Genomic DNA, 57,671 nt, shown 5'->3' with positions numbered 1-57,671 from the left:
GCGGTGGATGCTCCGGGCGCCGTCGATGGTGGCCATCTCCAGAAGGCGCATGGCGGGGAGGACCGTGGGGTCCCGGTAGAAGGCCTTCTGCCACAGGGCGGAGATCTTCAGCACCTCAAACATGTTCTGACTGTCGTTGGAGGCCGCTCCGTCCGTGGCCAGGCCCACGGGGATGCCGTGCTCCAGCAGCTGGCACACCGGCGGGGTCTGGTACCCCATGAGCATGTTGGAGATGGCATTATAGGAGACGCTCACCCCGTGCCGGGCCAGGGTCTCCACCTCGTGGGGCTGGATCAGGGCGCAGTGGACGGCCAGGAGCTTGGTGTCCAGAACGCCGGTCTTTTCGTAAAATTCAATGGTGGATACCCCGTGGCGCTCCAGACAGAAGGCGTTGTCCTCCTCGGTCTCCAGCGTGTGGATGGTCAGGAGGGTGTCCAGCTCCCGGGCCAGATCGGCGCAGCGGCGGAAGCCGTCCTCGGACAGGCTCCAGACAATGCCGGGGGCGATGGCGACATCGATGCGGGGGTCGGAGCGGTACTGGCTGTGGAGACGGCGCACGTCGTCAAAGAAGTCCTCCATGGTCTCCACATGGGGCGGCTTGCAGGGGGCGGGGTAGTCCTCCGTGTTGGCATGTCCCCGGGCCAGCACGCCCCGGATGCCGATGTCTTGAAAGGCCTTGATGACCGCATCGCTCAGGCCGGGCCGTCCGTGGGCATACTGGTAGTCCACACAGGTGGTCACACCGCTGTGGAGCTGCTCCGCACAGCCCACCAGAGCGGCCCAGTAGATGTTTTCCGGGGTAATGTTGCGGTAATGGGCGATAATGCACTCATCCAGCCAGCGGATGAGCCCCAGATCCTTGCCGAGATTTTTCAGCAGCATCTGGAAGAGGTGGTTGTGGGTGTTGATAAAGCCGGGGTATGCAATGGTGCCGGAGGCGTCCAGAACGTGGGGGGCGCTGTACTGCTCCAGCAGCGCTTGGGTGGGAAGGATGGCGGCGATCCGGCCATCCCGGATGGCGATGCCGTGGTCGGAAAGAATGCGGCGCTGGGGATCCATGGTGACCAGGGTTGCGTGAACGATCAGACGGTCTGCCTGCATAAGTATCCCTCCTGAACCAGATGTGGATGGTTCTATTATGCTCCGATTTTTATAAATATCAACAAAATTTTATAATTATAAAAAAGCTTTGACGGGCGAGGGATACGACTGCTATAATAGACAAAAACGGCGGACAGGAGGAACGGGAATGGAAGTGGGAGAAAAGCTCAAGCGCCTGCGGAAAGAGCGGGGGCTCACGCTTCAGGCACTGGCCGACAAAAGCGGGCTCTCGGTGAGCTACCTGAGCAATGTGGAGCGGGAGGCCACCAGTCCCACGCTCCAGCATCTGGGACAGATCTGCCAGGCGCTGGACATCCTGATCGCGGATTTTTTGACAGAACCCGTCCAGGAGCACCGCCCCTATGCCCGGCGGGAGGAGTTTGAGCCGGTGTTCCGCCTCCACTCCAGGGTGCAGTATGAACTGGCCCTGTGCGGCAATCCTCCCTACAAATGCGTCTGCATCACCATGCAGGGGGGCGGGGAGGAAAAGGAGTACAGTATGGGCCTGCCGGAGGGGAATTTCCTCCTGGTCACCCAGGGGAGCATGCGTCTGGAGATGGAGGGCATGTCCTGTACTCTGCACCCCATGGACGTGGCGCTGGTACCCGCCCACACCCCCCATACCTACGCCAATGCCGGGGAGGAGCCCTGCATTTCCTACTGGTTTTCCCTGGCACCGGCAGAGCCATCCCGATTTTAAGCAAACAGAGCGGCCCCGGTACCTCTCCTGCGGGAGATGGTACCGGGGCCAGTGTATTTTTGAATGAGAATTAAGCCGCCCGGCCCAGAGTGGCGCTTTGGGCGGGGGAGAGCAGGGTGACGGGGGCCTCTTCCACGACCGGGGGCGTCAGACGGAGGAGCTCTGCCACGGCACAGAGCTTGTCCATGGCGCCCACCACCACGGATTCCAGGCAGTGATGGGGGCGGGTGATGGCGAGAGGGAACATATGGGTGGCGATGATGTCGGCCTCTGTGGGGTTGAGCGGAAAGCGCGCCTGGGCATTCTCCAGCGCCACCAGCGGGTGGTCAAAGGCGTGGTTCACATGGGGATGGGTGGACTTGTCCTGCCAGTTGTAGAGGTAGAGGTCGTGGAGCAGTCCGCCCCGGGCGGCCGAGCGCATATCCAGTCCCAGGGCGCGGCAGAGGCGGAAGCTGAGATAGGATACCAGCAGGCTGTGGTGAAAACAGCTGAATCCCTTGGCATGCTGGGGAAGCTGGCGCATGGCGCACACATCCGGATGGGCCAGAAGATCCTCCACAAAGGGAAGATATTCGTCTCTGTATTTGAAATTCCACATAGGGCGGACTCCTTTCTCTGGTTGTAGCTCTAGGATACCAGAGGAAGGTAAAGAACATGAGACGAACTCTTTAAGATTTTCAAAAGAGCGGGTAAAACTTTTGGAAAGAGGGAAAGAAACGGCGCCTGCGCACGATAAAAAAGACGCCCGCAGACATGCGGGCGTCTTTGGTGACGCAATAAAGGGGAGCGTGGAGCGGAAATCAACCCTCCACCAGAGAGTAGATCAGATCGGTGCAGCGATCCACACCCAGCACACTGCTGTCCAGGCAGAGGTGGTAGTTGGCGGCCTGCCCCCAGTTGCGGTCGGTATAGTACTTATAGTAGGCGATGCGGCGCTTATCCTTGTCCAGGATGCGCTTTTCCGGCGTGTCCGCCTTTTCGCCGTAGAGCCGGACGATGCGGTCCTTTTTAAACTCCATATTGGCGTGGATAAAGACGTTGAGACAGTCGGTGCGCTCCTTGAGGAAATAGTCGGCGCAGCGGCCCACGATGACGCAGGGACCCTGCTCGGCCAGATCCTGAATGATCTTGCGCTGGGTGATATAGATCTGATCGGAGAGGGCGTTGTTGGCCCAGTTGTTCAGGGTAAACAGGAAGCTGCTGGTGGCGCTGGCCTCCTCGCTGAAGCTTTGGATAAAGCTCTGGGACATACCGCTCTCCTTGGCGATCTGGGTGACCAGCTCCTCATCGTAGCAGGTCACGCCCATGCGCTGGGCCACCTGCTTGCCGATGGTGCGTCCTCCGCTGCCAAATTCCCGGTTGATGGTGACGATACGAAAGCCCATTACACTCCGTTCCTCCCTAGGATGGTTTCACAGCCCGGAAGAACGGGCCATGGTAAAGGTCTGTGCCCGGTTCCGCCAAGGCGGGGCGGAATGGGCTTACTTCCCTATTTTACCATGTGCCGTCAAGGGGCGCAAGACCCGCCCTCAGTCCCGGAGGAAGGCGTCGGCGGCCTGGATGGCCTGGGAGAGGGGGTCTCCCTCCGTGTCCAGCCAGAGGACGTCCCGGTCCTTTTTGAACCACACCATCTGCCGCTTGGCAAAGCGCTTGATGGCCCGTCCCAGCTCGTCAAAGAGCTCGTCCTGGGAGGAGAGCTTGCCGGTGAGATACCAGAGGATGTAGCGGTATTCCAGCCCCAACCCCTCCAAGAAGGCGTCGGTGGCCCCCTCCGCCCGCAGGCGTGCCACCTCCTCGATCATGCCGTCGTCCAGCCGCTTCTGGAGCCGCTCGTCGATGCGCCGGCAGAGGACATCCCGGGGATAGGTCATGCCCAGCTGGAGGACCTCATACCGGGGTGCGCGGGGGGATTCGGTGAGGGAATCTCCCGAGAGAAGTTTTTCCATGGTGCGCACCAGGCGGTGACGGTTCTTCTCCTCGCCGCCTGAGAGGGTGCGCCCGGTCTGGGCGCGGAACATGGCGTAGAGCTCCTCGGTGCTCTTGCGCTCCAGCTGCGCCCGGAGGACGGGGTCGGGCTGGCTCTCCTGAAAGGTGTACCCCTCGGCCACCGCCCGGACATAGAGCCCGGTGCCCCCCACCAGGAGAGGGACCTTCCCCCGGGTTAGGATGTCGTCGATGGCGGCGTAGGCGTCCCGCTGGAACTCGGCCACCGAATAGCTCTGGTTGGGGGAGACCACGTCCAGCAGGTGGTGGGGTACCCCGTTCATCTCCTCCTCTGTGACCTTACCGGTGCCCAGGTCCAGGCCCCGGTAGACCTGCCGGGAGTCGGCGGAGACGATCTCGCCTCCCACATGCTTGGCCAGCTCCACACCCAGGCCGCTTTTGCCGCAGGCGGTGGTGCCCAGTATCACGATCAGTTTTGGCAGCGCCATGTTCGCACATCCTTCTGTCAGCCCGCGCTCGGCCGGGCGTGGTGTTTCGGCTATTCTACCACAAAAGCAGGACAGGGGCAACTTGAGGACGGCTACGCCACCGGCAGCACGCAGTCCCCGATGGCAATGGAGGCAATCTCGCCGGGGTCCCAGAAGGTAAAGGCGGGATCCGAGCAAAGGGGTCTGGAGAGGGAGAGGACACAGCAGCGCTCTCCGGCAAATTCACTCACATAGCCGCCGGTACACTCCAGGGAAAGAACGGTGCCGTCTGTTTTGGTGAGAGAGCAGGGGATCTGCGTGTCCTGATAGAGGCATTCATAGGGGGTGAGATCATTCCCCGCACCGATCAGGGAGATCCCCAGGGGGGTGACCTGTAAGGTGTGGATGGGCAAGGTTTGGCCGGCCAGCTCCAGTCCGTCCAGCAGAACGGAGATGCTTGTGACGGTATCTACCTGGAAGGGGATGGAGAAGGAGGAGTCAGGCACCAGCGGAGTACAGGCATAGACGACCTCCAGCTCCAGCCAGGGGAGATCCTCCGGGGTAAGGAGGCAGTCCTGGAAGCTGTACACATAGGAGCCTTCCCCGTTTTCCAGCTCATAGCAGCGCATGGAGCCGTGATAGTACCGCGCACCGGTGCGGGTATCGACGATGGCGTTGGGGTAGACCTTATCACAGAGGATGTCGTTCTGTACGCCCATGTCCGGAGCGCTGATCCCGATGGAAAGGCCCTTCTCCTCCAGCATGACCGCACCATGAAGAACAGCGCCGGAGAAACCATCGACAGCCGGGACCGGGAGAGCCGCATTCTGGCGGGAGAGCGCGGCGGAGATCCCGGAAAAATCAGAGGGGGAATAGGTGTCCCAGTGCTCCGCGGAGAGCTCCGCCAGAGACAAAACCGCTGTTTTGTTGTATGGGGTCTTTCCCAGGGCAAAGAGGTCCAGGGTCAGGGCTTCGCCTGCCAGGGAGGCGGCCCGGTCGTCGGTGGAGGCCTGAAGGACATAGTAGAGGGCCTTTTGGTCTGTGCTCTGCTGCGGGGCAGAAACCGCGTGCAGGGACAGGGATGTGCCGTCGGACAGAGAGAGGGACGGGGCGCGGCGCAGGGAGGAGAGGTTGAGGCCCACCGCCGGGTCGATCACCCCGCCATCCGCCCGGGTGAGGGAGAGAAGGAGCAGGACGCCGGTATCCTCGGCCACCGCGTCCTCCAGCGTGAGGGTGTATTCCCCTTTGGTCTGGGAGAGCCCCAGCTCGGTCACCGCGCTGGAAGGAATGGGCGAGGAGAAGAAATACCGCCAGGCGTCCGTGAGACCGACGGCCGCCGCGGCAGCGCCCAAAACGGCCAGCAGACAGGCACAGACCAGGGCCATGCGGACATAAGGGCGCCGGGGCGTTCTGCGCGCGGCGAGGCGGGCATGGATGCCCGCTTCCAGCGGGGCGGGGGGCGTTTGGATGGAGGAGAGGGCCTGGAAGATCCGCTCTTCTTCCGGTGTGCGTTTCATAGAGATTCCTCCTGTTCGGTCAGAGCCCGGGCCAGTTTATGCCGGGCGCGCTCATAGCGTTTCCGCAGGGTGGCCGCGCTGTGCCCTAACATTTGGGAGAGCTCCTCATAGCTGCGCTCCTCCATGACGCGGCCAAAGACCAGCGCCCGCTCCTGCGGGGAGAGGGTCAGGAGCGCCGCGCGGAGCTGGGGACCGATGTAGTCCGGATCAGACACAGGGGCGGCCGGGGGAGAAAAGAGCTGCCGCTTCCGGCGGCGCAGGAGATCTATGCAGGTGGTATAGGCCAGCCGGTAGAGCCAGGCGGAGAGGTTGGAGCCGCGCCGGAACCGGGCGCGGCGGGTATAAGCTTTACAAAATGTAATCTGGACTGCGTCCTGCGCCTCATGGTAATCACACAGAATGTGGTGACAGTAGCGCAGCAGAGGAGGGCCATACCGAGAAACGGCCTCTGAGAGGATCTCGTCATCTGCCTCGGGGAAGCGCTCCTCCAGTGCCTGTGTGTCCATCCTACCACTTCCTTTCTGCTGGATCGGAAAACCGGTTTTCACCCATATAACGCACGGCAAAGCGGTTTTGTGACAGGCGTACAGCTGAGCGGCGGCGCCCTTTTTGAGGGCGCCGCCGCTCAGCCGTACGATTCGGATTCTGCCTGTGCAAAAACGCTGGTGAGGAGGGTGTCTTTCTGCTCCACCCGTGTGCAGCATTTGACGCCGTCGGAACCGGTGGTCTCCTCATAGGTGACAAGGGGGATGTTCAGGGCGTTATAGACCATCTGGGCGGCCATATCCCGAGTCAGGGGCGTGGAGCTGTCAAAGGAGCCCATGTCCGCATAGAGCCCGGCCTGATCGGCCAGAATATCTACCGTGATGCGCCATGTGGCACCGCTGATCCCCTCGTAGTCTGCCCGATAGCCCAGGGCGGAGAGGAGCATCCGAGCCCCCTCCGCAATGGTGACCGGGTCGTCGGGGGCAAAGACCGTCTCGCTCCGGCCGGAGATAATCCCAAGGGAGGCACAGTAGGTAATACAGTCCTGGGCCCAGTGGCCGTCGGTGTCCGGGAAGGACGCCGCGGTATTCTCCAGGGTGGGGATCTTTCCGCCGTTGAGCATGAGGGTGACCAGCCGGGCGAAGGAGGCCCGGTCGATGTTCTGCGCGGGGGCAAAGGAGCCATCCGGCAGACCGGCAAAGAGCCCCAGGTCGGCCACGGCGGTGACGGCATCCGGATGGACGATCTGGTCCTGGTCGGAGAAGGCCGCCGCGGCGGCCCCGGGGCAGAGCAGGCCCAGGGTCAGGGCCGACGCAAGGCCCAGAGAGAGGAGCGGGTGCAGACGTTTCATGTGAGATTCCTCCTTTTTCCGCTGTTTGTGTAGAGTCGAGAACGGCGGCCTCCCGTTAGAAGCGCCTGTTCGGCGGGGGCGGAAAGCCGGGGTTCTTTTTCTATAACGTACGGAAGGCCCATTTTGAGACAGAAAAAGTAAAAAAACGGGCGCGCAGCCGCGCGCCCGTTTTTGACTGATTGGGGAAAGCTTACTTGGTGGTGACCGTCAGCACGCCGTCGGCCTCAACCGCAGAGACGCCCAGAAGAGCGTTCAGTCCATCCGCGGAGACATAGTAGTTGCCGCCGATGAGCAGAGTGGAGGTCTCCACATCGACGCCGTCCACCTGAATGGTGATGTTGGCGTAATCAATGGCGGAGCCTTCCGGACGGGGGGCGAGAGACGCAGCGGTGTACTCGCTGCCCTTGGTGATGGCCACCTGGCCATTCCACTCTACATTGAACATGGCGGGCGTGCCGTTGAAGGCGACTGCCAGATCACGCAGACGGTAGAAGACCGTATCACCCAGACCACTGCTGACTGCGCTGTCGACCTGGAAAGCGTTGCCGTCCACAATGACATTGCGGGACTGAGCCTCCGCAATCAGGGCGTCATAGTCGGCCAGATTGTAGCTCTTATTGTAGGGAGTGTCCAGCTTGCCCACGTTGATGAGGTTGATGATCTCCTGGCGGCGAGGATCGTCCTTGCTCAGATCCACACCGGTGATCTTCCAGTTGTTGTCCACGGTGGGCTGGAGAGGATCATGCTCGGCCAGATAGGCCACCAGCATGTCGCGCACGGAGTTGGGGGACTCCCACTCCTTCTCGCCGGAGATGATGCCCTCATTCTTGAGGCCGGTATAGCGGTAGTCGTTGACGCAGAGGGTGAGCACCTGGTCGTCGGCCAGAGGCTTGCCCTGGAAGGTCACATTCTCGATGCGCTCTCCAGCGGGCTTGGAGAGGTTCACCTCATAGTTCAGGCCGATGAAGTGGTCGTGGAGGTAGCCGGGTTTGTCGGGATTGAAGGAGATGTTGATGTCGCCCTCCTGCCACTGGTTCCAGCACGCGGCCGCCCACTCCATGTAGGCCTTCATCTCGGCGCCGGTGACCTTGACGGTGTAGAGCACGTTGGGGAACTTGTAGATGTCGAACATGTTGCCGTAGTTGAGATCGCCCTTCTTCAGATCGCTGGTGTCCTTGAAGAGGGCCACGGCGGTCACATCGGCGCCGGAGTTCTCCAGCTGCACGGTGCCGATGAGGTCGATGACGGCGGTGTCCTGGAGACGGCCCTCGGGCAGGCCCTTGATCTCGTTGGCGGGCTGGAAGTCCGCGGCGGCATGGCCCAGAACGTTATCCTGGATAAAGGAGACGGTCTTCTCCTGGGCAGCCTTGATGGCGGGCACATCCCGCAGACCTTGGTCGGGCTCCACGCCTTCCATGGAGACGGTCTCCACGGTAGCGGTGGTGATCTCCTTGTCGGCGTTCAGGGTCAGGTCATAGCGGACCACCTCGCCGGCGTTGCTCTTGACCTCGCCCACGGGGATCTTCTCATTGTTGATATAGGTGGTGTGGGTGTGGCCCAGCTGGAGCACGTCCACCTCGGGGCACTTGTCCAGGATGGTCTGAGCGGCGTCGGAGCCGTCGGTGGAGTACTCGGCCTCCAGACCGGCGTGAGTGGAGACCATGATGACGTCGGCCTTGTCGCCGATCTCCTGGATGCACTCGGCCACCGCGTCGGCCATGGGCTCAAAGGTCAGGTCGGACACGCCCTGCTTGGTGCCGTCCCAGCGGGGAATGTTGGGGGTAGTGACGCCGATGATGGCCACCTTCACACCGCCCCGCTCCACAATGGTGTAGCCGGCGCCGGTGAGATAGCTGCCGTCCGCGTTCTTGATGTTGGCCGAGAGCACGGGAACATCGGTCTGCTCCAGGATGGACTTGAGCTTGTCCACACCGAAGTTGAACTCGTGGTTGCCCAGGGTCCAGGCGTCATACTTCATGTAGTTGAGAGCCGCGGGCACGGGATGGCCGGCAGTGTCCTTGGAGTAGAGGTCGTCGGTCATGATGGTGCCCTGGATGGTGTCACCGGCGTCCACCAGGATGGTGTTGGGATTCTCGGCACGCACCTGATTGACATAGGTGGAGACACGGGCCAGGCCGTCCTTGGAGCTCTCCTTCATGTCCTCATAGGAATAGCCCCAGATGTTGCCATGGGTGTCGGATGTACCGATGATGGTGAGGTGAGTCTCCCCCTCCGCGGCCAGAGCGGCCGGGACGAGACCGGCCAGCATGGCCACAGCCATGGCAGAGGCCAGAGCCCTGCGCAGATACTGTTTCTTCATACAAGATCCTCCTTTTTACAAGTTGTCCAAAAGGAATGAGACGCCCGCTCCAGCCTCCGGGCCCGACCGGAGACAGCGGACAGGGCGCCGCCTGCCCATAGGGTACCACAAAATATACGGGAAGTCGAGGCAAACTAGAAGGTGATTCGGTCAAAATGACGGGCCCAAAGGACGGAAGAGGGAAGAAAAGGAGGGCAGAAAGGGCGTTTGTTCATAATTTCCCCTTTTTTATTACAGGGGGATGTGCTATACTCTAACATGACGTTTTACAGGCATTGGTTTTCCCGCACCATGCAAGAAAGGTGAATGACCTAACATGAATTTCTTAAAAAAGCTGTTTGGCAGCAGCTCCGCCAAAGAGCTGAAAGCCATCTATCCCATTGTGGACAAGATCGAAGCGCTGGACGCGGAGTACAGCAAGCTCACCGATGAGCAGCTGAAAGCCAAGACCCCCGAATTCAAAGAGCGCCTGCGCAACGGTGAGACGCTGGACGATATCCTGCCCGAGGCCTTTGCCACCTGCCGTGAGGCCGCGTGGCGTGTGCTGGGCATGAAGCCCTACCGGGTGCAGCTGGTGGGCGGCATCATCCTCCACCAGGGCCGCATCGCTGAGATGCGCACCGGTGAAGGTAAGACCCTGGTGGCTACCCTGCCCGCCTATCTGAACGCCCTGACCGGCGAGGGTGTGCACGTGATCACCGTCAATGACTACCTGGCCAAGCGCGACAGCGAGTGGATGGGCAAGGTCTACCGCTTCCTGGGCCTGACCGTGGGCCTGGTGATCCACGACATCCTGCCCCAGATGCGCAAGCTCTCCTATCAGGCCGACATCACCTACGGCACCAACAACGAGTTCGGCTTTGACTATCTGCGTGACAACATGGCCATCTACGCCGCCGAGATGGTGCAGCGCGGCCATGCCTTTGCCATCGTGGACGAGGTGGACTCCATCCTCATCGACGAGGCCCGTACCCCCCTCATCATTTCCGGTCAGGGGGATCAGTCCACCCAGCTCTACACCATTGTGGACAACTTTGTGGCCAAGCTGAAGGGCAAGCGCGTGGCCAAGGTGGATACCAAGGAAGAGGAAGATCCCGACGAGGACGCCGACTACATCGTGGATGAGAAGGCGCGCACCGTCACCCTCACCGCCCGCGGCATCAAGAAGGCGGAGGAGGCCTTCAATCTGGAGAACCTGGCCGACGTGGAGAACACCACCCTCTCCCACCACATCAACCAGGCCATCCGCGCCCGGGGCCTCATGCAGCGGGATATCGACTACGTGGTCAAGGACGGCGAGGTCATCATCGTGGACGAGTTCACCGGCCGTCTGATGTACGGCCGCCGCTACTCCGAGGGTCTGCACCAGGCCATCGAGGCCAAGGAGAAGGTGGAGGTCGCCCGGGAGTCCAAGACTCTGGCCACCATCACCTTCCAGAACTACTTCCGCCTCTACAACAAGCTCTCCGGCATGACGGGTACCGCCATGACCGAAGAGGAGGAGTTTGGCACCATCTACTCCCTGGATATCGTGGAGATCCCCACCAACAAGCCTGTGCAGCGTGTGGATCACCCCGACGTGGTCTATAAGAACGAGGCGGGCAAGTTCCGCGCCATCGTCCAGCAGATCGAGGAGTGCCACAAGAAGGGCCAGCCCGTGCTGGTGGGCACCATCTCCATCGAGAAGTCGGAGGAGCTCTCCGGCATGCTCAAGCGCAAGGGGATTCCCCACAAGGTCCTGAACGCCAAGTTCCATGAGAAGGAAGCCGAGATCGTGGCCCAGGCCGGTAAGCTGGGCGCCGTCACCGTTGCCACCAATATGGCCGGCCGCGGTACCGACATCATGCTGGGCGGTAACGCCGAGTATCTGGCCATGGCCGACCTGCGTAAGGCCGGACTGAGCGATGAGCTGATGGCCGAGGCCACCGGCTACGCCGAGACCGACAATGAGGAAATCCTCAATGCCCGCAAGATGTTTGCGGACGCCGAGGCCAAGTATAAGGAGACCATCAAAGTCGAGGCCGAGAAGGTCCGTGCGGTGGGCGGCCTGTTCATTCTGGGCACCGAGCGGCACGAATCCCGCCGTATCGACAACCAGCTGCGGGGCCGTGCCGGCCGTCAGGGCGACCCCGGTGAGACCCGGTTCTACCTCTCCCTGGAGGACGACATCATGCGCCTGTTCGGCTCCGAGCGGGTCATGGGCATGATGGAGCGCCTGGGCGTGGACGAGGACACGCCCATCGACGCCAAGATGCTCTCCGGCGCCATTGAGAACGCCCAGAAGCAGGTGGAATCCCGCAACTTCCAGACCCGTAAGACGGTGCTGGAGTACGACGACGTGATGAACACCCAGCGTAAGGTCATCTATGAGGAGCGCCGCAAGGTCCTGGACGGCGAGAACCTGAAGGACGCCATCCAGAAGATGCTCTCCACGGTGATCAACCGGGCGGTCATGGGCCAGATGGGCGAGCAGAAGCACCTGGACGCCGAGACCTGGCGCGAGGTGTGCGCTCCCTTCCGCGGCCTGTTCCTGCGGCCCGATGAGCTCAAGTACACCGACGGCGAGCTGCAGCAGTACAGCGGCGAGCAGCTGGTGGAGCAGCTCATGGAGCGGGCCACCGAGATCTATACCCGCAAGGAGCAGGAGCTGGGTGAGCCCCTCATGCGTGAGCTGGAGCGGGTAATGATGCTGCGCGTGGTGGACGAGTACTGGATGGACAACATCGACGCCATGCAGGAGCTGCGCCAGGGCATCGGCCTGCGGGCTTACGGTCAGAACGACCCGGTGGTGGAGTACAAGCGGGAAGGCTACGAGATGTTCGAGAACATGATCGCCGCCATCCAGGAGGAGACCATCCGCCGGATCTACCTGGCCCGGGTGCAGGTGGGCGGTGCCGTCAAGCGCGAGCGGGTGGCCCGTGTCACCGGCGAGTCGGGCGGCAGCGACGAGACCGTGAAGAAGCAGCCCGTCAAGAAGGGCGTTCAGATCGGCCGCAACGATCCCTGCCCCTGCGGCAGCGGCAAGAAGTGGAAGAAGTGCGACTGCGCGGAGTACCACGGCCCTGAATATCAGTAAGACGGCCTCCGGCCCTTTGAGGGGCCGCGCCCTGTGAAAACCGAAAACCGATGGGAAAAGCAGAATGAGACAGCCTCTGAGGGACCATTCTGCTTTTCTCTGTTTCACTGAGGATTTTGACTATGAGCATTGTGACTTGCGTCAACAAAAATGTCCCCTTCCTGGCCAGCGAGGGCTTTTTACAGGCGGGGGGTGTGGCCCACGGCTTTTCCACCCGGGAGGGGGGCGTGAGCGAGGGAACCTATGCCACCCTCAATCTGGGATTCTGCCGGGGGGATGACCGGGAAAAAGTACTGGAGAATTACCGCCGCTTCACCGCCGCCATCGGTGCGGACTATGAGGGACTGGTCCTGTCCAACCAGGTCCACGGGGACACGGTGCGCACCGTGACCGCCGCCGACAAGGGGAAGGGCATCCACAGCAAGGGCGATTATGAGGCGGACGGACTCATCACTGACATTCCGGGCCTGTGCCTCACGGTCTTTGGGGCGGACTGTCTGCCTATTCTGTTCTATGACCCGGTGCGCCGGGTCATCGCGGCCGTCCATGCGGGCTGGCGGGGCACCGCCAACGGGATCGCGGGCCGTGCCGTAGAAAAGATGGTGGAGGTATACGGCTCCAAGCCCGGGGACATCCTGGCCGCCATTGGCCCGGGGATCTCCAAGTGCTGCTTTGAGACCGATGAGGATGTGCCCAACGCTCTCACCGGCGCGCTGGGTGCCTCCGCGCTGAAGTGCATCGAGCTGCAGGAGAGCGGGAAGTTCCATGTGGACCTCAAGGGGCTCAATGTCCTGCGCCTGGAAAAGATGGGTCTGGAACGGGACCATATCGCGGTCTCCGAGGCCTGCACCATGTGTGAGCACGAGCGCTTCTGGTCCCACCGCTACACCCAGGGCGTGCGGGGAAGCCAGGCCGCTATGGTCCAGCTGCTGGGATAAGGAAAGCCATGAAAAAGCGGAAGAAAAACCTGCGGCTCCTGGCCGCCGTCCTGCTATTGAGCACCGTTCTGAGCGCCTGTGGGGAGGAAGAGCCCGATCCCACGCCCACGCAGACCCCTGTGCCCACCGCTACGGCCACGGCACAGCCCAAGGAATTTGCGCTGCCCTGCTATCCGGAGGCCGGTTTTCACCCCATCCAGGGGACCAACCGGACCAATCTGGCCCTGGGAGGGCTGCTCTATGACGGCCTCTATGAGCTGGATCAGACCTTTACGCCCCAGCCTGCCCTGGCGACAGGGTATACCGTCTCAGAGGACGGTCTCACCTGGACCTTTACCTTGCGCGGCGGCGTCACCTTCTCTGACGACACTCCCATGACGGCGGCCGATGTGGCCGCTTCCCTGACCCAAGCCAAGACCAGCGCCCTGTACGGCAACCGTCTGGCGGGGATTGCCTCGGTCCAGGCTGGAGAGGGCGCTGTGACCGTGCGCCTGACCAGTCCCAATGGAAACCTGCCGGCCCTGCTGGATATCCCGGTCATCCGGGAGACTGGAGGCGTGCCTCTGGGGACCGGCTCCTATGTGCTCCAGCAGAGCGGGGAGAGCTATATCCTCCAGCGGCGGAATGACAGCTGGCGTACCCCCGCGCCCGCGCTGGAGACCATTCCTCTGCGGACGGTGGAGGAGGCCAACGACCTGCTCTATGCCTTTGACACCCAGGAGATCTCCCTGGTGGGGACCGACTCCACCGGTGTGGGCGCCCTGGGGTTCTCGGGCAGCTTTGAGACCATGGACTATCCCACGACAAATATGCTCTATATCGGGTTTAATACGGCCCAGGGCCCCTGCCGGGACGCGACGGTCCGCCAGGCGCTGGGGCGGGGGATGGACCGGGACAGCATCTGCTCGGCCCTGCTCTCCCGGCACGCGGTGGCCGCTACGCTGCCCGCCCACCCGGTGAGCAGTATCTATGACGCCGAGACGGCGGGCACCCTCAACTACTCCATCCAGGAGATGGATTCCATTCTCACGCAGGCCGGGTGGAGCCGGAGTGACGGCGTCTATCAGAAGGGGAGAGAGAAGCTGGAGCTGACCCTGCTGGTCAACCAGGACAACTCCTATAAGACGGGAGTGGCCGACGCCATTGGGCGGGATCTGACGGCAGCGGGCGTATCGGTGACGGTGAAAAAGCTCTCCTGGGAGGATTTTACCGCCGCCCTGAGCGCGGGGGAGTTTGATCTCTACCTGGGTGAGGTCAAGCTGAGTGCCGACTTTGATCCCTCTCCGCTGCTGAGCGGCGGGGCCCTCAATTACGGTAAGTACAACGACCCCACGGCGACGGGGCTGCTCTCTGCCTTCCGGGCGGCCCAGGGGGAGGAGCGGACCACGGCGGCCAAGGAGCTCTATGAGCGGCTGGGGGAACAGGCGCCCTTTGCGGTGCTCTGCTTCAAAAACTGGTCCATGCTGAGCCAGTGGGGGCAGGTGTCCAATGCCACGCCCACCCAACAAAATCTGTTCTATGGATTTGGAAATTGGAGTTTCGCCAATTGAGTTCCTGCGTTTTTTCGGGTATGATGTAAGAGGAACCGACAGGCGCGGAGGGATGCGCCCCTCCGCGCCTGTTTTTTATTCAACTATATATGAGAATAAGGGGTTATGGTAATGGGTAACGTATTTCGCTGCTATGCCGAAAAGAAGCCCGGCTTCGACGTGGAGGCCCGGCGCCTGCTGGGTGAGCTGAGAAGCGAGCTGGGACTTCAGGGCCTGACGGGCGTCCGCATCCTCCACCGCTACGACGTGGAGGGGATCGACGGGGACACCTATCAGGCTGTGCGCACCACCGTGCTCAGTGAGCCGCAGGTGGACGCCGTCTATGACGAGACTTTCCCCGATGCCCCCGCGCCCTGCCGGGTCTTCGCGGTGGAGGCCCTGCCGGGGCAGTATGACCAGCGGGCCGACTCCTGCGCCCAGTGCATCCAGCTCCTCACGGGCGGAGAGCGGCCTCTGGCCGCCGCCGCCACCGTCTACATCCTCCAGGGCGAGGTGAGCGACGGAGAGCTGGAGCGGGTCAAGAGCTACCTCATCAACCCGGTGGAGAGCCGGGAGGCCGGACTGGACCGGGTGGAGACCCTGGAGCGCACCTATGCCGTGCCCGCCGACGTGGCGGTGCTGGAGGGCTTCCGGGACCGGGACGAGGCCGGTCTCTCCGACCTGATCGGCGAGTACGGCCTTGCCATGGACCTGGCCGATCTGAAGTTCCTCCAGACCTATTTCCGGGACGAGGAGAAGCGGGACCCCACCCTGACCGAGCTGCGCCTGGTGGATACTTACTGGTCCGACCACTGCCGCCACACCACTTTCTCCACCCATATCGATGACGTGGAGATCCATGACGCCGACGTGGCGGCCGCCTATCAGATGTACCTGGCCGCCCGGGAGGAGGTCTACGGCAAGGAGAAGGCCGCCAAGCGGCCCCAGACCCTCATGGACCTGGCCACCATCGCGGGCAAGGTCCTCAAGAAGCGGGGCGTCCTGAAGAACCTGGACGAGAGCGAGGAGATCAACGCCTGCTCGGTCCATGTCACCGCCACCGTGGACGGGGAGGAGCAGGACTGGCTCCTCATGTTCAAGAACGAGACCCATAACCACCCCACCGAGATCGAGCCCTTCGGCGGCGCGGCCACCTGCATCGGCGGCGCCATCCGGGACCCCCTGTCCGGCCGCTCCTATGTCTATCAGGCCATGCGCGTCACCGGCTGCGGCGATCCCCGTGTCCCCCTGAGCCAGACCATGGAGGGCAAGCTCCCCCAGCGCAAGCTGGCCCAGACGGCCGCGGCGGGCTACTCCTCCTACGGCAACCAGATCGGCCTGGCCACCGGACACGTGGCCGAGGTCTATCACAAGGGCTACATTGCCAAGCACCTGGAGACCGGCGCCGTAGTGGGCGCCGCCCCCGCCTCCAATGTCCGGCGGGAGGTCCCCGCCCCCGGGGATAAGGTGATCCTTCTGGGCGGCCGTACCGGCCGGGACGGCATCGGCGGCGCCACCGGCTCCTCCAAGAGCCACAACCAGAAGTCCCTGGCCACCATGGCCTCCGAGGTCCAGAAGGGCAATGCCCCCGAGGAGCGCAAGATCCAGCGCCTGTTCCGCAACGGCGAGGTGACCCGCCTCATCAAGCGGTGCAACGACTTCGGCGCGGGCGGCGTCAGCGTGGCCATCGGTGAGCTGGCCGACGGCCTGGCCATCGACCTGGACGCCGTGCGCAAGAAGTACGACGGCCTGGACGGCACCGAGCTGGCCATCTCCGAGAGCCAGGAGCGTATGGCCGTGGTGGTGGCTCCCGCCGACGTGGACACCTTCATTGCCCATGCCGAGGCCGAGAACCTGGAGGCCTATGTGGTGGCCGAGGTCACCGAGTCTCCCCGGATGGTCATGACCTGGCGGGGCAAGAAGGTGGCCGACCTCTCCCGTGCCTTCCTGAATACCAACGGCGCAGCCAAGCACACCACCGTGCGGGTGCCCGACTACTTTACCCCGGAGAGCCTCTTCCACAAGGGGAGCCTCCGGTCCACCGCTGCCAGCCTCAAGACCGCCAGCCGCCGCGGTCTGGTGGAGCGCTTTGACAGCTCCATCGGCGCGGGCAGCGTCCTGATGCCCTTCGGCGGAAAGACCCAGCGTACCCCCACCCAGGCCATGGCTGCCCTCCTCCCGGTGGGACCGGGCCACACCACCGACACCTGCTCGGTGATGGCCTGGGGCTTTGATCCCGACCTCATGGAGCGCAATCCCTACACCGGCGCCTTTATCTCGGTGCTGACCTCCATGGCCAAGCTGGTGGCGGCGGGCTGTGACCCCACGGCCGCCTACGCCTCCTTCCAGGAGTACTTTGAGAAGCTGCGGGACGAGCCGGAGCGCTGGGGCAAGCCCTTTGCCGCTCTCCTGGGCGCCCTCTCCGCCCAGCTGGGCCTGGGTGTGGCCGCCATCGGCGGCAAGGACTCCATGTCCGGCTCCTTCCTGGATCTGGATGTGCCCCCCACACTCATCTCCTTTGCCATCGCGCCCGCCAAGGCCGAGAAGGTGCTCTCCCCTGAGTTCAAGGAGGCAGGCCACCCGGTCTATCTCTTCCAGGCCGACAACGCTCTGGACTGCGATGAGATCAACGCCTGCTTTGCCCGTGTCCACGCCCTGAGCGAGGCCGGTAAGATCCGGGCCGCCTGGGCGGTGGAGGAGAATGTGGCCGAGGGCATCATGAAGATGTCCTTCGGCAACGAGATTGGCTTTGCCGCCCGGGAGGACGCGCAGAACCTGTGGTTCGGCGCCCGGCCCGGCGCCATCCTGGCCGAGTGCGACGGCGAGGTGGAGGGCGGCCTCCTGCTGGGCTACACCACCCAGGAGCCGGTCATCCGTCTGGGCGGGGAGGAAGTCCCGGTTGCCGAGCTCCTCTCCATCAGCGAGGGTGTGCTGGAGGAGGTCTATCCCACCCGCACCGCCGACACCGGCGCGGTGGAGCCCATCTCCTGCACCGAGCGCGCTCCCATCGTGGCCAAGCACAAGGTGGCCATGCCCAAGGCGGTCATCCCTGTGTTCCCCGGCACCAACTGTGAATATGACACCGCTGCGGCCTGCCTGCGGGCCGGGATCGAGCCGGAAATTCTGGTGGTGCGCAACCTGACCGGCAGTGCTCTGGCCCAGTCGGCCGATGCACTGGAAAAGGCCATTCAGGGCGCCCAGATGATGGTGCTGCCCGGCGGATTCTCCGGCGGCGACGAGCCCGACGGTTCGGCCAAGTTCATCTGCTCCTTCCTGCGCAATCCCCGCATCACCGACGCCATCCACGATCTGCTCAAGAACCGGGACGGCCTGATGCTGGGTATCTGCAACGGCTTCCAGGCGCTGGTGAAGCTGGGGCTGGTGCCCTATGGCGAGATCCGTCCCATGGATGAGAGCTGCGCCACCCTGACCTTCAACAACATCGGCCGCCATCAGAGCCGCTATGTGACTACCCGCATCGCCTCGGTCCGCTCCCCCTGGATGCTCCAGAGCCAGGTGGGCGATCTGCACGCCATTCCCATCTCCCACGGCGAGGGCCGCTTCGTGGCGCCCGAGGCCCTGCTGGATCAGCTGGTCGCCAACGGCCAGGTGGCCACCCAGTATGTGGACGCCGCAGGCATCCCCTCCCTGGACATCGACGTGAACCCCAACGGCGCCCTGCGGGCCATCGAGGGCATCTTCTCCCCCGACGGCCGGGTCTTCGGTAAGATGGGCCACTCGGAGCGCCGTGGCGCGTTCGTGGGCAAGAATATCCCGGGCGAGCGCCATCAGCCCCTCTTTGAGAGCGGCGCGGCTTACTTCAAGTAAGCGCGGAAGGCTGTGTTTACATATTGTTCACAGGCCTTTCAAAAACTGTCCAACAATTGGAGAGAAAAGGGTGGTATCCTATCTATGCAGTCGGGGAAAACCCCAAAACGATCACTGCTCCGGGCTGCGGGAGCAGACAAGCAATTCCACGGAGAGCTCCGTGTTTGCGTATATAGATAACATTGTGTACCTCCTCTCTCTCTCTTTTCAAGCAAAGAACCCCGTCCAAATGGACGGGGTTTTTTGTGTGGACAGGGAGAAGGGCAGTTTACAGAACATTTAAAATTCTGCCAAAGATCGTTCAACATTCTCCGCGGGAGGAGTGGTATCCTATAGATGCAGTCAGGGAATACCCAACCACCACTGCTCCAGACTGCGGGAGCAGACAAACAATTCCACGGAGCCTTCCGTGTTTTGGATACAGATTCTTTTCATTTTCTCTCTCTTTTTCTCATGGAATGGGGAGGACGGCCGACCGGCCGTCCTCCCCATTCCATTTCTATCAGAAAAAAGTAAAAAAGGTATTGACAAAAAAAGATGTATGGTCTATAATAAACTACGCTGTTCGGACGATTAGCTCAGCTGGTAGAGCATCCGCTTGACGTGCGGGAGGTCACAGGTTCAAGTCCTGTATCGTCCACCAACATCCCCTGGAACGATTTGTTCCAGGGGTTTTTTGTTATCATCACACCGGAGAAGCGGGGAGGAAAGGGATATGAACGAGACATCCACAGGACGCGCCGTCCTCATTACCGGGGGGAGCCGCGGGATCGGGGCGGCCTGCGCCCGGCGGTTTGCCGCCGCGGGGGACCGGGTGGCGATCAATTACCACCACGCCCAGGCGGCGGCCGAGGCGCTGGTGGAGGAGATCCGGGCCGCGGGGGGTACGGCCATCGCGGTACAGGCCGACGTGGGCGATTCCGAGCAGGTGGCACGCATGGTTGACAATGTGTTGGATAAATTTTGTCAACTTGACATTCTGGTATGCAATGCCGGGATCGCCCGCCAGCAGCTGTTCACGGACATCAGCGATGGAGACTGGCGGACACTCTTCCGCACCAACGTGGACGGGACCTTCTACTGTTGCCGGGCGGTACTGCCCCATTTTATCCACCGGAAGGCGGGAAAAATCGTGACCATGTCCTCCATGTGGGGGCTTACGGGAGGCTCCTGTGAAGTGGCCTATTCAGCTACAAAAGCGGCTGTTATTGGTCTTACCAAGGCACTTTCCAAGGAAGTTGGACCCTCTGGAATCACTGTAAACTGCGTGGCTCCCGGGGTCATCGACACCGAGATGAACGCCAATCTCACACCGGAGGATCTGGAGGCTCTGCGGCAGGAGACCCCCCTGGAGAGCATCGGCCGGCCGGAGGATGTGGCCGAGAGTGTCTTTTTCCTCACATCGGAGGGAGCCCGCTTTATTACCGGCCAGATTCTCAGCCCCAACGGCGGTATTTTGATTTAAGGTTGTGCGATATGTCCATAGTGTAGAGACATTGTAGGCGGATGTATTGAGCAAAATGACAAGTTGACAATTTAGTGTGCTGAGCGTATAATGTCAACAACCTATAAGGAGGGTACATGATTATGAAACAGATGCGTGTTTTGTCTCTTGCTGCGACGGCTGCTCTGACGGTCTCGCTCCTGGCCGGCTGCGGCGGCTCTGAAACGGCGAATACTCCGGCTCCCGGCAGCTCGGATGCTCCTTCCGGCGGCTCTTCCGCTGCTACCATCAAGATCGGCGGCATCGGCCCTCTGACCGGCTCGGCTGCCGTGTACGGCGTGGCTACCCAGCAGGGTGCCCAGCTGGCGGTGGATGAGATCAATGCCAAGGGCGGCCTCCAGTTCGAGCTCAACTTCCAGGACGATGAGAACGACGCTGAGAAGGCCACCAACGCCTATAACGTGCTCCAGGACTGGGGCATGCAGGTCCTCTACGGATGCACCACCACCAACCCCTGTGTGGCTGTGGCCAGCTCCACCTATGCGGACCGCTACTTCCAGCTGACTCCTTCCGCCTCCTCCACCGATGTGACCAGCGGCAAGGATAACGCGTTCCAGATCTGCTTCACTGACCCCAACCAGGGCTCCACCGCTGCCGACTACATCGCTGAGCATCCGGAGCTGGGCAGCAAGATCGCCATCATTTACAACAACGGCGACGCCTACTCCACCGGTATTGCCACCGCTTTCCGTGCCGAGGCCGAGGCCAAGGGCCTGGAAGTGGTTTCTGAGACCACCTTCCCCTCGGATGACAACACCGACTTCTCCGTGCAGCTGGGCGATGCCCAGAGCAACGGGGCCGACCTGGTGTTCATGCCCATCTACTACACGCCCGCCTCTCTGATCCTGAACCAGGCCAAGAACATGGGCTATGCTCCCACCTTCTTCGGCTGCGACGGTATGGACGGTATCCTGGCCGTGGAGGGCTTTGACACCTCTCTGGCCGACGGCCTGGTCCTCATGACCGCCTTCAACCCCTGGGGCACCGACGATCTGAGCGCCAACTTCACCAAGTCCTACGAGGAGAAGTACGGTTCCACCCCCAACCAGTTTGCCGCCGACGGCTATGACTGCATCTACGCCATCGCCGCCGCCTGTGAGAAGGCCGGTGTCACTGCCGATATGAGCCACGAGGACGTATGTGAGGCGCTCATCAGCACCTTTACCGCCTCTGACTTCAGCGTGGACGGCCTGACCGGCGCCGGCATGACCTGGGGTACCAACGGCGAAGTCTCCAAGGCTCCCGTTGTGGTCAAGGTCGAGGATGCCAAGTACGTCACCATGGAGTAATCCAGACCAGATCAGCAGCTTCCAAACGGAAGAATAAGTAAGGGAGGGCTGCCGGAGCGCCCGGCAGCCCTCCTCCCTTATCGGGGGGAAAGCGCCGTGGACACTGTCCCGGCGCCGCGGCATTTTCCCCTGGATAAGGAGACCTAAGATATTGAGGTGTGTGGTATGTTACTGGGGTTCCTCAACAACCTGATCAACGGCATCAGCCTGGGCAGTATCTACGCCATTATTGCCCTGGGCTACACCATGGTCTACGGCATCGCCAAGATGCTCAACTTTGCCCATGGTGACGTCATCATGGTGGGCGCGTATGTCTGCTTCTTTGCCACCGGCTCCTTTGGATTGCCGCCGGTGGTGGGGGTCCTGCTGGCAATGGTGGTATGTACGGTCCTGGGTGTGGTCATTGAGCGCCTGGCCTATAAACCGCTGCGCCAGGCGCCCTCTCTGGCGGTGCTCATCACCGCCATCGGCGTGAGCTACTTTTTACAGAATATGGCCCTCCAGCTCTGGGGCTCCGATCCCAAATCCTTCCGCTCCGTGGTGCCCACGGGCAGTGTCTCTCTCCTGGGTGGTCAGATCTCGGTGTCCTATGTGACGCTGGTCACCGTGCTGGCCTGCGTGATCATCATGATCGCCCTCACCGCCTTCACCGGCAACACCAAGCTGGGCAAGGCCATGCGGGCCTGCTCGGAGGATAAGGGGGCGGCCCAGCTCATGGGGATCGATGTGAACTTTACCATCTCCATGACCTTTGCCATCGGCTCCGCCCTGGCGGCCATTGCAGGCGTACTGCTCTGCTCCACCTATCCCACCCTGATGCCCACCACCGGCTCCATGCCCGGCATCAAGGCCTTTACCGCCGCCGTGTTCGGCGGGATCGGCTCCATCCCGGGCGCCCTGCTGGGCGGCATCCTGCTGGGGGTCATTGAGATCTTCGGTAAGGCCTATATCTCCACTCAGCTCTCCGACGCGGTGGTCTTTGCCGTGCTTATCGTGGTGCTTCTGGTCAAGCCCACCGGTCTGCTGGGCAAGAAGATCAGCGAGAAAGTTTGAGGTGGACGCCATGAAACAACTCTCTGCGCGCAAGAACAAAAGACTGCTGGACAATCTGATCACCTATGGTATCGTGGTGATCGCCTTCCTGGTGGTCCAGTTTATTCAGGCCGGCGGCGGCCTTTCCAGCTCCCTCAAGGGACAGCTGGTCCCCATCTGCTGCTATGTGGTCATGGCGGTTTCCCTGAACCTGGTGGTGGGCGTCTCGGGCGAACTGAGCCTGGGCCACGCCGGCTTTATGAGCGTGGGTGCCTTCTCCGGCGTAGTGGCCTCGGTGGCCCTTCAGGACCTCATCCCCCTGGGTCCCGCCCGCCTCTTTGTGTGCATGCTCATCGGCGCGGTGTTTGCGGGGATCGCCGGAATCATCGTGGGCGTGCCGGTGCTCCGTCTGCGGGGCGACTATCTGGCCATCGTGACCCTGGCCTTCGGCGAGATCATCAAAAATATCATCAACTGCCTCTATATCGGCGTGGACGGTAACGGCCTGCATTTCTCGGTCACCAGTGAGATGGCCCTCAACCTGGCCGAGGGAGGCACGGCGGTCATCAAGGGGCCCATGGGAGCCACCGGATACGCCAAGCTTGCCACCTTCACCGCCGGCTTCCTGCTGGTCATCGTCTCCCTGGTGGTGGTGCTCAACCTGATCCACAGCCGGGCGGGCCGGGCCATCATGGCCCTGCGGGACAACCGCATCGCCGCCGAGAGCGTGGGCATCGGCGCCACCAAGTATAAGCTCATGGCCTTTGTCACCTCCGCGGTGCTGGCGGGTGCGGCCGGCGCTCTGTACGCCATGAATTACGGCTCCATCGCCGCCAAGAAATTTGACTTCAATACCTCCATCCTGGTGCTGGTCTTTGTGGTCCTGGGCGGTATGGGCAACATCCGCGGCTCCATCATTGCCGCCGCAGTGCTCACCGTGCTGCCCGAGATGCTCCGTGCGGTGGGCGAGTACCGGATGCTCATCTACGCGGTGGTCCTCATCCTGGTGATGATCGCCACCAACAACGCCACGATCCGCCAGTTCTTTGCCGAGAAGCTGCATGGAGCGCAGGAGGATGGTAAGATGAGCAGAAAGGGGGCGGCGAAATGAGCCGACTGGAAAAGCGACAGGCCACCAAGATGGTGCCTGTGCCCAGCCACTCCATCGTGCCGGAGCGGGACGTCGATAAGGCCCCCATCCTGGAGTGCAGCCATCTGGGCATCGATTTCGGCGGACTGACCGCCGTCAATGACTTCAATCTCACGGTGGGCCGGACCGAGATCGCCGGACTCATCGGCCCCAACGGTGCGGGCAAGACCACCGTCTTTAACCTGCTGACCAAGGTGTACCAGCCCACCCGGGGCACCATCCTCATCGATGGCAAGGACACCCACGGCATGAACACCGTCCAGGTCAACCGTGCGGGCATCGCCCGTACCTTCCAGAACATCCGCCTCTTTGACAAGCTGAGCGTGGAGGACAATGTAAAGATCGGCCTGCACAACCAGATCCGCTATCCCATGTGGAGCGGCGTGTTCCGTATGCCGGGCTACTGGAAGAAGGAGAAGCTGGCCCATGAGAGCGCTATGGAGCTGCTCCACCTCTTTGATATGGAGGGACTGGCCAACCACCAGGCGGGCTCCCTGCCTTACGGCGCCCAGCGCCGGCTGGAGATCGTCCGGGCCCTGGCCACCAATCCCAGCCTGCTGCTCCTGGACGAGCCGGCGGCGGGCATGAACCCCTCTGAGACGGCCGACCTGATGGAGAACATCCTCAAGATCCGGGATACCTTCCAGATCGCCATCATGCTCATCGAGCACGATATGAACCTGGTCATGGGCATCTGCGAGGGCATCTGTGTGCTCAACTTCGGGCAGGTCATCGCCAAGGGTACCCCGGAGGAGATCCAGAACAATCCCAGGGTCATTGAGGCCTATCTGGGCAGCCAGAAGAAGGAGGGATGACGCCATGCTGAAGGTAGAGAACATCAATGTCTATTATGGCGCCATCCACGCCATCAAGAATGTGTCCTTTGAGGTCAACGACGGTGAGATCGTCACCCTCATCGGAGCCAACGGCGCAGGCAAGTCCACCACCCTTCAGACGGTGTCCGGCCTGCTCCACTCCCACACCGGCTCCATTGAGTTCATGGGGAAGAGCCTGGCGGGCATTCCGCCCCACAAGGTGGTCTCTCTGGGTCTGGCCCATGTGCCGGAGGGACGCCGGGTATTCCTCCAGATGAGCGTGGAGGAGAATCTGGAGATGGGTGCCTATACCCGTCCCAACAGCGAGATTGCCGACGGGATCGCCGACATCTACCAGCGCTTCCCCCGGCTGAAGGAGCGGCGCAAGCAGGTGGCGGGGACCCTCTCCGGCGGCGAGCAGCAGATGCTGGCCATGGGCCGGGCCATGATGTCCAAGCCCAAGCTCCTCATGCTGGATGAGCCCTCCATGGGCCTGGCCCCCATCCTGGTGGAGCAGATCTTTGACATCATCCAGGAGCTCAACCGGGCGGGCACCACCATCCTGCTGGTGGAGCAGAATGCGCAGATGGCCCTCTCCATTGCCCACCGCGGCTATGTGCTGGAGACCGGAAAGGTAGTCGCCACCGGTACCGGCGAGCAGCTGCTGGAGGATGAGGCGGTTAAGAAGGCGTACCTGGGCGGCTAAAGACAGCGTACTCTTCTTTTATAAAGAAAAACGTGCGGCGAATTGTCTTCTTGACAATTCGCCGCATATTTTCATGGCTCTTTCGGCCAAGTGGGAATGACACATGGGATATGGACGATATCCTAGGGCTAACCAACCAAAAAGAACCCGATCCACCGGCATAAACGGGTGGAGATTTCCACTTTCCCGGCGGAAGAGATTGTGCTATGCTAAAAAACAGAGAGAAGCCAGTCTGGAAGGACGGATGTTCCATGCCCAATTATTTTGCACACCTGCTTTTTGGAGCGAAAATGCTCAAACAGCTGCCGGAAGAGGCTGCCGCGCCCATTCGGGCACAGCGGGAGGCCTTTAATCTGGGGTGCCTGGGACCCGACCCGCTGTTTTTTTACCGACCTGTGCTGCCCAACGCAGCCCGCCGGGAGGGCCTGGAGATGCACCACGAGAGCGCGGCACCGGTATTTGCCCGCCTGGCCCGGGCACTGGGGAGCGGCATACCCGAGGCGGAGGGATATGCCGCCGGATTCCTGTGTCATTTTGCGCTGGATGCCGCCTGTCACCCCTATGTGAATGCCCGGGCGGCGGAGGGGACGGTGGCTCACCTGGCAGTGGAGGCCGAGCTGGACCGCAGTCTGATGGAGAACCGGGGACTGCCTGCCCGGGGACAGGTCTATCTTCCCCCCATTCGGGAGGAGGCGGTATTTGCCGCGGCGGAGCGGGCCTATCTGTGGGCGGGAGCCGCCGAGGTGCGCCGAGGCTATGCCGCCATGCGGCGGGACAGCCTTATCTTTGCCCGGGGACATGGGACCCGTCTGGGAGTGACGGCCAACCGGATGGTGGCGCTCCTCCCGGCCTGCCGGAGTCTGGAGGGGGTGATCCTCCCGTCCTCCTATCTGCCGGAGCGGGAGACCTTCTGCCGCGCACTGATCGATATTTTGCAGGGCGAGAGTGAAACCGCCGCAGAGAAATGGCTGGAATTCCGGCGGTATGTCCGGAATGGGGGGCGGCTCTCCCCCTGGTTCCACCGGGATTTTAACGGTAATTTCAAAGGGGAGGAGCAATCCCCGTCCTAACACGCGGACAACGCCGCAGCACCCTTAAAAGTGCTGCGGCGTTGTTTTTTCGATTCAGGTGGGAAGGGACAGGGGAGGGGGAGAGACCGGCCGGCCGGCGGGAACGGGCTCATCCTCCTGAAATTCCGTCATGGTATTCCAGTAACGCTTTGGCATATGGCTCATACGGCAGCGGGGATTTTCCCGTCCCTCAATGGAGATCGTCGTATAGAACCGCCGCCAGAGGGCCCGGTAGCCCCGCTCTTCCTCTTTGGCCTCCCCCAGGGTGAACTGCTCCAGGGGCAGGATGGCCCAGCTGCCCTTCTGGTGAAAGAGGGCCTCCCGGTGGGTACGGTCGTAGATGAGGAAATCCTCGTCCGGATACCGGGCGCAGAAGTGGGGGCGCAGAAGGGGGAGCACCCGGTTTTTGGGCTCGATCTCCCCGGCCAGGACGCCGTCCAGATCGGAGAAGCGGAGGAAGCCCTTGAACAGGTGCACCTCGTTGCGCAGGTGGCGCACCGCCTTTTCCAGCGCGGCCACCCGGGGATCGCTCAAATCGTACCCGGCGGCCCGTCCCCGGGCATAGCCGTACCAGATGTAGTTCCACAGCAGCAGTTCCCGTTCCTCCGCGCAGGTGAGAAAGCCCAGGGTGACCAGCTCCCGGGCGGAGGGAGAGATCTTGCGGGCCAGGGAGAGATAGACCTGTCGGGCCTTGGCCGGATCGCTCTTCACCGGCCGTTCGGGATAGAGGGAGATCCGGGGGTCCTCCGGTGTGGAGAAGGCGGCGGGGGCCTCCTTGTGGCGGTAGCTCTCATAGACACAGGTCAGGAAGCCGGAAAAGCTGCCGTCATAGGTATAGGATACCTGAGTCCAGGACATGACATACACCTCCAGAGATCACGTGACAGGGTCGAAGAGGGAGAGCTGCTCCGGCATGGTCTGGAGCAGCATCGGGCGCTCCTGGGCGGCCAGATGGCCCAAAATCCGGTCGGGCCGCACCCGCAGTCCATCCAGCATCTTTCCCCCGCAGGTGAGGAAATACTGGGCCCGCTTCAGCACCACGCCCAGCCGCTTCAGGCCCTCAAAGGAGAGAGGGCCTGCCCGCCGGGCAGTCAGGATCCGCCGGGCGCTCTTCACGCCCACTCCGGGCACCCGGAGGAGGGCCTCATAGTCGGCGGTGCGGACCTCCACCGGGAAAAAGTCCATGTGCCGCAGGGCCCAGGTACACTTGGGGTCTACTCTGGGGTCCAGGTCGGGATGAGACTCGTCCAGCAGCTCCTCCACCCGGAAGTGATAGAAGCGCAGCAGCCAGTCGGCCTGGTAGAGCCGGTGTTCCCGCAGCAGGGGCGGGCGAAAGCTCTGGGGAGCGGGGAGAAGGCGGCTGTTGGACACAGGCATATAGGCCGAGTAAAAGACCCGCTTGAGCTGATAGCGGTCGTACAGACCCTGGGTGAGGGAGAGGATGTGCCGGTCGCTCTCCGGGGTGGCGCCGATGATCATCTGGGTGGACTGGCCGGCCGGGGCAAACCGGGGCGCTCCCCGGTACTGCGTCAGCTCCTGGCGAGAGTGGGCGATGGAATCCCGGATCTGGGCCATGGGGGAGAGGATGGCCGTCTTGGCCTTGTCCGGGGCCAAAAGGGCCAGACTTTGCTCAGAGGGAAGCTCGATGTTCACACTCAGCCGGTCGGAGAGCAGGCCCAGCCGGTGGGTGAGCAAAGGGTCGGCCCCCGGAATGGCCTTGGCGTGAATATACCCGCCAAAGCCGTACTCCCGCCGCAGCAGGGTAAGGGTCTCGATCATGCGCTCGGTGGTATAGTCCGCATCCCGGAGCACGGCTGAGGAGAGAAAGAGCCCCTCGATGTAGTTGCGCCGGTAAAAGCCTATGGTGAGCTCGCACAGCTCCCGGGGCGTAAAGGAGGCCCGTGGCACGTCGTTGGAGCGGCGGTTCACGCAGTATTGACAGTCGTAGGCGCAGACATTGGTCAGGAGCACCTTGAGCAGGGAGATGCACCGTCCGTCCGCCGAAAAGGAGTGACAGCAGCCCGACGCCATGGTACTGCCCAGCTTCCCGGGGCGGCCGCCCCGGCTCAGCCCGCTGGAGGTGCAGGCGGCGTCATATTTGGCCGCATCGGCCAGGATGGTCAGTTTGTCCATAAGCTCCACAGGAATCCCTCCAAAATAGAACTGATGTACGAACATATTAGCATCGAACAGATGTTTTGTCAATGGAAAAACATGGTGTGCATGGGGGTATAAGGGGTGGAGGGAAGGGGGATACTGGAGGCAGCCTAAAACAAGGAGTGATTACCATGGAATGGACAGACAGTGAGACCAGGCATCATCTGATGCAGGCCTTTTTTATGGAGAGTCAGGCCCACAGCCGCTATGCCTTTGCCGCCCTTCAGGCCGAGCAGGGAGGCCTGGAGGTGGTACGGCGGTGCTTTGCCGCCGCAGCTGCCCAGGAGGAGGTCCATGCCAGGGCCTTTTACCGTCTCCTGGCCCCCTGTGCCGGGCAGATCCTGCCGCTGGAGGGCTGCTGTGCTGTAAGTGGAGGCGGGGGGATTTCGGCTATGCTCCGGGAGGCGGGGCAGAGTGAGCGGGAGGAATTTCAGCGCCCCTATACCCGGTGGGCCGAGGCGGCCCGGAGGGAGGGCTGTCCGGAGGCGGGGGCCCTCTTTGCCGCCGTGGCGGGGGCGGAGGGCCTCCACGGGGAGACCTTTGACCGTCTGGCCCAGGCGCTGGAGGACGGATGCCTCTTTGTGGCAGAGGAACCGGTAGAGTGGGTCTGTCTGGAGTGCGGCCATGTCCTGTGGAGCCGGGGGGCCCCGGCCCGATGTCCCGTGTGTTCCCGGCCCCAGGGATATTTCTGCCGCCGGGAGCACGGACCGTCCGCTGTGGATGGACAACATATCCAAAAAACCGATACAGAACAGGAGTGTTATGCGTTAAAGTGACAAAGGAACGGGACGCTTTCCCAAAAACATACCAATAAATACCGAATTATGGAGAAATGGGGGCAAAAAAGAGAAAAAGAGGGGCTTGACAGAGACAATTTCGGGGTGTAAAATACAGCCCAAGAACCAATTGTCGCGGGGTAACCCCGCTGCAAGGATAGAGGCGCGAAACAGCAAGAGTATCCGGTATCCACGGGCAGAGCACCCCGCCGGAGAAAGGGCGTTTCGCCGAAGGGCCGGACCTTTGCCTGGGGGCCGGTAACCTGGGCCGTTGGGAGAAGATCTCACGGACTGCCACATCATCTGTGTGGAGCGCTATCGTTGAGACAAGAGGGCATCATAAGTTTCGCCGTCTGATGCATTTTGTCGCCATGAACGCTTCCACCAGGAAGGTTCGTGGCGTTTTTTCTTATCCGGAAAAGACGCAAAACAAACTGACTGGAGGAACCAAACATGAGAAAGACTGTCACTGCCCTGTCCCTGAGCGCCGCGCTGGCGCTGACCCTGACCGCCTGCGGCGGCACCCCCACCCAGTCCTCTGCACCCCAGGCCTCTGCTCCGGTGAGCGCTGCTGCCGGTTCCGGTGTGGAGGACGGTGTCCTCACCGTGGGTATGGAGTGCGCCTACGCCCCCTATAACTGGACCCAGATGGACGACTCCAACGGCGCCGTGCCCATCAAGAACGTCCCTGGCAGCTATGCCAACGGCTATGACGTGATGATCGCCCAGAAGATCTGTGAGGAGAACGGCTGGGAGCTGGAAGTGGTCTCCACTGCCTGGGACTCCCTGACCCCCTCCCTCCAGAGCGGCACCATCGACGTGGCCATCGCCGGTCAGTCCATGACCGCCGACCGGATGGCCCAGGTGGATATGGCTGGTCCCTACTACTATGCGCAGATCGTGTGCCTGACCACCAAGGACAGCACCTACGCCTCCGCCCAGGGCATTGCCGATCTGGCCGGCGGCAAGGGCACTGCTCAGACCGGCACCATCTGGTATGACACCTGCCTGCCCCAGATCCCCGACGCCCAGATCCAGCCCGCCGCGGAGACTGCCCCCGCCATGGTGATGCAGCTCCAGACCGGCACCGTGGACTTTGTGGTCACCGACCTGCCCACCGCCAACGGCGCCGTGGCCAAGGACGAGAACCTGGTGGTCCTTAACTTCGCCGGCACCGAGGGCGACTTCCAGTTCGCCAGCGAGGAGGAGCGGGCCGAGAACGTCAACATCGGCATGTCCGTGGCCAAGGGCAACACCGAGCTGCTGGACGCGATGAACAGCGTGCTCTCCACCATGACCGAGGATGACTTCAACACCATCATGGACCAGGCCATCGCCGTGCAGCCTGAGGTTTAATATATGGAACGTTTTATGCAGCTGGGCCAGGATGTGGCCCTTTTGCTGGGGGCCTATTGGAAACAGTACCTGAGCGGTCTGGGCAACACCCTCGCCCTGGCCATCATCGCCACGGTGATCGGCTGTGTCATCGGTCTGGCCTGCGGCATTCTCAATACGATTCCGTGCAGTCCCCATGATCCCATGCCCAAGCGGGTGCTGCTGCGGCTGGTGCGCATCCTGGTACGGATATATGTAGAGGTATTCCGGGGTACGCCCATGGTGCTCCAGTCGGTGTTCATCTACTATGGCCTGCCCTATTTCTCCAACAACACCATGCGCTTTGACAACATCTGGAGCGCGGCCATCCTGATCGTGTCCATCAACACGGGCGCCTATATGGCCGAGTCGGTGCGGGGCGGTATCCTCTCCATCGACCCAGGCCAGACCGAGGGCGCCAAGGCCATCGGCATGACCCATGTGCAGACCATGCTCCACGTGATCCTGCCCCAGGCCTTCCGCAATATCCTGCCCCAGATCGGCAACAACTTCATCATCAACATCAAGGACACCTCCGTGATGTTCATCATCGGATTTACCGAGCTCTTTGCCGCCCACCGGTATATTACTGGCGTGAATCTGATGTACTTCCCCTCCGCTGCCATTGAGATGATCGCCTATCTCACCATGACCCTGATTGCCTCCGCCCTGCTGCGGCTGTTGGAGAAGGTCCTGGACGGCTCGGACAACTATGAGCTGGTGCAGACCGACTCCCTCACCATGACGGCGGGCACCTACAATCATCCCGCCAAGGGCAGCCCCTTTGACGAGCGGAGCAAGGAGCAGCGGGAGCGCGTCGAGCAGGAGCTCAAGTTTGGACGGAACAGGGGGGATCGCTGATATGAGTATGGAAGCCATTCTGGAGGTCAAGCACCTCTCCAAGGCCTTTGGAAAGCATCAGGTGCTCCGGGACATCGACTTTACGGTCCGCCCCGGTGACGTGACCAGCATCATCGGCGCCTCCGGCTCGGGTAAGTCCACCCTGCTGCGGTGCATCAATCTGCTGGAGACCCCCAGCGCCGGAGAGATCCTCTTCCACGGAAAGGATATTACCGGACGGGGTGTGAACGCCCCCGCCTACCGGACTAAGGTGGGCATGGTGTTCCAGTCCTTTAACCTTTTCAACAATATGACCGTGCTGGAGAACTGCATGGTGGGCCAGACCAAGGTGCTCAAGAAGAGCCGGGAAGAGGCCAAGGCCAACGCCATGAAGTACCTCAAGAAGGTGGGCATGGATCCCTATGTCCATGCCAAGCCCCGCCAGATTTCCGGCGGCCAGAAGCAGCGCGTGGCCATTGCCCGTGCCCTGGCCATGGAGCCCGAGGTCCTGCTCTTTGACGAGCCAACCTCCGCCCTGGACCCGGAGATGGTGGGCGAGGTGCTCTCGGTCATGCGGGACCTGGCGGATGAGGGTATGACCATGCTGGTGGTCACCCACGAGATGGCCTTTGCCCGGGACGTGAGCAACCATGTGGTGTTCATGGCCGACGGCGTCATCTGCGAAGAGGGAGAGCCTCAGGAGCTCTTTGCCCATCCCAAGCAGGATCGCACCCGGGAATTCCTCTCCCGCTTTATGGCAAAATAAAGAGAAGAACGAGAAGAGACCGTTACAGATTTCTGTAACGGTCTCTCTTTTTTTATGGGATTTTTCGGATCTAAGTACGCTTTACGGAGCCATATATTCGACAAAGTGCATGAGCATCATGGCCACCTGCGCACGCGTGGCCTTGCCCTGAGGGGCCAGTGTGCTGGAGTCCGTACCGGAGATCAGGCCGGCATCGACCGCCCAGGACATGGCGTCGGATGCCCAGACGCTGACATCCTCGCAATCACGGAAGCCGGAGAGGGTGCCCTGGGGGGCAGGGCTGCCTGCATACCGCCAGAGCATTGCGGCCAGCTGCTCCCGGGTGAGGACTGCATCCAGATGGGAGCCATCGGAGATGCCATTTGCAGTGGCCCACTGGGTGCCGGCTTCATACCAGGTCGCTCCCGCGGAGGTATCGATACCCTCCAGACGGGCCAGAACGGTGACGATCATGGCCCGATCCATGGGGGCGTCAGGGGAGAAGGTCTCCTTACCGGTGCCGGAGAAGAGCTCCCGGCTGGAGGCAAAGGCGACTGCGTCAGCCCCCCAATAAGAGGCGTCTACGTCGAGGAAATGCTTGCTGTTCTCTACGATTTTGACGGTATCCCCATTGGTGAGGGCCACAGCCACGCCGGCCTCAGTGGTCAGGCTGCGCTTGATGATTTCCTCCGTGCCGTCGGATTTTACCAGCACAGCAACGGTACCGGCCGTGACATTGGATACCGGGATTTCCACCGGGACAGCGGCATTGCCGGGCAGCTTTACGGTAACGGCAGGGGCCTGCTCCCGGTCGGAGGTCGCGGACAGGGCGGGCATGGGGAGCGGTACAGCTTCCTTCTGGGCCTCCACGGCCTTGGCAGAGAGTGTCACTTCGCTCTTTACCATACCATCCGCATGGACGGATGTAGCGGAGGAGGAACCGTCCGCATGTTTTACGGTGGTGGAGCTGGAGCCGTCCGGCTGAACAATGACCTGAGTCTTAGTTCCGGCAGTGTCGGTGGTTGTGGTGGTGACCTTGCCGTCCTTGGTGGTCTCGACCACTTCCTTAGAGCCGTCCGGCTTCTTGGTGGTTTCCGTGACAGTACCGTCGGGGCTGGTCACAGTGGTTGTGGTGGAACCGTCCGGGTTTGTTGTGATCTGAGTTTTGTCGCCGGAGCCACTGGAGGACCCGCCGCCGGAGGGGGGCGTGACCAGCTCACCACGGACCTCCGGATAGAGGAACTGGTCGGCAGAGATCAAGAAGTGATCGATCTGCGCAAGATCTTCCTGTTTTACGGTAAAGCAGTAGGAGCCATCCTCCTGCTTCTTGCCGGAAGCAAGTATATTTTCAAACTCATCCCGAAGGTCCACAAAGGAGATGGTCTCTCCGGGAATGGAGAGGCGCACCGGACGGGAAGTGATGCTTCCGTTTTCTGCGGTACCGGAGTCAAACTGGATGACATCATCCATCTGGAAGGCCGAAGCATCGCCGGCAAACAGGTGGAAGGAAAGGGTGTCCCGCTGAATGGTCTCGGGCGCGTCACTGCCGGTACGAAGATACTCGACCACGGGGGTAATATACTGTGCGCCGGAGAAAGGTGCTTCCTGGGTCAAAGCCACCTGGAAGGAGATGGTGTTGCCATCAACGGTGATGTTCTGGGCCTCTAGACCCTCGACGGGAGCATCATAGGCCTTTCCGGCGACAAAGAACTGGATGGAGGAGACTTCGGAAAGTTCTACCGGGTCACCGGAAGTGGCGTTCAGGCGGATGGTCAGGGGCGCGGAGGCCTCTGCACCGGCAGCGGTATCAATGATGGAGAAGGAGGAATTGCTCTCCCAGGACAGTTCAGCCTGGTAGAGCGGATCCTGCCGCAGCTCCACCGGCAGATAGAGGGTGTAGACAAAGGGAAGTGTTTCGGTAAAAGTCTCAAAGTCCATGGCAGTCACCGCATAGGTGAGACAAAGATCTCCCTGCTCCCGCAGAGCGCTGCCATAGGTGCGGTTTTCAAAGGTAAAGGTTGCCTGGTCAGGGATCGGATACCCGTCGTCGTCGGTCTGAAAATCGACACTCACACCCTCCGCCGCCTGGTCCATCTCGGCCTCTATGGCGGGGGAGATGCTCCAATCGGAGGGCTCCCGGTAGAGTGCGTCGATGCCGGTGACAGCGGGCACCGTGAGGGTTACATCACCGCCTGAAGGCTGAGCCTGGACCACTGCCGGCTCCCAGTCTGGAAGGGACTGGTTGTTGGCCTCAATGCGGCAGGCATCCCCTGCCATGATTCCGTCCAGATAGGAGGAGATGGCGGTGAGATCGGTGATGTGATTGGCGTTGAGCTTGATATAGTTTAGGTTTTGCAGCCCGGCAAGGGCGGCCATATCCTCGTTCACCAGATCATTGCTCTCGATGCTGATATACTCCAGGGCAGTCATACCGGCCAGAGCATCGATGGGAAGGTGAGCCGCGCCTCGGTTGGCGTAGTGGAGATCAAACCAGTTTATCTGATCCAGCGTGGAGAGGGGCGTAATGTCGTAGATGAGGTTGTTGTACAGATTCAGATGCTCCAGACCCGTGAGTCCGCTGAGGGGCGCAAGATCGGTGATGTTATTTCGGTCCAGCTCCAGATAGGTCAGGTTCTCCAGCCCGGCCAGGGGGGACAGATCGGTAATGGAGTTTTCACTCAGATCCAGGCTCTTCAGGTTGACGGCGTATTGCATTCCCTCCAGGCTGTGGATACCGTGACTGGGGTTGAGAGAGACAGGGTCTTGTTCCAGGTAATCCAAATTGTCGGAGCAGAGGCCCTTCATGTCAAAGAGTGCATCGTCTTCTGCGGCGTCGATTTCAGCGGCGTCGCTGCCCACCAATTGTTTCATATCTTCCGCAGAAATGGGGGCGTCGTCCGCGCGGGGCGCCTCCTCGGTACTCAGGGTCTGGTTGATGACGGCCCGAAGCACAGGGTCCGGTACCACATCACTGAGCGCATCTGCTTCCGCGGCGGCGGCCGGTGCGGCTAGTCCCAAAATCAGAGCCGTACAAGTAACAATAGGAACGATTTTTTTATAAGATGTATCCACAGTCCTGCCTCCATTTCGTAGATTGGTTCTGGAAACCTATTATAAGCGTTTGGAAGTATGACGGTCAATTAAGGAACAGCTTGTTTTATAAATACAATAATTCACGTTTTTGCTATTACTATTTTGAATAAAGTGACCTCTGGAGCTATGAGTAGAAAGCGCTGGATCGGTAAAATAGACTATAAAAAAGCACCCCCTGTGTAGGTAAAAACTACATCAGGGGGTGCTTGTATTTTGCAGGACTGCAATTCACCGGAAGGGGCGATTTGAGGGTCAAAAGGAGGCGGAATCCAGTGCCCGGTCATAGGCCTCTTTGACCTCCGGATGGAAGCATACAAAACAGACCTCTTCCAGAGAGGAGGGGTGTTCTTCCAGAAAAGCGTGCACGGTTTTCACCGCGATGGCGGCCGCCCGCTCCAGCGGGAAGCGGTAGACGCCGGTGGAGATGGAGGGGAAGGCCACCGTACGGCAGCCATGGGCAACCGCCAGGGCCAGGGAATTGCGATAGCTGGCCGCCAGCAGGGCATCCTCTCCGTTGGTTCCACCCTTCCAGATGGGACCGGGGGTGTGGATGACATAGGAGGCGGGGAGGCGGTATCCACGGGTGATCTTGGCCTCACCGGTCTCACAGCCGCCCAGTGTACGGCATTCCGCCAGAAGCTCTGGGCCGGCCGCGGCATGGATGGCTCCGTCCACGCCGCCGCCCCCCAGAAGGGTGCGGTTGGCGGCGTTGACAATGGCGTCTGCCTTTACCTTTGTGATGTCGCCCAGGCGGGTGGTGATACGTGCCACCGAAATCACTCCTCTCCGTCCGATTCCTCGGAGGCGTCCGACTGGGGAGCCGGAACTTCGGCCGATTTGCGGGGCTTTGCTCCGGTCACCTCGGGCAGCAGATCGGGACCTGCGTCCACGCCGCTGGAGGAGCTGTCCGCGGGGGGAGGCAGGGGATCCTCTCCGGTAAAGACCATCTCAAAGGTCTTGGCGTCCATGTTCTCATACTCCAGCAGATACTGGGCGGTGCGGTCCAGCTCGCTGCGATGGGCCGACAGGATCTCCTCACAGCGGGCATAGGCCGCGTCGATGAGGGCCTTGACCTCCGAATCGATGAGGGCGGCCACTTCCTCCGAGTAGTTCTTGGTCTGGGCCATGGAGCGGCCGATAAAGACCTCATCGTGGCCCGAGTCAAAGACCACGTTGCCCAGCTTCTCACTCATACCGTAACGGGTGACCATGTTGCGGGCAATGGCGGTGGCCTTCTGAAGGTCGTTGCCGGCGCCGGTGGAAATGTCACCCAGGGCCAGCTGCTCGGCGCAGCGTCCGCCCAGGCACACGGCGATCCGCTCAGCCAGGGTCTGCCGGGAGAGGAAGGACACATCCTCCTGGGGCAGGGAGATGGTCATGCCGCCGGCCATGCCACGGGGGATAATGGTGATCTGGTGGACGGGGTCCTGGGTCTCCAGCTCGTGGATGACGATGGCGTGACCGGCCTCGTGATAGGCGGTGAGGTTGCGCTCCCGCTCAATGACCACGCGGCTCTTCTTCTCCGGACCGGCCACCACCTTGATGACAGCCTCCCGCAGGTCCCGCATGGCGATGAACCGCTCATGCCGCCGGGCGGCCAGAAGAGCGGCCTCGTTCATCAGGTTCTCCAGGTCTGCACCGGTAAAGCCGCCGGTGCCCTTGGCCAGCTCACTCAGATCCACATCCTCGGCCAGAGGCTTGTTGCGGGCGTGGACCTTGAGAATCTCCTCCCGGCCCTTGGCGTCGGGCGGGCCCACATAGATCTGCCGGTCAAAGCGGCCGGGACGCAGAAGGGCGGGGTCCAGGATGTCCTGGCGGTTGGTGGCGGCCAGGACCACCACGCCCTCGTTGGAGCCGAAACCGTCCATCTCCACCAGAAGCTGGTTGAGGGTCTGCTCCCGCTCGTCGTGTCCGCCGCCCAGACCCGCGCCGCGCTGGCGGCCCACCGCGTCGATCTCGTCGATAAAGACGATGGCGGGGGCGTTCTTTTTGGCCTGGTCAAAGAGGTCACGGACCCGGCTGGCGCCCACGCCCACATAGAGCTCCACAAAGTCAGAGCCCGAGATGGACAGGAAGTGGACCCCGGCCTCACCGGCCACGGCCTTGGCCAGCAGGGTCTTACCGGTGCCCGGAGGGCCCACCAGCAGCACGCCCTTGGGGATACGGGCACCCAGGCTCAAAAAGCGCTTGGGGTCCCGCAGGAACTCCACGATCTCCTGGAGCTCTCCCTTTTCCTCCTTGGCACCGGCCACATCGGAAAAGGTGACGGGCTTGGTCTGGTCGTCGTTGGTACGGGTGCGGGCCCGGCCAAAGCGGGCGGTGCGGTCGGCCCCGCCGCCCCCGCCGGCGCTGTTCTGGCGGAGGAACATCACATACCAGAGGATACCGAACACCGCGAAGATGGCCACCCAGGAGAATACGTCAAACCACCAGGGCTTCTGGAAGGCGCCGGTATAGTTGTAGGTCAGCAGTCCGGCCTCGTGCTGGCTGACCAGCATATCGTTGAATTCCTCATAGAAGGTGTCAAAGCTGGGCAGGTTGTGGGTAATCACACTGCGGCCATACTCAGACGGATCCTTCAGCGTCAGGATGAGCTTATTGCCCTGCACGTCCACCGACGAGACCTTCTGCTGGACCAGCAGCTGCCGGATGTCGCCATAGGTCAGCTCGGGCTGGCTGTTCACGCCCTGAAGGGTGAAGATGCTCATCAGCAGGATGGCGACCACCAGCAGGGAAAAGCCAATGTCGCGCAGACTTCCTCTCTTATTCAAAAAACGGACACTCCCCCCGGCGTACCCCCGCGGGGGAACGCGCTCTTAGACTGTGGCCCGGCCCCACGCTGTGCCGCGCGGGGCCGGAAAAAGGACTTATTCGCCCCCGTAGACACGGGGCTTCAGAATGCCGATGTAGGGCAGGTTGCGGTACTTCTCATCGTAGTCCAGTCCGTAACCCACCACGAACTCATCGGGAATGGTGAAGCCGGAGTACTGCACCGCCACGGGCTTGGTGCGCCGCTCGGGCTTATCCAGCAGGGTGCACAGGCGGATGGAGGCGGGATGACGGGCCTCCAGCAGCTTGAGGAGGTAGGACAGGGTGTTGCCGCTGTCCAGGATGTCCTCCACCACGATGACATCCTTGCCCTCGATCTGCTCGGACAGGTCCTTGACGATCTTGACCTGACCGGAGCTGGTGGTGCCGCTGCCGTAGGAGGAGACCGCCATAAAGTCCACCGTGCAGGGCAGGGTGATGCGGCGCACCAGATCCGCCATGAAGACGAAGGAGCCCCGCAGCACGCTGACCAGCAGGGGCTGCTTACCGGCGTAATCCCGGTCGATCTGGGCGGCGATCTCCGCCACCCGGGCCTGAAGCTGTTCTTCCGTAAAGAGCACGCGATCAATATCTTGTTCCAGCATATTTAGCATCCTTTCTCTCTATACCGTTTTGTGAGGTGTGGAGGGGAGATAAAATGAGATTTCATAGGCCGCTTCGCCCGGCTGGGCCAGACGGGTGACCTCGGGGCCAAAGCCCGCAAGGGCCACTACCCCGCCCTCGTCGGCCAGGACGGGGAGGCGGTCCCGGTCCCGCCGGGGGAATTTATGGTCGATGAGCAGCTTTTTGATGGTTTTTGTGTCCCGGCCGGGGAGGCGGATCTCGTCTCCGGTCTGGCGGGGACGGAGTACCGGCGTCCCCTGGAATGCGGCGACGTAATATACGCCGGGCGGGCTCTGGGCCGGACAGACCGTTTGGCGGCACCGGCAGGCCCACAGGGCCCCCGCCGGACAGGTCTCTCCCTCTAGCGTCAGAGGCGCGGGGGTCAGGGCCTGGGGGGGCTGACGGGTGGTGAACAAAAGCTCCCGGTAGACCCGTTGGGCCATTTTTCCGCCGGGCAGAAAGATCACCGCGGAGGGGTCCTCTCCCCGGGCCAGCTCCACCACCGCGCTGAGGTGGGCGGCGGTACAGTCGTCGCTCCCATCCCCCAGCATGCCGAGGAGCCACCGCACCGCGCGGGGGGCGATGGCATCGGGGGCCTGGGCAATGTGGCGTGCCTCGATGACCAGATCATCCTCCGCCCAGCGGGCATTCTGGGCCACCTGGGCGGCCTGGGCCGTGAGAAAGTCATGGTCTGCCCGGAGGGAGCGCAGAGTCTGTCCCATGCGCTGGGAAAACTGGGGGTTGATTTGGTGCAGGAGAGGGAGGACCTCATGGCGGATGCGGTTGCGGGTAAAGGTGATATCCTGGTTGGAGCTGTCCTCCACATAGGGGAGGTTCTCCTGGCGCAGGTATTCCACAATTTCAGCCCGCCCTGTGGACAACAGGGGACGAATCAGGGAGCCCCGCCGGGGCGCCATCCCGGACAGGCCCTGAAGCCCAGCACCCCGGATGAGGTGGAGCAGGGCGGTCTCCACATTGTCATCGGCGTTGTGGGCCGTGGCAATGAGCGAGCAGTCCAGGGTACGGGCAGTCTCCTCCAGGAAGGCATAGCGCATTTCCCGGGCGGTCTCCTCCAGACCGGCGCGGCGGCGGCGGGCCTCTCCGGCCACATCGCCCCGCCCCAGGGTGAGGGGGATCTGCCACTCCCGGCAGAGGTTTTCCACAAAAGAGGCGTCCCGTGTGGACTCTTCGCCCCGGAGCTGGTGGTCATAGTGGGCGGCAAAGAGGGAGAAGCCCAGCTCCTCCGCCTGCCGTCGGAGCAGGTGGAGCAGGCACACGGAGTCGGCGCCGCCCGATACGGCGCACAGAATGCGTCCCCCCGGGGGAAGCATGGCGTATTCGCGGGTAAGGGCGGCAAAGCCGCCGGGCAGTTGAGAAGCTGTCATAGGGTCTAATACTCCTGATGCCGCCGGTCGATGGAGGAGAAGGTGGTATACTCGGGAAGCCACTGGAGCTCCACCGTCTTGGTCTCACCGTGGCGGTTCTTGGCGATGATACACTCGGCCAGATTGTGGTTTTCGCTGTCCTCGTTGTAGTAGTCGTCCCGGTAGAGGAACATGACGATGTCAGCGTCCTGCTCGATGGCGCCCGACTCACGCAGGTCGGAGAGCATGGGGCGCTTGTCGGAGCGGCTTTCCGGTCCGCGGGAGAGCTGGGAGAGGCAGACCACCGGCACATTGAGCTCCTTGGCCATGATCTTCAGGGCACGGGAGATGTCGGAGACGATCTGCTGGCGGTTGTCGCCCGAGCGGGTGGAGCCGCCGGCGGAGGTCATAAGCTGGAGATAGTCTATGACCACCAGACCCAGATTATCCACCCGGCGGCACTTGGCATTCATGTCGGCCACGCTGAGGGAGGGGTTGTCGTCAATGAGGATCTGGGTCTTGTTGAGGGCGGCGGAGGCCGCGGCAATGCGGCTCCAGTCCTCCTCACCCAGGCGGCCGGTGACCAGCTTCTTGTTGTCCACAAAGGACTCGCCCGAAATGAGGCGCATGGCCAGCTGCTCCCGGCTCATTTCCAGGGAGAAAAAGACCACGGTCTTACCGGAGAACTTGCCCGCGTGGAGGAGCATGTTCAGCGCGAAGGAGGTCTTGCCCATGCCGGGACGGGCGGCCAGCAGAATGAGGTCAGACTTGTTCAGGCCGGAGATGGCCATATCTACATCGGGCAGGCCGGTGGAGAGGCCGGGGACCGCCGAGTCGTTGGCGGCCAGCTCGGCCAGGCGCTCATAGACGTTCAGGATGACGCTGGAGATGTGCTCCAGCCCCTGGGCGGAGCGGCCCTGCCGGATGGCATAGATGCGCTGCTCCGCGGCCTCCAGCACCTCCTGGGCGGTGCCGGTCCCCTCCTGCACCATGGCGGTGAGGGCGCCCGCCGTCTCCGCGATGCGCCGCAGGAGGGATTTGTCCTTGACGATGGAGACATACTCCCGGACGTTGGCCGCCGTGGGCGTGATCTCCATGAGCTGGAGGATATAATTGCGGGAGGTGTTCTCGTCGTAGACGCCGTTCTGCTTCATGTGATCCAGTACGGTGACCGGATCGATGGTCAGAGAGAAATTGAACATGGAGTAGATGGTCTCATAGATCTCCCGGTTCTGCCGGAGATAGAAGTCCTCGCTCTTGAGGGACTCGATCACCTCGGGCACGCAGCGGGCATCAATGAGCATGGAGCCCAGCACAGACTGTTCGGCCTCCACCGAGTGGGGCATCTGCCGGACCAGAAGGGTCTCATCCATGTGCGTCACCTCCTCTGGAATGAAACCTCTGGGATCAGGCCTCGGTCACCATGACCTTCAGGGTGCCCACCACTTCATAGCCCAGCTTGCACTTGAGGTCGTAGCCGCCGAAGGCCTTGATGGGCTCGTCCTGGACGATCTTGGCCTTGGGGATGGAGATGCCGAACTGCTCGCTGAGGGCGTCGGAGATCTCCTTGGAGGTCACCGCGCCGAAGAGGCGGCCGCCGTTGCCGGCCTTGGCCTTGATCTGGACGGTAATCTCCTTGAGGCGCTGGGCAGTGGCCTCGGCCTCAGCCTTCTCAGCGGCCTCCTGGGCGCGCTTGGCCTTCTCCTGCTGCTTCATGGTGTTGATGTTCTCGGCGGTGGCGGGCACAGCCAGCTTTTTGGGAAGGAGGAAGTTGCGGGCGTAGCCGTCGCTGGCCTCGATCATCTGGCCCTTCTTGCCCTGGCCCTTCACATCCTGCTGCAAAATCACTTTCATGGATATCGTTCCTTTCTATTCAATCGTGGGAATCAAGCATTCAAATGGGTTCCGCGCGGGGGGAAATCCCCCGTATCAGACTTCCTCCTCAAAATACTGATCGATGGCGGTGAGGAGTTTGCGGGTCATATCGTCGATCTCGCCGGGGATCTGACCGCCGGCGGCGCTGGCATTTCCGCCGCCCCCCAGCTTTTCCAGAATGAGCTGCACATTGGTATCCCCCATGGAGCGGCCCGAGATGATGACCCGGTCGCCGTCCGGGAAGAGGACGAAGGAGGCGTCGATGCCCGAGATGTTGAGCAGCTCATCGGCGGCCTGGGCCGCGGTGACCCGGCCCACCGTGTGGTCCACCACTGCCACGGCGATGCCGTCCCGGTAGAGGCGGGCGTTGCGGATGATGTCATACCGGGCAATGGTGCCCTCCAGATCGTTCTGGAAGAGCTTGCGGACGTCGCCGGTATCGGCGCCGGCCCGGCGGAGGAAGGAGGCCGCCTCAAAGGTGCGGCTGCCGGTGCGCATGGTGAACTGTTTGGTGTCCAGCACGATGCCGGAGAGAAGCGCCTCCGCCTCGGTGCGCAGCAGGTCGGCCGGCTCCAGCAGGTACTGCAGAAGCTCGGTGACCAGCTCACTGGCCGAAGAGGCATAGGGCTCGTGGAAGTTGAGGGCCGCATCGGCGATATAGGTGGCGGCCCGGCGGTGGTGGTCGATGACCGCCACCTTGTTGCAGGAGAGGAGCAGATCCTCCGAGAGGGTCTGTTCCGGGCGGTTGGTGTCCACCACCACCAGAAGGGAGCGGGAATCGGCCTTGATCATCGCGTCCTGCGGGGAGAGGAAGACGTCCTTATACTCCGGCAGGGCGGAGAGACGGGCCACCATGTCGCTGGCCGGGTTGGGGTTGGGGTCTTTGATGAAATAGACGGGCGTGCCCTTCTTGCGGGCAATGGCACACACGCCGGCCGCGGCGCCGATGCAGTCGAAGTCGGGGAACTTGTGCCCCATGACAAAGACGTGGGAGGCGTCGGCGATCAGCTCGCCCAGCGCGCTGGACATGACCCGGCTCTTGACCTTGGTACGCCGCTCCAGCTCCTTGGCGTGGCCGCCGAAAAATTCGAAGTTGAACTTGTTCTTGATGACCACCTGGTCGCCGCCCCGGGAGAGGGCCATTTCCACCGAGAGGGCGGCGTACTGGAAGAGCTCCTGGAAGGTATCGGCGTCCCGGCCGATGCCGATGGAGAGGGTGGCCGGCATGCCCTTGGGGTTGAGCACGCCCCGCACCGCCTCCAGTACCGCGAATTTCCCCTCCCGCAGGGGGGCGAGGAACCGCTCCTCAAAGAGGAAGAGATACCGGTCCCGGTCATACTTGCACAGCAGACCGCCGGTGGGCTTGCACCAGGCGCTGATGTGCTCGTCGATGGCGTTGACCACCGAGGACTTCTCGTTGTCGCTGATGCCCTTCATCAGCTCCTCATAGTTGTCCACCGTGAGGATGGCGCACACCGGACGGGAGCCGTAAAATTCTTCCCGCACGGCGGAGTAGTCACTCACATCCACCCAATAGGTGGTGGCCAGGAAGCTGTGGGCCCCTTTCTCGTCGGTGCGCACCAGATGGCCGAAGACCAGGAAGCGGCGATCGGCCAGCTCCACCTCCATAGGGCATTCCGTCTTTCCCTCCATCAGCCAGCGGGAGGAAAAACCGGGCACCACCGAGGAGAGCTTGGTGTCAAAGAGATGCTCCCGCTCCCCGGTGAGCTGAAGAAAGCGGTCGTTGGACCAGATCACCTCATCACTCTCCGGGCGGAAAATGACCATGGGGAGGGGGGCGTTGATCATGGTGTCCTTGGTGGCCACATCGATGTTGCAGGTGATGTTGTCGATATACTTGAGGATCTCCTTCTGCCGCTGGGCATTGCTCCGGCGGAAATAAACGTAGAGCAGGATGATCACAACGCCCTCTGCGCCGCCCAGCCAGGGGCTGAGAAAGGCGGAGGCGATGGCAAACAGCACCAGACAGACAAAATAGAGCTGAAAACCGGGCTCCAGTAACCGGGACAGCTTCTTTTTCCGCATAGAAAAACGCCCTTTCCGCCGCACGCGCGGCCAGTTTCAGAGGAGATTGCATACCCCGGAGGGGGCGGCGGGACATGGTCCTGCCGGACAGAAAGCCACAAGCCTTGAACGCACCGGCGTTCAAGGCCCGATGAATCAATCGCTTTTTTCAAAGAAATGATACCATATTCGGGGACTCTTTTGGGCGGATACGGCCCATTCGCTTGATCGCCGTCCGGGTCCGGCAGGCCGGCTGCCGGAAAAAGAAACGGCTTTGCGGCTATTATAACATAAGTCAAATGGCGGGAAAAGCCTATTTTCTGTCAATCTTTCTCTTGCAGGGTGAAGATGAGACTGCTATAATGCTAATAATTCAGATAATTAAATCGCTAAATTGTCAGCCGCCCCCGGGGATCTTGCCGCGAGGACGGAAGGCCAGTCCAAAAAAAGGCAGGAGGTTATCCATATGAACGAATTCCCCATTGAGCGCGCCAAGCAGCTGAAACCCAAGCCCGACCCCAAGACGCTGATTTTCGGGCACAATTTTACGGACTATATGTTCCTGATGAACTATGACGCCGGGCAGGGCTGGCATGACGGCCGGATCGTGCCCTATGGTCCTCTCCAGCTGGACCCCTCCACCATGGTGTTCCACTATGCCCAGGAGGTCTTTGAGGGCATGAAGGCCTACCGCCGACCCGACGGCGGCGTGCAGCTCTTCCGTCCCATGGACAATGTGCGCCGGCTCAACGACTCCTGTGAGCGTCTGTGCATCCCCGCCCTGCCGGAGGACGTGGCGCTGGACGCCATCAAGGCGCTGGTAAAGGTGGAGGAAGACTGGGTTCCCAGCGAGCCGGGCACCTCCCTGTATATCCGTCCCTTTATTATCGCGACCGACGCCAGCCTGGGCGTCCACGCCAGCCACAGCTACCTCTTCTGCGTGATCTGCTGCCCGGTGGGCGCCTACTACAAGGAGGGCATCAACCCGGTGCGCATCTATGTGGAGAACGAGGATGTGCGGGCCGTCCGGGGCGGCACCGGCTACACCAAGTGCGGCGGCAACTACGCCGCCTCCATCCGCGCCGGCGAGCGGGCCGAGGGACAGGGCTATGCCCAGGTGCTCTGGCTGGACGGTGTGGAGCGCAAGTACATCGAGGAAGTGGGTTCCATGAACGTCATGTTCAAGGTGGACGGCAAGGTCATCACCCCCAAGCTCACCGGCTCCGTGCTGCCCGGCATCACCCGCCGCTCCTGCCTGGAGCTGATGCGTCACTGGGGCATGGATGTGGAGGAGCGGCTCATCACCGCCCAGGAGCTCTTTGACGCGGCCAAGGCCGGTAAGCTGGAGGAGGCCTGGGGCACCGGTACGGCCGCCGTGGTCTCTCCGGTGGGCGAGATGGGCTGGAACGACGAGCACGCCGTCATCAACGGCGGCGCCATCGGTGCCCTGACCCAGAAGCTCTACGATACCCTCACCGGCATCCAGTGGGGTACCCTGGAAGATCCCTATGGCTGGACGGTTCGCGTCTGATGTGATATAATCGTAAAACTGCACGGAGGGGACGGACCCGCGGCGGGCCCGCCCCCTCTGTTTTTGCTGCCCGGACTTCCGGGCAGTCTTTGCGTTGTGGAGGACGCATGACCGTGCAGGACCTAGAGAGATAGAGAGATAAAGAGAGGAACGACACACAATGGAGATCACACTGGATGGAAGCCGCTTTGACTATCGCACCTGCTATCAGGAGGAGCCCAGCCTGCGGGAGAGCTTCAACGCCCTGGCAGGCAAGGTGTTCGGACTGGATTTTGAGCCCTGGCACCGGGCCGGCTACTGGACTGACCGCTACCGGCCCAACTCCCTGGCCTACGAGGGCCGGGTGGTGGCCAACGTATCGGTGAGTCCCATGGACCTGCGGTGCATGGGCAAGGAGCTGCACTACCTTCAGATCGGTACCGTCATGTGTGACCCGGAATTCCGGGGCCGGGGCCTGATCCATTTTCTCATGGCCCGGGTGCTCACCGACTGGGCGGGGAAATGCCATGGCATCTATCTCTTTGCCAACCGGGACACCCAGGAGTTCTACCCCCGCTTTGGCTTTGAGAAGGTGCGGGAGTTCCGCCACACCGCCCAGGTCCAGGCCCTGCCCGGACGGAGCCAGGTGTGCCGGCTCATCCCGGAGCTCTCCCAGGACAAGTCCCTGATCCTCTCCCACTATCAGAAGGGCAATCCCCATGCCCTGCTCAGCTGGGAGCACAACCCGGGCCTGCTCTTCTTCCACTGCGGCGGCGTGATGCGGGAGCACATCTACTATGTGGGCAGCCACGACACCGTGGCGGTGGTGGAGTACGATGGGGAGACCATGTACTGCCACGATCTCTTCGGCGGCAGCGGCCGTGATCTGGGGGAGATCCTCTCCGCCCTGGCCCGGCCCGAGACCGAGAAGGCGGTGCTGGGCTTTACTCCCCGGGCCGGGGCATCCTGCTCGGTCCGCCCTCTGATGGACCGGGACAGCACCCTCTTCATGCTGGGGAACGGGAAGGAGCTGCTCAAGCGCTATTCCTGCCGTTTCCCCCTGCTCTCTCACACCTGATCCGGCCGGATGAAACGAAAGGCGGCCCGGAGGACAGTCGTCCTCCGGGCCGCCGGTTTTGTGTTCGGGCTTCAGTCCATGAGCAGGTGAAGCAGAGGTTCAAACTGCACCCCGTCCAGAATGGGCGTGCCCAGTTCCAGAGTGGCCGCGGCGCAGGTCTGGACAAAGGAGACGGCCCGCTCCATACTCTGGGGGAGAGGGGCGCCTTTGAGCAGGCTCCCCAGCAGCACGCTGGCAAAGAGGTCACCGGTGCCAGGGAAATGGGCGGGTTCCTGCCGGGTTTGGGAGAAGGAGACGCGGCCGGTCTCCCGGTCCCAGCAGCCCGCCCCCACCTCACCGTCGGAGAGACTCACCCCCGTGATGACTACCGAGCGCCGCCCGCCCAGAGAGAGCCGCTCCAGCCAGGCGGCCATCCCGGCTTCGCCGGAGGGGACAGCCTCATAGGGCTCCTCCAGAAGCAGGGCCGCCTCAGTCAGATTGGGCGTGATGATGTCAGCCTGCTCGGCTAGGGCCCCCATCCGCTGGCACAGGGCGGGGGTATAGGTGCTGTACGGCTTGCCGTGATCTCCCATGACCGGGTCCACCAGTACCAGAGTATTGGGACGGCGGAAGCGGGCGATAAAAGCCCGGAGCACGTCGATCTGGCGTTCCGAACCCAGGAACCCGCTGTAAATGGCCTCAAAGGAGGCCCCCAGCTGAGCCCAGTGGTCACTGCACCGGGTCATCTCGTCGGTCAGGTCGAGAAAGACGGCGCGGTCCGAGGAGGGATAGGCGGTATGGGCGGAGAGATAGGCGGTGAGCAGGGTCTCACACCGGTTTCCCATGGCGGCAAGTACCGGCAGGGCGATGGTGGCCGAGCACCGGCCAAATCCCGACAGATCCTGGATCACAGCCACTTCGGGCGCGCGCTTCATAGCGGTCACTCCTTACAGATGGGATATCAATACGCGCGGATGCGGATAAACTTCTGGATGTATTCCCATTATAGCTGGATCTTTGTAAATTTTCAATTGACAAATGGAGAAAAGCATGATAATATATACAAGAATGACCGATGCGCGGGTATGGTGGAATTGGCAGACACGCCAGATTTAGGTTCTGGTGGGCGACCGTGCAGGTTCAAGTCCTGTTACCCGCACCAGAGAGGTTCTGGTTGCAGGGCCTTTCATTTGCCTCTGTAGCTCAGTTGGTAGAGCAGGGGACTGAAAATCCCCGTGTCGCTGGTTCGATTCCGGCCGGAGGCACCAGGTCGGAGCAAGCGAAAGCTTGCTCCGACTTTTTTGTTTTGTCCGCCTTGGTCATGTGCCGCCGGGGCGGCCGCTCTTGACAAACGAGCGGGAAATATGCTACCCTTTCAGCAGCGCGGAGGGTATGACATTCGCTGGAAATGTTATGCTGGATAAGGCTACAGACTGAGACGTCTGTTCCTTATCCAGCTTTTTTTATTGCAAAGGAGCGGGAAGCCATGAGAAAGACAAGAGATCTGACGGAAGGAAGAGTGATCACATCCCTGATTCGCTTTGCCATGCCGGTCTTTGCGGCGCTGTTTTTGCAGTCGCTGTACGGCGGAGTGGACCTGCTGGTGGTGGGACAGTTTTCCCATACGGCGGATGTGTCAGGCGTCTCCACCGGCAGTGTGCTGATGCAGACGGTGGCCATGGTGGTCACCGGGCTGACCATGGGAATCACCATCTTTGTGGGGCAGAAGATCGGAGAGGGGCGGCGCGAGGAGGCGGGCCGGGCCATCGGAACGGGTATTCTGCTCTTTACGGCGCTGGGGATTCTCCTTACGGGACTTCTGGTCGGCGGGGCCGGAACACTGGCCCGCCTGCTCCACGCGCCCGAGGAGGCCTATGAGCAGACCTGTGCCTACATCCGCATCTGCGGCATGGGGGGCGTCTTTATTGTGCTTTACAACCTGCTGGGGGCGGTCTTTCGGGGGATCGGAGACTCCAAGACCCCTCTGGTGACCGTGTGCATCGCCTGCGTGTGCAACATCCTGGGAGATCTCTTCTTTGTGGCGGTGCTCCACATGGGGGCACAGGGGGCCGCGCTGGCCACGGTGCTCTCCCAGGCCATCAGCGTGGTGCTGTCGCTGGTCCTGGTACGGGGGCGGCCCCTTCCGTTCCAGTTTCGGCCCGGCTATCTGCGCCTGGACGGGTTTTATCTGCGCCGGGAGCTGGCACTGGGGGCTCCCATCGCCCTTCAGGAGTTCCTGGTGGGGATCTCCTTCATCGTCATCCAGACGGTGGTCAACGCCATCGATGTAACGGCCTCGGCAGGGGTGGGCGTGGCGGAAAAGGTGTGCGGGTTCATTATGCTGGTGCCCTCCTCCTATGCCCAGTCCATGTCGGCCTTTGTGGCGCAGAACATGGGGGCGGGAAAGGCGGCCCGGGCCCGGGCTGCCCTGGGGTATGGCATCGCCACAGCTCTGGGTGTGGCGGTGGTCATCGCGTCCTTTGCCTTTTTCCGGGGAGATCTGCTGGCGGGGATCTTCTCCCGGGACCCGGAGGTTATCGCCCAGGCTCACGACTATCTGAGGGCCTACGCCATTGACACCCTGCTTACCTCGATCCTCTTCTGCTGCGTGGGGTACTTCAACGGCTGTGGACACACCTTCTTTGTGATGGTGCAGGGGATCGTGGGGGCCGTGCTGGTGCGCATCCCGGTGGTCTATCTGGTGAGTATGCGCCCCCACCCCACGCTGTTTCAGATCGGTCTGGCCACTCCGTGCGCCACGGTGGTACAGATCACCCTCTGTCTGCTCTTCCTGCTATGGCACCGGAAGAGCAGAAGTGCCCGGGAGCTGCCCGTATAAAAACCGGCCGTCCGGCGGGAAACTCCCGCCGGACGGCCGGTCTCATTAGGAAGGAAAATCAGATGTAAAAAAGCAGATCCCGATAGGTGGGGAAGGGCCAGAAATCGTGGCTGACCATGCCCTCCAGTCGGTCGGCCACAGCACGGGCGGCCTCCATGGCGGGCAGGACGGCCTGGGCGCAGTATTCCGCCCGGGGCGCGGCTCCGCTGGGCAGGGCGGTGAGGGAGGACTCCAGCTCGGCGGCACGCTGGAAGAGGAGTCCGGTCTCCTCGGTGAGGGAGCGGACCAATGCGCTCTCCTCCGGGGCGGGGATGCCGATGGACTGCTTGACGGCTACGCCCTCGGCCACCTGCTTGGAATAGGCCATGCAGGCGGGGAGGATCTGCTGGCGGAGCAGATCCAGGGCGGTGCGGGCCTCGATGAGGATGGTCTTGCTGTAATCCTCCTGGATGATCTCCTGGCGGGAGCGGATCTCCTCCAGTGTGTAGATGCCCATGGCGGCAAAGAGGGCCACGTTCTTGGGATCGTCGTAGCGCTCCAGGGCCTCGGGGGTGGTGCGCAGGTTGAGCAGGCCCCGGCGCTGGGCCTCGATGGGCCAATCCGTCCCGTAGCCGTTTCCGTTGAAGAGGATCCGGCGGTGGGCGGCCAGCTCCCGCCGGATGAGGGCGGAGAGGGCAGTATCAAAGACGGGGGCGTCCTCCAGCTCGTCGGCAAACTCCCGCAGGACCATGGCAACGGCAGTGTTGAGCATCACGTTGGTGCAGGCGATGTTGAAAGAGGAGCCGGGCATACGGAACTCAAACTTATTGCCGGTAAAGGCGAAGGGAGAGGTGCGGTTCCGGTCCGAGTTGTCCAGAGGGATGGGGGGAAGGGCGGTGACGCCGATATCCATGGCGGCATCCACAGCCTTGTCGTGGGCTCCGCCCGAGACCAGGGCATCCACCACCTGCTCCAGCTCGTCGCCCACATAGACCGAGACGATGGCGGGCGGTGCCTCATTGGCACCCAGGCGGTGGTCGTTGCCCGCGCTGGCCACCGAGATGCGCAGCAGATCCTGATAGTCGTCCACCGCCTTGATGACGGCGGTGAGGAAGAGCAGGAACTGGGCGTTGTCCATGGGGGTCTTGCCCGGGTCCAGCAGGTTCTCCCCGGTGTCGGTGGAGAGGGACCAGTTGTTGTGCTTGCCCGAGCCATTGACCCCCTCAAAGGGCTTTTCATGGAGGAGGCAGACAAAGCCGTGCTTGTTGGCCACCTTCTTCATGATCTCCATGGAGAGCTGGTTCTGGTCGGTGGCCAGGTTGGCGGTGGTAAAGAGGGGGGCCATCTCATGCTGGCAGGGTGCCACCTCGTTGTGCTCGGTCTTGGAGCAGATACCCAGCTTCCACAGCTCCTCATCCAGCTCCGCCATAAAGGCCTTGACCCGGGGACGGATGGAGCCGTAGTAGTGATCCTCCATCTCCTGGCCCTTGGGGGCGGGCGCGCCGAAGAGGGTCCGGCCCGTGAGGATCAGATCGGCCCGCTTGCCGTAGTCCTCTTTGTTGATGAGGAAATACTCCTGCTCGGCCCCCACGGTGGAGGTCACCCGGCGTACATCCTTGCCGAAGAGACGGAGCACCCGGATGGCCTCCCGGCTCACCGCGTCCATGGAGCGGAGCAGGGGGGTCTTTTTGTCCAGGATCTCCCCGTGGTAGGAGCAGAAGGCGGTGGGAATACACAGGGTATCATCCTTGATAAAGGCGTAAGAGGTGGGGTCCCAGGCGGTATAGCCCCGGGCTTCAAAGGTGGCCCGCAGCCCGCCGGAGGGGAAGGAGGAGGCGTCCGACTCGCCCTTGATGAGCTCCTTGCCTGAGAAATCCATGATGACCGATCCGTCCCCACAGGGGGAGAGGAAGGCGTCGTGCTTTTCGGCGGTGATGCCCGTCATGGGCTGGAACCAGTGTGTGAAGTGGGTGGCGCCCTTGCCCACCGCCCAGTCCTTCATGGCGGCGGCCACCACATCGGCCACGGCGGGGTCCAGGGCCGTGCCCTCGTTGATGGTGCGCCGGAGGGCGCGGTAGATATCCTTGGGGAGCCGCTCCCGCATGACAGAGTCGTTAAAAACCATGCTGCCAAAGACTTCAGGGACCTTACTCATCAAAACATTCCTCCATGGAGTCCCCCGGCAGAGGGGACCGATAAAAAAAGACACTGCGGCCAGGGCCGCAGCGTCCTTGCTGCATAAAAGTCATTATAAGCCGTGGGCGGGGGGCTGTCAAGCATCTGAGGGCGGAATCCGGCGCAGCGGGGCGGAAATTGTGAGAGAATGCAAAAAAGTGCCCCTTTTTACCGAGAAAAACGGATGAAAAACCAACAAGTCAATGTAGGGAAAAGAGGGCCCGAACCGAAACGCCCTGGGCCGAGAGGGCGCAGAGGTATTCCACGCTCCCAAAGAGCAGGCAGATGAGAACAGCCCAAATGCCCTCCACACCGCTGCGGCACAAGAAGCGGAAGAGCAGATTGACGCACAGGCCCATAAGGAGGGCGGACAGCGCGGGGGCCGTACACCACTGGAAGAGCCGGGGCCGCATATGGGCATACCGCCCCACCTGATACCAGTTGAGGAGCAGACCCAGGGCGGAGCTGGCCACAAAGCCCGCCACATAGCCCTTGAGTCCCACACCGGGCAGGCCCATCAGGAAAAAGGTGCAGCCCAGTTGCACCCCTCCGCAGAGGATGGCGTTCCAGGCGGCGGCACGCTGTTTTCCCACGCCGTTGAGCACGCCGGAGAGGATGGACTGATAGCAGGACAGCAGGACACCCAGTGAGAGGGGGAGGATAAAATCCCCCGCGCTTTCCTCCCGGAAGAGGAAACGCCCGATGGTCGGGCCCAGAACCACCAGAAAGGCCATGGCGGGCATGATGAGGACCGATGTGGCCAGCATGGCCTTGTGGACCCGGTCCCGGATCCGATCCAGACGGCCCAGGGCGGCGCTGCGGGCCAGACGGGGAACCAGAACCAGCCCCATGGCGCCGATAAAGGCGGTGGGCATGACCAGCATGGGGATCGTCATGCCGCACAGCACACCAAACGAGCTCATGGCATGGGACACGTCGGAGCCGGAGGCCACCAGACGCTGGGGGATGAGTACCGCGTTGGCCGAGCCCATGATATTCCCCAAAAGAGCGGTAAAGCCGATGGGAACGGCAATGGCGCGGATCCGGCGGCCCAGCCCGGGTTCAGCGGCGGTCCGAGGCAGACCGGCTGCCCGTTTTCGGTACAGAATGACCAGCGTAACGGAGGAAAAGAGCTCACAGATCACCATGCCGGTCACGATGAGTCCCACGGTGCGCTCCGGCGTCTGAGGGAGAAAGAGGGCCAGAAGGCCCAGGACCGCCCCGGTGCGGATAAACTGTTCACACAGCTCCACTGCCGCAGGCGGACGGATATTTCCGGTGCCGTAAAAATAGTGTTTGTGGAGATTTTCGATCCCCGTGAGAAAGAGACAGGGGAGTAAAAGAAGGAGGCCCAGCTGGGTCCTGGCGTCTCCCAGCAGATAGACCGAAATGGGGTCATAGAACAGCACCGTTACCCCGGCCACCAGGGCAAAGAGGATCAGAAAGGCGGTCAGGCAGCGCCGCAGTACCGCCCCCATGGCCCCCTCGTTTCCCCGTGCGGCATACTCAGCCGAGAGGTTGGACACGGCTACGGTCAGGCCGACGGCGGTGATGGAGAGGACCACGGAATAGACCGGTAGGATGAGTTGATAGAGTCCCATGATCTCGGCGCCCACCAGCCGGGAGAGGAAAATGCGGTAGATAAATCCCAGTACCTGGGCCACCAGACTGGTGCCGGTGAGCAGTAAGGTGCCGTATAACATGGATGAACGGCTCACTTTCAAGGACAGCCCCCCTTTTTCTTCGCTGTTCTACCATATGTGGTCCAGTGCCTGGACATGAGGAGAATTCCCCTTTGACAAGGGGCGAAAAGGTGAGTATCATTATATTTAATACAGTGAAGCGGGAAAGCGCCCGCCGGAAGGAGTTACCCATGATCGCCACCGTTATCAATGTCGTTCTGATTTTATTGGGCAGTTTGCTGGGGCTTGTGTGCAAGGACCATATCAAACCCCGTTTTGCCGCCACACTGACCAGTGCACTGGGGCTGTGTGTGATGGGGATCGGGGTCTCCAGTATGATTGGCACGCAGGATACCCTGTGTGTGATCGTCTGCATGGTCGTGGGAACGCTGTTGGGGGAGGCACTGCGTATCGAAGACCGCCTGGAGGGAATCGGCATACTGGTGCGGGGACGCCTGCTCCGGGGCGGCGGCAACAGCCGTTTTGTGGAGGGATTTGTCAATGCCACAGTCCTGTTCTGCGTGGGAGCCATGGCCATCAACGGAAGCCTGGAGGCGGGCCTCAACCACAACTATTCCATCCTGATTTCCAAGAGTGTCATCGACGGGGTGACCGCCATCACCTTTGCCTCGGCCATGGGCGTGGGTGTGGCCTTCTGTGTGGTGCCCCTCTTCCTCTACCAGGGGGGACTGACGCTGCTGGCTCAGTTTGTAGGCCCCTATCTGCCGCAGGACGTGGTGGTGGAGATGAGCGCAGTAGGGGGGACCATCATCGTGGGCATCGCCCTGAACATGCTGGGACTGCCCCGGGAAAAGATCCGGGTGGGCAATATGCTGCCGGCCATGTTTCTGCCCATGGCCTATCTGCCCCTCTCCCGGTGGCTGACCGCCCTGATGTGAGCATCCTTTCCGCAAAGCACTTCGGATTCCGAAGTGCTTTTTATTTGGAATCTAATCAATGTTAATAAAATAACAAAAGGCGCAAAGACCGCGAAATCGTCAATTTTTTCACTAAGTATTTGTAAAATACCAACAATAAAATGAATGAAAAAAGAAAGCGTGTAGATAAAAAATACGATTTTTTTCAAAAACCCTCTTGCGTATGAGCCAAAAAAGAGCTATACTAAGCGAGGATCGAGAAAACGGAACAGCCAAGAAACCACCTGTAAAGTTGTGCAACTGCGGATAGAAAACCTGCTGTTGCAATTTTTTAGGAGGTTATATGTTAAAAAAATAACAAGCTGCCGGACGGTCCAACAACACTTTACAAGAAACAGGAGGTAGAACGAGTGGCATTTGTGAAGTTTGAGCAACAGGGACACGTTGGAATCATCACCATCGACCGGCCCGATGCGCTCAATGCCCTCAACAGTCAGGTCCTCTCTGATCTGGACGCCGTTCTGGACAGAGTGGAGGCTGAGGATGAGATCTATGTGGTCATCCTCACCGGTGCGGGCCGCTCCTTTGTGGCGGGGGCCGACATCGGGGAAATGAAGGGCTTTACCTCCAGTGACGGAAAGAAATTCGGCGTCCGCGGAGGAAATGTGTTCCTCAAGCTGGAGAATCTGTCCAAGCCTGTGATCGCCGCGGTCAACGGCTTTGCGCTGGGCGGCGGATGCGAGCTGGCCATGGCCTGTGACATCCGCCTGGCCAGTGAGAAGGCCAAGTTCGGTCAGCCCGAGGTGGGCCTGGGGATTACACCCGGCTTCGGCGGGACGCAGCGTCTGCCCCGTATCGTGGGGGTTTCCAAGGCCATGGAGCTCATTCTGACCGCCCGGGTCATCGGTGCAGCCGAGGCCAAGGAGATCGGCCTGGTGTCTGCGGTCTGTCCGCCGGAAGAGCTGATGGAGCGCGCCATGGAACTGGCCCAGGCGATCTGTGCCAATGCACAGATCGCAGTGCGGGAGTCCAAGCGCTGCATCCGGATGGGAATGCAGACCGATATCCACACCGCCGCGGCCTTCGAGGCGGAGGCCTTCGGCGTCACCTGTGGCACGGCCGACAAGGATGAGGGCATGGGCGCCTTTTTGGAGAAGCGGAAGGAAAAGCATTTCCTCAACCGCTGATCTGGACCGTTTTTAAAAATGATTGAGCAAACTGAGGCACGCAGAGCAAGATCCAATACACAGCATGTCACCAACCATGAGCAGGAACATTCCGTACCACCGCGAAAGAACGCGCGGGCGGACCGAACGGGTCCGCAGGGTACTTTAGCATTTGGGATCAACTGAATTTTGGGAGGACTATGTTTATGAAAAAGATCGTTATCATCGGCGGCGGCACCATGGGCCTGGGCATCGGCCAGGTTTTTGCGACCAAGGGTATCGATACCGTGATCCGCTCCACCAGCGAGCAGAGCGCCGAGAAGCATAAGAACAGCCTCATTAAAAGCCTGGATAAGCGCATTGCCAAGGGCAAGCTGGACGAGGCCGGCAAGGAGGCCCTGCTCTCCAAGCTGACCTTTACGACCGACATCAACGCTGCGGCTGACGCCGATCTGGTTGTGGAGTCCGCCGTGGAGGAGCTCTCCCTGAAGAAGGAGCTCTTCGCTCAGCTGGATGCCATCTGCAAGCCCGAGGCCATCCTGGCCACCAACACCTCCTCCATCTCCATCACCGACATCGCCTCCGCCACCAAGCGGGCCGACAAGGTGATCGGTATGCACTTCTTCAACCCCGCCCCCGTGATGAAGCTCATTGAGGTCATCCGCGGCGTAAACACCTCCGACGAGACGTTCAAGGCGATCTTTGACCTCTCCAAGGACGTGGGTAAGGATCCTGTGGAAGTAGACGAGGCCCCCGGTTTTGTCGTCAACCGCCTGCTCATCCCCATGATCAACGAGGGTATCAATGTGGTCGAGAGCGGCATCGCCTCTGTGGAGGACGTGGACAAGGCCATGAAACTGGGCGCCAATCATCCCATGGGTCCCCTGGAGCTGGGCGACTTTATCGGCCTGGACGTGTGTCTGGCCATCATGGATGTTCTCTATAAGGAGACCAACGATCCCCGTTACCGCGCTTCCCTGCTGCTGCGCAAGATGGTCCGCGGCGGCCGTCTGGGCCGTAAGACCGGCATCGGTTTCTACGACTACAGCAAGAAGTAATTCCAGTATTCGGATAGCCGGGGACGGAGATCGTCCCCGGCTCCCAGCCGTATATGTGTATTTTTATCTAGAAGGAGCAAAGCAATATGGATTTTCATCTGTCCAAAGAGCATGAGATGCTTCGGAAAATGTACCGTGAGTTCGCCCAGAATGAGGTGAAGCCCTTGGCCGAGGAGATCGACGAGGAGGAGCGCTTCCCCGAGGAGACCGTCAAGAAGATGGCCAAGCTGGGCATGATGGGCATCTATTTCCCCAAGGAGTACGGCGGCGCCGGCGCCGATGTGCTGGCTTATTCCATGGCGGTGGAGGAGCTGGCCAAGGTGTGCGGCACCACCGCTGTCGTTGTGTCCGCCCACACCTCCCTGTGCTGCGCCCCCATCTTTGAGAACGGCACCGAGGAGCAGAAGAAGAAGTACCTGCCCAAGCTCTGCTCCGGCGAGTGGATCGGCGCCTTTGGCCTGACCGAGCCCAACGCCGGTACCGATGCTTCCGGACAGCAGACCACCGCGGTGCTGGAGGGAGATCACTATGTGCTCAACGGCTCCAAGATCTTCATCACCAACGCCGGCTTTGCCAATGTGTTCATCGTCTTTGCCATGACTGATCCCAAGGCGGGCAACCACGGCATCTCCGCCTTCATTGTGGAGCGGGACTTCCACGGATTCTCCATCGGTAAGCACGAGAAGAAGATGGGCATCCGCGGCTCCTCCACCTGTGAGCTGATCATGGAGGACTGCATCGTGCCCAAGGAGAACCTGCTGGGCAAGGAAGGCAAGGGCTTCAAGATCGCTATGAAGACGCTGGACGGCGGCCGTATCGGCATCGCCTCTCAGGCTCTGGGCCTGGGCGAGGGCGCCGTGGAGGAGGCCATCAACTACACCAAGGAGCGCGTGCAGTTTGGCCGCCGCCTGTCTCAGTTCCAGAACACCCAGTTCCAGCTGGCCGATATGCACACCCGCATGCAGGCTGCCCAGTTCCTGGTGTACTCCGCTGCGATGAAGAAGCAGAATGGCGAGCCCTACTCCATGGACGCCGCCATGGCCAAGCTCTTCGCCGCTGAGGCCGCCAGTGATGTGACCCGCCGCGCCGTTCAGCTCTTTGGCGGCTATGGCTACACCCGTGAGTACCCCGTGGAGCGCATGATGCGCGACGCCAAGATCACCGAGATCTACGAGGGTACCAGCGAGGTTCAGCGCATGGTCATTTCCAGCCATCTGGGCGTGAAGTAAGGAACGGAGGATATTGACATGAAAGCAATCGTATGTGTGAAGCAGGTGCCGGATACCTCCGGTAAGGTTGCGGTGAAGGCGGACGGCACCATGGA

General features: G+C 61.7%; 44 protein-coding genes, 3 tRNA genes and 1 riboswitch (1 of these 48 running past the window's edge). Of the genes, 26 read left to right on the top strand and 21 right to left on the bottom strand.

The genetic code is table 11. The annotated features are described in order from the left end of the window. Window positions 1-1,101 carry the 5' portion of an amidohydrolase family protein gene (locus tag I2C21_RS15370; RefSeq protein WP_195279674.1) on the bottom strand. The gene continues 264 nt to the left of window position 1, outside the view, so the window shows 1,101 of its 1,365 coding nt (coding positions 1-1,101); the start codon lies at window positions 1,099-1,101; its stop codon lies off the left edge, out of view. Window positions 1,102-1,249: 148 nt separating this feature from the next. Here I2C21_RS15370 and I2C21_RS15365 point away from each other — a divergent pair, with 148 nt between their 5' ends. After that, window positions 1,250-1,801, top strand: coding sequence for a helix-turn-helix domain-containing protein (locus I2C21_RS15365; protein ID WP_195279673.1), 552 nt, complete (start codon window positions 1,250-1,252; stop codon window positions 1,799-1,801). A 70-nt stretch (window positions 1,802-1,871) separates the two neighbouring features. On the opposite strand, the gene I2C21_RS15360 is transcribed toward I2C21_RS15365, so the two are convergent. The 7 genes from I2C21_RS15360 to I2C21_RS15330 all read right to left on the bottom strand — a co-directional run bounded on the left by I2C21_RS15360 (window position 1,872) and on the right by I2C21_RS15330 (window position 9,385). After that, on the bottom strand, window positions 1,872-2,399 hold the full coding sequence (locus I2C21_RS15360) for an HDIG domain-containing metalloprotein (RefSeq protein WP_186964023.1): 528 nt from the start codon (window positions 2,397-2,399) through the stop codon (window positions 1,872-1,874). 202 nt (window positions 2,400-2,601) lie between these two features. Beyond that, window positions 2,602-3,186: a cytidylate kinase-like family protein gene (locus tag I2C21_RS15355; protein ID WP_101690973.1), complete on the bottom strand. Its 585-nt coding sequence runs from the start codon at window positions 3,184-3,186 to the stop codon at window positions 2,602-2,604. A gap of 144 nt (window positions 3,187-3,330) precedes the next feature. Then, entirely contained in the window at window positions 3,331-4,233 is a 903-nt protein-coding gene (gene miaA / locus I2C21_RS15350; RefSeq protein ID WP_195279672.1) for a tRNA (adenosine(37)-N6)-dimethylallyltransferase MiaA, read from the bottom strand. A 92-nt stretch (window positions 4,234-4,325) separates the two neighbouring features. Further along, complete coding sequence (locus I2C21_RS15345; RefSeq protein WP_195279671.1) at window positions 4,326-5,729, bottom strand: hypothetical protein; 1,404 nt, start codon at window positions 5,727-5,729, stop codon at window positions 4,326-4,328. Then, entirely contained in the window at window positions 5,726-6,235 is a 510-nt protein-coding gene (locus tag I2C21_RS15340; RefSeq protein ID WP_101690976.1) for an RNA polymerase sigma factor, read from the bottom strand. Before I2C21_RS15340 ends, I2C21_RS15345 begins: the two co-directional genes overlap by 4 nt. A 119-nt stretch (window positions 6,236-6,354) precedes the next feature. Next, complete coding sequence (locus tag I2C21_RS15335) at window positions 6,355-7,065, bottom strand: S-layer homology domain-containing protein (protein ID WP_195279670.1); 711 nt, start codon at window positions 7,063-7,065, stop codon at window positions 6,355-6,357. 190 nt (window positions 7,066-7,255) lie between these two features. Then, a complete protein-coding gene (locus I2C21_RS15330) occupies window positions 7,256-9,385 on the bottom strand; it encodes a bifunctional metallophosphatase/5'-nucleotidase (RefSeq protein WP_186964018.1) in 2,130 nt (709 codons plus the stop codon). A gap of 316 nt (window positions 9,386-9,701) precedes the next feature. Here I2C21_RS15330 and secA point away from each other — a divergent pair, with 316 nt between their 5' ends. The 12 genes from secA to I2C21_RS15270 all read left to right on the top strand — a co-directional run bounded on the left by secA (window position 9,702) and on the right by I2C21_RS15270 (window position 26,322). Beyond that, window positions 9,702-12,461 (top strand): preprotein translocase subunit SecA, encoded by a 2,760-nt coding sequence (secA, locus tag I2C21_RS15325; RefSeq protein ID WP_101690979.1) that lies wholly within the window; start codon window positions 9,702-9,704, stop codon window positions 12,459-12,461. A 122-nt stretch (window positions 12,462-12,583) separates the two neighbouring features. Then, a complete protein-coding gene (pgeF, locus tag I2C21_RS15320) occupies window positions 12,584-13,399 on the top strand; it encodes a peptidoglycan editing factor PgeF (RefSeq protein ID WP_101690980.1) in 816 nt (271 codons plus the stop codon). Window positions 13,400-13,407: 8 nt separating this feature from the next. Further along, the gene (locus tag I2C21_RS15315) at window positions 13,408-14,949 is read left to right on the top strand and encodes an ABC transporter substrate-binding protein (RefSeq protein WP_286167322.1); all 1,542 of its coding nucleotides are present in this window, start codon (window positions 13,408-13,410) and stop codon (window positions 14,947-14,949) included. A gap of 111 nt (window positions 14,950-15,060) precedes the next feature. Beyond that, window positions 15,061-18,756 (top strand): phosphoribosylformylglycinamidine synthase, encoded by a 3,696-nt coding sequence (locus I2C21_RS15310; RefSeq protein WP_186964017.1) that lies wholly within the window; start codon window positions 15,061-15,063, stop codon window positions 18,754-18,756. Window positions 18,757-19,323: 567 nt separating this feature from the next. Next, window positions 19,324-19,399, top strand: a tRNA-Val gene (locus tag I2C21_RS15305). Window positions 19,400-19,471: 72 nt separating this feature from the next. Continuing rightward, window positions 19,472-20,221: an elongation factor P 5-aminopentanone reductase gene (gene ymfI / locus I2C21_RS15300; protein WP_101690983.1), complete on the top strand. Its 750-nt coding sequence runs from the start codon at window positions 19,472-19,474 to the stop codon at window positions 20,219-20,221. Window positions 20,222-20,343: 122 nt separating this feature from the next. Beyond that, window positions 20,344-21,549, top strand: coding sequence for an ABC transporter substrate-binding protein (locus tag I2C21_RS15295; protein ID WP_101690984.1), 1,206 nt, complete (start codon window positions 20,344-20,346; stop codon window positions 21,547-21,549). 171 nt (window positions 21,550-21,720) lie between these two features. Further along, a complete protein-coding gene (locus I2C21_RS15290) occupies window positions 21,721-22,602 on the top strand; it encodes a branched-chain amino acid ABC transporter permease (RefSeq protein ID WP_101691091.1) in 882 nt (293 codons plus the stop codon). Between the two features lie 10 nt (window positions 22,603-22,612). Continuing rightward, complete coding sequence (locus I2C21_RS15285) at window positions 22,613-23,692, top strand: branched-chain amino acid ABC transporter permease (protein WP_101691092.1); 1,080 nt, start codon at window positions 22,613-22,615, stop codon at window positions 23,690-23,692. A 29-nt stretch (window positions 23,693-23,721) separates the two neighbouring features. Further along, on the top strand, window positions 23,722-24,546 hold the full coding sequence (locus I2C21_RS15280) for an ABC transporter ATP-binding protein (protein WP_390453520.1): 825 nt from the start codon (window positions 23,722-23,724) through the stop codon (window positions 24,544-24,546). Window positions 24,547-24,550: 4 nt separating this feature from the next. Next, window positions 24,551-25,252 (top strand): ABC transporter ATP-binding protein, encoded by a 702-nt coding sequence (locus I2C21_RS15275; protein WP_101690986.1) that lies wholly within the window; start codon window positions 24,551-24,553, stop codon window positions 25,250-25,252. Window positions 25,253-25,503: 251 nt separating this feature from the next. Continuing rightward, on the top strand, window positions 25,504-26,322 hold the full coding sequence (locus I2C21_RS15270; protein ID WP_180956675.1) for a zinc dependent phospholipase C family protein: 819 nt from the start codon (window positions 25,504-25,506) through the stop codon (window positions 26,320-26,322). Window positions 26,323-26,376: 54 nt separating this feature from the next. On the opposite strand, the gene I2C21_RS15265 is transcribed toward I2C21_RS15270, so the two are convergent. Together I2C21_RS15265 and I2C21_RS15260 are read right to left on the bottom strand one after the other, a co-directional pair. Next, on the bottom strand, window positions 26,377-27,180 hold the full coding sequence (locus I2C21_RS15265) for a TIGR03915 family putative DNA repair protein (RefSeq protein ID WP_195279669.1): 804 nt from the start codon (window positions 27,178-27,180) through the stop codon (window positions 26,377-26,379). A gap of 18 nt (window positions 27,181-27,198) precedes the next feature. After that, window positions 27,199-28,464 (bottom strand): putative DNA modification/repair radical SAM protein, encoded by a 1,266-nt coding sequence (locus I2C21_RS15260; protein ID WP_193538928.1) that lies wholly within the window; start codon window positions 28,462-28,464, stop codon window positions 27,199-27,201. 146 nt (window positions 28,465-28,610) lie between these two features. On the opposite strand from I2C21_RS15260, the gene I2C21_RS15255 reads away from it, so the two are divergent. From I2C21_RS15255 to I2C21_RS15240, 4 genes are all read left to right on the top strand, one after another. Next, window positions 28,611-29,255, top strand: a complete 645-nt coding sequence (locus I2C21_RS15255) for a rubrerythrin family protein (RefSeq protein WP_195279668.1) — start codon at window positions 28,611-28,613, stop codon at window positions 29,253-29,255. Between the two features lie 150 nt (window positions 29,256-29,405). Continuing rightward, a riboswitch (Lysine riboswitch) is annotated at window positions 29,406-29,581 on the top strand. 127 nt (window positions 29,582-29,708) lie between these two features. Beyond that, a complete protein-coding gene (locus tag I2C21_RS15250) occupies window positions 29,709-30,611 on the top strand; it encodes a transporter substrate-binding domain-containing protein (protein WP_186964013.1) in 903 nt (300 codons plus the stop codon). A gap of 3 nt (window positions 30,612-30,614) precedes the next feature. Then, window positions 30,615-31,490 carry an amino acid ABC transporter permease gene (locus I2C21_RS15245; RefSeq protein ID WP_193538932.1) on the top strand — a complete coding sequence of 292 codons (876 nt, stop codon included), beginning with the start codon at window positions 30,615-30,617 and terminating at the stop codon, window positions 31,488-31,490. Between the two features lie 7 nt (window positions 31,491-31,497). Then, window positions 31,498-32,235 carry an amino acid ABC transporter ATP-binding protein gene (locus I2C21_RS15240; RefSeq protein WP_180956683.1) on the top strand — a complete coding sequence of 246 codons (738 nt, stop codon included), beginning with the start codon at window positions 31,498-31,500 and terminating at the stop codon, window positions 32,233-32,235. A gap of 81 nt (window positions 32,236-32,316) precedes the next feature. Here I2C21_RS15240 and I2C21_RS15235 read toward each other — a convergent pair whose 3' ends face one another. The 8 genes from I2C21_RS15235 to I2C21_RS15200 form a co-directional block, all read right to left on the bottom strand. Continuing rightward, window positions 32,317-35,232 (bottom strand): S-layer homology domain-containing protein, encoded by a 2,916-nt coding sequence (locus I2C21_RS15235; protein ID WP_195279667.1) that lies wholly within the window; start codon window positions 35,230-35,232, stop codon window positions 32,317-32,319. Between the two features lie 327 nt (window positions 35,233-35,559). Beyond that, window positions 35,560-36,078, bottom strand: coding sequence for an O-acetyl-ADP-ribose deacetylase (locus I2C21_RS15230; RefSeq protein WP_101690995.1), 519 nt, complete (start codon window positions 36,076-36,078; stop codon window positions 35,560-35,562). A 5-nt stretch (window positions 36,079-36,083) separates the two neighbouring features. Then, window positions 36,084-38,078, bottom strand: a complete 1,995-nt coding sequence (gene ftsH, locus I2C21_RS15225; protein ID WP_207730504.1) for an ATP-dependent zinc metalloprotease FtsH — start codon at window positions 38,076-38,078, stop codon at window positions 36,084-36,086. A gap of 96 nt (window positions 38,079-38,174) precedes the next feature. Further along, window positions 38,175-38,720 (bottom strand): hypoxanthine phosphoribosyltransferase, encoded by a 546-nt coding sequence (gene hpt / locus I2C21_RS15220; protein WP_180956676.1) that lies wholly within the window; start codon window positions 38,718-38,720, stop codon window positions 38,175-38,177. An 18-nt stretch (window positions 38,721-38,738) separates the two neighbouring features. Next, window positions 38,739-40,124 carry a tRNA lysidine(34) synthetase TilS gene (gene tilS, locus I2C21_RS15215; protein ID WP_195279666.1) on the bottom strand — a complete coding sequence of 462 codons (1,386 nt, stop codon included), beginning with the start codon at window positions 40,122-40,124 and terminating at the stop codon, window positions 38,739-38,741. Window positions 40,125-40,129: 5 nt separating this feature from the next. Continuing rightward, entirely contained in the window at window positions 40,130-41,476 is a 1,347-nt protein-coding gene (dnaB, locus tag I2C21_RS15210) for a replicative DNA helicase (RefSeq protein ID WP_101690998.1), read from the bottom strand. Between the two features lie 34 nt (window positions 41,477-41,510). Next, window positions 41,511-41,957: a 50S ribosomal protein L9 gene (rplI, locus tag I2C21_RS15205; protein WP_101690999.1), complete on the bottom strand. Its 447-nt coding sequence runs from the start codon at window positions 41,955-41,957 to the stop codon at window positions 41,511-41,513. A gap of 75 nt (window positions 41,958-42,032) precedes the next feature. Then, window positions 42,033-44,024: a DHH family phosphoesterase gene (locus I2C21_RS15200; protein WP_186964010.1), complete on the bottom strand. Its 1,992-nt coding sequence runs from the start codon at window positions 44,022-44,024 to the stop codon at window positions 42,033-42,035. Window positions 44,025-44,469: 445 nt separating this feature from the next. Here I2C21_RS15200 and I2C21_RS15195 point away from each other — a divergent pair, with 445 nt between their 5' ends. Next, window positions 44,470-45,534: a branched-chain amino acid aminotransferase gene (locus I2C21_RS15195; protein WP_195279665.1), complete on the top strand. Its 1,065-nt coding sequence runs from the start codon at window positions 44,470-44,472 to the stop codon at window positions 45,532-45,534. A gap of 160 nt (window positions 45,535-45,694) precedes the next feature. Next, on the top strand, window positions 45,695-46,591 hold the full coding sequence (locus I2C21_RS15190) for a GNAT family N-acetyltransferase (RefSeq protein ID WP_195279664.1): 897 nt from the start codon (window positions 45,695-45,697) through the stop codon (window positions 46,589-46,591). A 71-nt stretch (window positions 46,592-46,662) separates the two neighbouring features. Here I2C21_RS15190 and I2C21_RS15185 read toward each other — a convergent pair whose 3' ends face one another. After that, on the bottom strand, window positions 46,663-47,505 hold the full coding sequence (locus I2C21_RS15185; RefSeq protein WP_193538941.1) for a pyridoxamine kinase: 843 nt from the start codon (window positions 47,503-47,505) through the stop codon (window positions 46,663-46,665). A 144-nt stretch (window positions 47,506-47,649) separates the two neighbouring features. Here I2C21_RS15185 and I2C21_RS15180 point away from each other — a divergent pair. The 3 genes from I2C21_RS15180 to I2C21_RS15170 all read left to right on the top strand — a co-directional run bounded on the left by I2C21_RS15180 (window position 47,650) and on the right by I2C21_RS15170 (window position 49,409). After that, window positions 47,650-47,732: transfer RNA gene (locus I2C21_RS15180), tRNA-Leu, on the top strand. A gap of 30 nt (window positions 47,733-47,762) precedes the next feature. Further along, window positions 47,763-47,838: transfer RNA gene (locus tag I2C21_RS15175), tRNA-Phe, on the top strand. A gap of 218 nt (window positions 47,839-48,056) precedes the next feature. Continuing rightward, window positions 48,057-49,409: an MATE family efflux transporter gene (locus tag I2C21_RS15170; protein WP_195279663.1), complete on the top strand. Its 1,353-nt coding sequence runs from the start codon at window positions 48,057-48,059 to the stop codon at window positions 49,407-49,409. Between the two features lie 58 nt (window positions 49,410-49,467). On the opposite strand, the gene I2C21_RS15165 is transcribed toward I2C21_RS15170, so the two are convergent. Next, window positions 49,468-51,543 (bottom strand): glutamine synthetase III family protein, encoded by a 2,076-nt coding sequence (locus I2C21_RS15165; RefSeq protein ID WP_195279662.1) that lies wholly within the window; start codon window positions 51,541-51,543, stop codon window positions 49,468-49,470. A gap of 220 nt (window positions 51,544-51,763) precedes the next feature. Continuing rightward, window positions 51,764-53,281: a putative polysaccharide biosynthesis protein gene (locus tag I2C21_RS15160; RefSeq protein ID WP_328821086.1), complete on the bottom strand. Its 1,518-nt coding sequence runs from the start codon at window positions 53,279-53,281 to the stop codon at window positions 51,764-51,766. A 119-nt stretch (window positions 53,282-53,400) separates the two neighbouring features. On the opposite strand from I2C21_RS15160, the gene I2C21_RS15155 reads away from it, so the two are divergent. The 4 genes from I2C21_RS15155 (at window position 53,401) to I2C21_RS15140 (ending at window position 57,576) form a co-directional block, all read left to right on the top strand. After that, on the top strand, window positions 53,401-54,144 hold the full coding sequence (locus I2C21_RS15155; RefSeq protein WP_180956677.1) for a DUF554 domain-containing protein: 744 nt from the start codon (window positions 53,401-53,403) through the stop codon (window positions 54,142-54,144). 389 nt (window positions 54,145-54,533) lie between these two features. After that, window positions 54,534-55,310 (top strand): enoyl-CoA hydratase-related protein, encoded by a 777-nt coding sequence (locus tag I2C21_RS15150; protein ID WP_101691007.1) that lies wholly within the window; start codon window positions 54,534-54,536, stop codon window positions 55,308-55,310. A 185-nt stretch (window positions 55,311-55,495) separates the two neighbouring features. Then, complete coding sequence (locus I2C21_RS15145; RefSeq protein WP_101691008.1) at window positions 55,496-56,347, top strand: 3-hydroxybutyryl-CoA dehydrogenase; 852 nt, start codon at window positions 55,496-55,498, stop codon at window positions 56,345-56,347. An 86-nt stretch (window positions 56,348-56,433) separates the two neighbouring features. Beyond that, the gene (locus I2C21_RS15140; protein WP_195279661.1) at window positions 56,434-57,576 is read left to right on the top strand and encodes an acyl-CoA dehydrogenase; all 1,143 of its coding nucleotides are present in this window, start codon (window positions 56,434-56,436) and stop codon (window positions 57,574-57,576) included. The last annotated feature ends 95 nt before the right edge of the window (window positions 57,577-57,671 follow it).

It is taken from the genome of Clostridium sp. J1101437_171009_A5 (genome assembly GCF_015547905.1).
In the GTDB taxonomy this organism is placed as follows: Bacteria; Bacillota; Clostridia; order Oscillospirales; family Oscillospiraceae; genus Pseudoflavonifractor_A; species Pseudoflavonifractor_A gallinarum.
The sequence above is the reverse complement of the archived record's forward strand: the minus strand, read 5'-3'. Positions and strand labels throughout refer to the sequence as shown.

What these genes read in the sequence shown, in the direction of transcription:
- I2C21_RS15365 (WP_195279673.1), top strand. Translation starts at nt 1,250, where the DNA reads ATGGAAGTGGGAGAAAAGCTCAAGCGCCTGCGGAAAGAGCGGGGGCTC.
- I2C21_RS15360 (WP_186964023.1), bottom strand. Translation starts at nt 2,399, where the DNA reads ATGTGGAATTTCAAATACAGAGACGAATATCTTCCCTTTGTGGAGGAT.
- I2C21_RS15355 (WP_101690973.1), bottom strand. Translation starts at nt 3,186, where the DNA reads ATGGGCTTTCGTATCGTCACCATCAACCGGGAATTTGGCAGCGGAGGA.
- miaA (WP_195279672.1), bottom strand. Translation starts at nt 4,233, where the DNA reads ATGGCGCTGCCAAAACTGATCGTGATACTGGGCACCACCGCCTGCGGC.
- I2C21_RS15345 (WP_195279671.1), bottom strand. Translation starts at nt 5,729, where the DNA reads ATGAAACGCACACCGGAAGAAGAGCGGATCTTCCAGGCCCTCTCCTCC.
- I2C21_RS15340 (WP_101690976.1), bottom strand. Translation starts at nt 6,235, where the DNA reads ATGGACACACAGGCACTGGAGGAGCGCTTCCCCGAGGCAGATGACGAG.
- I2C21_RS15335 (WP_195279670.1), bottom strand. Translation starts at nt 7,065, where the DNA reads ATGAAACGTCTGCACCCGCTCCTCTCTCTGGGCCTTGCGTCGGCCCTG.
- I2C21_RS15330 (WP_186964018.1), bottom strand. Translation starts at nt 9,385, where the DNA reads ATGAAGAAACAGTATCTGCGCAGGGCTCTGGCCTCTGCCATGGCTGTG.
- secA (WP_101690979.1), top strand. Translation starts at nt 9,702, where the DNA reads ATGAATTTCTTAAAAAAGCTGTTTGGCAGCAGCTCCGCCAAAGAGCTG.
- pgeF (WP_101690980.1), top strand. Translation starts at nt 12,584, where the DNA reads ATGAGCATTGTGACTTGCGTCAACAAAAATGTCCCCTTCCTGGCCAGC.
- I2C21_RS15315 (WP_286167322.1), top strand. Translation starts at nt 13,408, where the DNA reads ATGAAAAAGCGGAAGAAAAACCTGCGGCTCCTGGCCGCCGTCCTGCTA.
- I2C21_RS15310 (WP_186964017.1), top strand. Translation starts at nt 15,061, where the DNA reads ATGGGTAACGTATTTCGCTGCTATGCCGAAAAGAAGCCCGGCTTCGAC.
- ymfI (WP_101690983.1), top strand. Translation starts at nt 19,472, where the DNA reads ATGAACGAGACATCCACAGGACGCGCCGTCCTCATTACCGGGGGGAGC.
- I2C21_RS15295 (WP_101690984.1), top strand. Translation starts at nt 20,344, where the DNA reads ATGAAACAGATGCGTGTTTTGTCTCTTGCTGCGACGGCTGCTCTGACG.
- I2C21_RS15285 (WP_101691092.1), top strand. Translation starts at nt 22,613, where the DNA reads ATGAAACAACTCTCTGCGCGCAAGAACAAAAGACTGCTGGACAATCTG.
- I2C21_RS15280 (WP_390453520.1), top strand. Translation starts at nt 23,722, where the DNA reads ATGGTGCCTGTGCCCAGCCACTCCATCGTGCCGGAGCGGGACGTCGAT.
- I2C21_RS15275 (WP_101690986.1), top strand. Translation starts at nt 24,551, where the DNA reads ATGCTGAAGGTAGAGAACATCAATGTCTATTATGGCGCCATCCACGCC.
- I2C21_RS15270 (WP_180956675.1), top strand. Translation starts at nt 25,504, where the DNA reads ATGCCCAATTATTTTGCACACCTGCTTTTTGGAGCGAAAATGCTCAAA.
- I2C21_RS15265 (WP_195279669.1), bottom strand. Translation starts at nt 27,180, where the DNA reads ATGTCCTGGACTCAGGTATCCTATACCTATGACGGCAGCTTTTCCGGC.
- I2C21_RS15255 (WP_195279668.1), top strand. Translation starts at nt 28,611, where the DNA reads ATGGAATGGACAGACAGTGAGACCAGGCATCATCTGATGCAGGCCTTT.
- I2C21_RS15250 (WP_186964013.1), top strand. Translation starts at nt 29,709, where the DNA reads ATGAGAAAGACTGTCACTGCCCTGTCCCTGAGCGCCGCGCTGGCGCTG.
- I2C21_RS15245 (WP_193538932.1), top strand. Translation starts at nt 30,615, where the DNA reads ATGGAACGTTTTATGCAGCTGGGCCAGGATGTGGCCCTTTTGCTGGGG.
- I2C21_RS15240 (WP_180956683.1), top strand. Translation starts at nt 31,498, where the DNA reads ATGGAAGCCATTCTGGAGGTCAAGCACCTCTCCAAGGCCTTTGGAAAG.
- hpt (WP_180956676.1), bottom strand. Translation starts at nt 38,720, where the DNA reads ATGCTGGAACAAGATATTGATCGCGTGCTCTTTACGGAAGAACAGCTT.
- tilS (WP_195279666.1), bottom strand. Translation starts at nt 40,124, where the DNA reads ATGACAGCTTCTCAACTGCCCGGCGGCTTTGCCGCCCTTACCCGCGAA.
- dnaB (WP_101690998.1), bottom strand. Translation starts at nt 41,476, where the DNA reads ATGGATGAGACCCTTCTGGTCCGGCAGATGCCCCACTCGGTGGAGGCC.
- rplI (WP_101690999.1), bottom strand. Translation starts at nt 41,957, where the DNA reads ATGAAAGTGATTTTGCAGCAGGATGTGAAGGGCCAGGGCAAGAAGGGC.
- I2C21_RS15200 (WP_186964010.1), bottom strand. Translation starts at nt 44,024, where the DNA reads ATGCGGAAAAAGAAGCTGTCCCGGTTACTGGAGCCCGGTTTTCAGCTC.
- I2C21_RS15195 (WP_195279665.1), top strand. Translation starts at nt 44,470, where the DNA reads ATGAACGAATTCCCCATTGAGCGCGCCAAGCAGCTGAAACCCAAGCCC.
- I2C21_RS15190 (WP_195279664.1), top strand. Translation starts at nt 45,695, where the DNA reads ATGGAGATCACACTGGATGGAAGCCGCTTTGACTATCGCACCTGCTAT.
- I2C21_RS15185 (WP_193538941.1), bottom strand. Translation starts at nt 47,505, where the DNA reads ATGAAGCGCGCGCCCGAAGTGGCTGTGATCCAGGATCTGTCGGGATTT.
- I2C21_RS15170 (WP_195279663.1), top strand. Translation starts at nt 48,057, where the DNA reads ATGAGAAAGACAAGAGATCTGACGGAAGGAAGAGTGATCACATCCCTG.
- I2C21_RS15165 (WP_195279662.1), bottom strand. Translation starts at nt 51,543, where the DNA reads ATGAGTAAGGTCCCTGAAGTCTTTGGCAGCATGGTTTTTAACGACTCT.
- I2C21_RS15145 (WP_101691008.1), top strand. Translation starts at nt 55,496, where the DNA reads ATGAAAAAGATCGTTATCATCGGCGGCGGCACCATGGGCCTGGGCATC.
- I2C21_RS15140 (WP_195279661.1), top strand. Translation starts at nt 56,434, where the DNA reads ATGGATTTTCATCTGTCCAAAGAGCATGAGATGCTTCGGAAAATGTAC.